Source organism: Segatella copri, assembly GCF_009495355.1.
Classification (GTDB): domain Bacteria; phylum Bacteroidota; class Bacteroidia; order Bacteroidales; family Bacteroidaceae; genus Prevotella.
The window spans coordinates 1-49,935 of the sequence record NZ_VZAD01000066.1 but is presented as its reverse complement, the minus strand read 5'-3'; the positions used below and the strand labels follow the sequence as shown (position 1 = coordinate 49,935).

The 49,935-nt window shown below is 49.2% G+C and carries 37 protein-coding genes and 1 pseudogene; 13 read left to right on the top strand and 25 right to left on the bottom strand.

The window, feature by feature from the left end:
* Positions 1-211, top strand: a pseudogene (locus F7D20_RS12935) (hypothetical protein); the annotation flags it as partial.
* A 186-nt stretch (positions 212-397) separates the two neighbouring features.
* Here F7D20_RS12935 and aat read toward each other — a convergent pair.
* From aat to F7D20_RS08880, 4 genes are all read right to left on the bottom strand, one after another.
* Positions 398-1,066, bottom strand: coding sequence for a leucyl/phenylalanyl-tRNA--protein transferase (aat, locus tag F7D20_RS08895; RefSeq protein WP_158463738.1), 669 nt, complete (start codon positions 1,064-1,066; stop codon positions 398-400).
* 73 nt (positions 1,067-1,139) lie between these two features.
* Positions 1,140-3,581, bottom strand: coding sequence for an AAA family ATPase (locus F7D20_RS08890; RefSeq protein WP_158463737.1), 2,442 nt, complete (start codon positions 3,579-3,581; stop codon positions 1,140-1,142).
* 41 nt (positions 3,582-3,622) lie between these two features.
* Positions 3,623-3,925, bottom strand: a complete 303-nt coding sequence (locus tag F7D20_RS08885; protein WP_022252174.1) for an ATP-dependent Clp protease adaptor ClpS — start codon at positions 3,923-3,925, stop codon at positions 3,623-3,625.
* 53 nt (positions 3,926-3,978) lie between these two features.
* Entirely contained in the window at positions 3,979-4,485 is a 507-nt protein-coding gene (locus F7D20_RS08880; RefSeq protein WP_158463736.1) for a flavin reductase family protein, read from the bottom strand.
* Positions 4,486-4,859: 374 nt separating this feature from the next.
* Here F7D20_RS08880 and F7D20_RS08875 point away from each other — a divergent pair, with 374 nt between their 5' ends.
* Positions 4,860-6,917: a TonB-dependent receptor plug domain-containing protein gene (locus tag F7D20_RS08875; RefSeq protein ID WP_158463735.1), complete on the top strand. Its 2,058-nt coding sequence runs from the start codon at positions 4,860-4,862 to the stop codon at positions 6,915-6,917.
* A 103-nt stretch (positions 6,918-7,020) separates the two neighbouring features.
* On the opposite strand, the gene F7D20_RS08870 is transcribed toward F7D20_RS08875, so the two are convergent.
* The 12 genes from F7D20_RS08870 to rplM all read right to left on the bottom strand — a co-directional run bounded on the left by F7D20_RS08870 (position 7,021) and on the right by rplM (position 21,485).
* Entirely contained in the window at positions 7,021-7,941 is a 921-nt protein-coding gene (locus tag F7D20_RS08870) for a cation diffusion facilitator family transporter (RefSeq protein ID WP_228114153.1), read from the bottom strand.
* 111 nt (positions 7,942-8,052) lie between these two features.
* Positions 8,053-9,504, bottom strand: a complete 1,452-nt coding sequence (locus tag F7D20_RS08865) for a glycoside hydrolase family 140 protein (protein ID WP_437182665.1) — start codon at positions 9,502-9,504, stop codon at positions 8,053-8,055.
* Between the two features lie 205 nt (positions 9,505-9,709).
* A complete protein-coding gene (locus tag F7D20_RS08855; protein ID WP_158463731.1) occupies positions 9,710-10,486 on the bottom strand; it encodes a glycosyltransferase family 2 protein in 777 nt (258 codons plus the stop codon).
* The gene (locus F7D20_RS08850; RefSeq protein ID WP_158463730.1) at positions 10,483-11,757 is read right to left on the bottom strand and encodes a glycosyltransferase family 4 protein; all 1,275 of its coding nucleotides are present in this window, start codon (positions 11,755-11,757) and stop codon (positions 10,483-10,485) included. Before F7D20_RS08850 ends, F7D20_RS08855 begins: the two co-directional genes overlap by 4 nt.
* A gap of 455 nt (positions 11,758-12,212) precedes the next feature.
* A complete protein-coding gene (gene ispF / locus F7D20_RS08845; protein WP_022252184.1) occupies positions 12,213-12,692 on the bottom strand; it encodes a 2-C-methyl-D-erythritol 2,4-cyclodiphosphate synthase in 480 nt (159 codons plus the stop codon).
* Positions 12,693-12,703: 11 nt separating this feature from the next.
* Positions 12,704-13,885: a type IX secretion system outer membrane channel protein PorV gene (porV, locus tag F7D20_RS08840; RefSeq protein ID WP_158463729.1), complete on the bottom strand. Its 1,182-nt coding sequence runs from the start codon at positions 13,883-13,885 to the stop codon at positions 12,704-12,706.
* Positions 13,886-14,044: 159 nt separating this feature from the next.
* Complete coding sequence (gene porU / locus F7D20_RS08835) at positions 14,045-17,653, bottom strand: type IX secretion system sortase PorU (RefSeq protein WP_194253536.1); 3,609 nt, start codon at positions 17,651-17,653, stop codon at positions 14,045-14,047.
* 152 nt (positions 17,654-17,805) lie between these two features.
* Positions 17,806-18,423 (bottom strand): fumarylacetoacetate hydrolase family protein, encoded by a 618-nt coding sequence (locus tag F7D20_RS08830; RefSeq protein WP_158463728.1) that lies wholly within the window; start codon positions 18,421-18,423, stop codon positions 17,806-17,808.
* Positions 18,424-18,588: 165 nt separating this feature from the next.
* Positions 18,589-19,584, bottom strand: coding sequence for a translation elongation factor Ts (gene tsf, locus F7D20_RS08825; protein ID WP_158463727.1), 996 nt, complete (start codon positions 19,582-19,584; stop codon positions 18,589-18,591).
* A 104-nt stretch (positions 19,585-19,688) separates the two neighbouring features.
* Positions 19,689-20,471 carry a 30S ribosomal protein S2 gene (rpsB, locus tag F7D20_RS08820; RefSeq protein WP_158463726.1) on the bottom strand — a complete coding sequence of 261 codons (783 nt, stop codon included), beginning with the start codon at positions 20,469-20,471 and terminating at the stop codon, positions 19,689-19,691.
* Between the two features lie 155 nt (positions 20,472-20,626).
* Positions 20,627-21,013, bottom strand: coding sequence for a 30S ribosomal protein S9 (gene rpsI, locus F7D20_RS08815; RefSeq protein WP_022252191.1), 387 nt, complete (start codon positions 21,011-21,013; stop codon positions 20,627-20,629).
* 10 nt (positions 21,014-21,023) lie between these two features.
* The gene (gene rplM / locus F7D20_RS08810) at positions 21,024-21,485 is read right to left on the bottom strand and encodes a 50S ribosomal protein L13 (RefSeq protein ID WP_022252192.1); all 462 of its coding nucleotides are present in this window, start codon (positions 21,483-21,485) and stop codon (positions 21,024-21,026) included.
* A 754-nt stretch (positions 21,486-22,239) separates the two neighbouring features.
* On the opposite strand from rplM, the gene F7D20_RS08805 reads away from it, so the two are divergent.
* Genes F7D20_RS08805 through F7D20_RS08795 form a run of 3 tightly spaced genes read left to right on the top strand, consistent with a single transcriptional unit; the run spans position 22,240 to position 24,565 of the window.
* Positions 22,240-22,752 carry an RNA polymerase sigma factor gene (locus tag F7D20_RS08805; protein ID WP_158463725.1) on the top strand — a complete coding sequence of 171 codons (513 nt, stop codon included), beginning with the start codon at positions 22,240-22,242 and terminating at the stop codon, positions 22,750-22,752.
* A 38-nt stretch (positions 22,753-22,790) separates the two neighbouring features.
* Positions 22,791-23,495 carry a hypothetical protein gene (locus F7D20_RS08800; protein WP_158463724.1) on the top strand — a complete coding sequence of 235 codons (705 nt, stop codon included), beginning with the start codon at positions 22,791-22,793 and terminating at the stop codon, positions 23,493-23,495.
* Between the two features lie 11 nt (positions 23,496-23,506).
* The gene (locus F7D20_RS08795) at positions 23,507-24,565 is read left to right on the top strand and encodes a hypothetical protein (protein WP_158463723.1); all 1,059 of its coding nucleotides are present in this window, start codon (positions 23,507-23,509) and stop codon (positions 24,563-24,565) included.
* 6 nt (positions 24,566-24,571) lie between these two features.
* On the opposite strand, the gene F7D20_RS08790 is transcribed toward F7D20_RS08795, so the two are convergent.
* A complete protein-coding gene (locus F7D20_RS08790; protein ID WP_158463722.1) occupies positions 24,572-25,450 on the bottom strand; it encodes a PfkB family carbohydrate kinase in 879 nt (292 codons plus the stop codon).
* A gap of 300 nt (positions 25,451-25,750) precedes the next feature.
* Here F7D20_RS08790 and F7D20_RS08785 point away from each other — a divergent pair, with 300 nt between their 5' ends.
* The gene (locus F7D20_RS08785) at positions 25,751-27,409 is read left to right on the top strand and encodes a putative transporter (protein ID WP_158463721.1); all 1,659 of its coding nucleotides are present in this window, start codon (positions 25,751-25,753) and stop codon (positions 27,407-27,409) included.
* 58 nt (positions 27,410-27,467) lie between these two features.
* Here the strand turns inward: F7D20_RS08785 and F7D20_RS08780 are convergent, their stop codons facing one another.
* Positions 27,468-29,123, bottom strand: coding sequence for an RluA family pseudouridine synthase (locus tag F7D20_RS08780; protein WP_158463720.1), 1,656 nt, complete (start codon positions 29,121-29,123; stop codon positions 27,468-27,470).
* Between the two features lie 85 nt (positions 29,124-29,208).
* Here F7D20_RS08780 and F7D20_RS08775 point away from each other — a divergent pair, with 85 nt between their 5' ends.
* Entirely contained in the window at positions 29,209-30,096 is an 888-nt protein-coding gene (locus tag F7D20_RS08775) for a DMT family transporter (RefSeq protein WP_158463719.1), read from the top strand.
* Positions 30,097-30,154: 58 nt separating this feature from the next.
* Positions 30,155-33,163 carry a glycoside hydrolase family 2 protein gene (locus F7D20_RS08770; RefSeq protein WP_158463718.1) on the top strand — a complete coding sequence of 1,003 codons (3,009 nt, stop codon included), beginning with the start codon at positions 30,155-30,157 and terminating at the stop codon, positions 33,161-33,163.
* 133 nt (positions 33,164-33,296) lie between these two features.
* Here F7D20_RS08770 and F7D20_RS08765 read toward each other — a convergent pair whose 3' ends face one another.
* Genes F7D20_RS08765 through F7D20_RS08755 form a run of 3 tightly spaced genes read right to left on the bottom strand, consistent with a single transcriptional unit; the run spans position 33,297 to position 35,777 of the window.
* A complete protein-coding gene (locus tag F7D20_RS08765; protein WP_022252684.1) occupies positions 33,297-33,671 on the bottom strand; it encodes a RidA family protein in 375 nt (124 codons plus the stop codon).
* A 49-nt stretch (positions 33,672-33,720) separates the two neighbouring features.
* Positions 33,721-34,920, bottom strand: coding sequence for a threonine ammonia-lyase (ilvA, locus tag F7D20_RS08760; protein ID WP_158463717.1), 1,200 nt, complete (start codon positions 34,918-34,920; stop codon positions 33,721-33,723).
* A gap of 14 nt (positions 34,921-34,934) precedes the next feature.
* Entirely contained in the window at positions 34,935-35,777 is an 843-nt protein-coding gene (locus F7D20_RS08755) for a Cof-type HAD-IIB family hydrolase (protein WP_228114151.1), read from the bottom strand.
* Between the two features lie 452 nt (positions 35,778-36,229).
* On the opposite strand from F7D20_RS08755, the gene F7D20_RS13230 reads away from it, so the two are divergent.
* The 3 genes from F7D20_RS13230 to F7D20_RS08740 all read left to right on the top strand — a co-directional run bounded on the left by F7D20_RS13230 (position 36,230) and on the right by F7D20_RS08740 (position 41,398).
* Positions 36,230-38,248, top strand: a complete 2,019-nt coding sequence (locus tag F7D20_RS13230; RefSeq protein WP_158463716.1) for a histidine kinase — start codon at positions 36,230-36,232, stop codon at positions 38,246-38,248.
* A 45-nt stretch (positions 38,249-38,293) separates the two neighbouring features.
* Entirely contained in the window at positions 38,294-39,040 is a 747-nt protein-coding gene (locus F7D20_RS08745; RefSeq protein WP_158463715.1) for a LytR/AlgR family response regulator transcription factor, read from the top strand.
* Between the two features lie 168 nt (positions 39,041-39,208).
* Positions 39,209-41,398 (top strand): glutamine synthetase III family protein, encoded by a 2,190-nt coding sequence (locus tag F7D20_RS08740; protein WP_158463714.1) that lies wholly within the window; start codon positions 39,209-39,211, stop codon positions 41,396-41,398.
* Positions 41,399-41,488: 90 nt separating this feature from the next.
* On the opposite strand, the gene F7D20_RS08735 is transcribed toward F7D20_RS08740, so the two are convergent.
* From F7D20_RS08735 to F7D20_RS08725, 3 genes are all read right to left on the bottom strand, one after another.
* The gene (locus F7D20_RS08735; protein WP_158463713.1) at positions 41,489-42,364 is read right to left on the bottom strand and encodes a hypothetical protein; all 876 of its coding nucleotides are present in this window, start codon (positions 42,362-42,364) and stop codon (positions 41,489-41,491) included.
* A gap of 370 nt (positions 42,365-42,734) precedes the next feature.
* Positions 42,735-44,030 (bottom strand): ATP-binding protein, encoded by a 1,296-nt coding sequence (locus F7D20_RS08730; RefSeq protein WP_158463712.1) that lies wholly within the window; start codon positions 44,028-44,030, stop codon positions 42,735-42,737.
* Between the two features lie 261 nt (positions 44,031-44,291).
* Complete coding sequence (locus F7D20_RS08725; protein WP_158463711.1) at positions 44,292-45,230, bottom strand: helix-turn-helix transcriptional regulator; 939 nt, start codon at positions 45,228-45,230, stop codon at positions 44,292-44,294.
* A gap of 149 nt (positions 45,231-45,379) precedes the next feature.
* On the opposite strand from F7D20_RS08725, the gene F7D20_RS08720 reads away from it, so the two are divergent.
* Positions 45,380-47,242 carry a DUF262 domain-containing protein gene (locus F7D20_RS08720; protein WP_228114150.1) on the top strand — a complete coding sequence of 621 codons (1,863 nt, stop codon included), beginning with the start codon at positions 45,380-45,382 and terminating at the stop codon, positions 47,240-47,242.
* Positions 47,243-47,255: 13 nt separating this feature from the next.
* The gene (locus F7D20_RS08715) at positions 47,256-49,322 is read left to right on the top strand and encodes a DUF262 domain-containing protein (RefSeq protein ID WP_158463710.1); all 2,067 of its coding nucleotides are present in this window, start codon (positions 47,256-47,258) and stop codon (positions 49,320-49,322) included.
* Between the two features lie 168 nt (positions 49,323-49,490).
* Here F7D20_RS08715 and F7D20_RS08710 read toward each other — a convergent pair whose 3' ends face one another.
* Positions 49,491-49,868 (bottom strand): HIRAN domain-containing protein, encoded by a 378-nt coding sequence (locus tag F7D20_RS08710; protein WP_158463709.1) that lies wholly within the window; start codon positions 49,866-49,868, stop codon positions 49,491-49,493.
* Positions 49,869-49,935: the final 67 nt, after the last annotated feature.

Below are 49,935 nucleotides of genomic sequence, written 5' to 3'. Positions count from 1 at the left end.
ATTCACGCTGCATTTATATCGTATTAAACACTCGGTTATCCCGAATTGGGGTAATCCTTACGACATCCACATTCCTTTGGTCTTCATGGGATGGCACATTCAGCATGGTGCCACTACCCAGCCTCACTACATGACCGACATTGCCGCCACCGTAAGTGCCCTGCTCCACATCCAGGCACCCAACGGCTGCATCGGAACACCTATATTCTAATGGAATTTCAGATACAAGTTTTATAAAGTATCAAGGGGTTAAGACATTAGAATGTCATAGCTTCTTACAACATCCTGACTGAGTCATTTTGTTCAAAGTCATTTTGTTCAAAATCGATTTTCAGTCAGGATTTGTTTTTATCTAATTCTTGATAAAACAAAAAAATCTTGATAATATTTTCTGTTATCAAGACTCATCATCATCATTGATGATTTTCAGATAGTCATCGTAGCTGATAAACCTACCGCCCATGGAACGGAGATGCGGAGTCTCGAGTTGGCAGTCGATGAGTTTCATTCCCTTACGCTGCATGAAACGGGCCAGATAGATGAGCGCCAGCTTGGAGGCTGAGGGAACGAGCGAGAACATACTCTCGCCAATAAACACAGGGCCGATGGTGACGCCATAGAGTCCGCCCACGAGCTGATCGGTAGCATCGTCCCACACTTCTACACTCGAGGCAAAGCCCTGACGATGAAGCTCCGTATAAGCCTTGATCATATCGTCGCCCAGCCAGGCTCCATCCTGCTCGATGCGCAGTTTGCTGCACTGTGCGATGACGTCGTCGAACGCCTCATTGATGCTGTAGCTGTACTGGTCTTTGTTGATGAGCGTGCGCATGGAGTGGCTCACGTGTATCTCTTCGGGGAAGATGACGAAACGCTGCATAGGACAATACCACAGAATATCAGGCTGGTCGCGAAAACTGTACCAGGGGAAGATGCCGTGGCAGTAAGCCAGCAGCAGGCGGTCGATACTTAAATCGCCGCCCACAGCAAAGAGTCCGTCCTCATCGCCTGAGCGTGGGTCGGGAAACGTGGGATAAGGCGTTGACTCGTCTATCTGAAATATCATTGTTCTTTTTTTGAGTATTAATTGCAAATGGAGAGTTAGAGAAGTTAAGGAGTTAGAGAAGTTAACATCTTAACTATATCACCAGCTCCTTGCCTTCGAGCTTAACCACTGCCTTTCCACCCTTCTTCAGCTTGCCGAAGAGAAGAGCCTTCATGAGCACAGGCTTGAGGCGGTTGCCGATGACACGATCCATCTCGCGGGCGCCATACTCCTTGGTGAATCCCCACTTTAGGAGTTGCTCTCGCGTCTGAGGTGTAAGCTCGATACTGACGCCCTTGGCGCTGAGTTTGTCGGCGAGCTGGGCAAGCTTCTTGTCGAGGATAAGCTCTGCCATGTGCCTGTCCATATCGTGGAACACCACAGTGTCGGAAAGACGGTTGATGAACTCGGGGCGGAAGGTTTTCTTCACCTGTGCGAGCATCGCCTGACCACGACTCACATTGCCTGCGAAACCGATGTTGGCCTGCGAGGCATACTGAGCTCCGGCATTAGAGGTCATGATGAGGATGACGTTGCGGAAGTCAGCCTTCTGACCCTTGTTGTCGGTAAGTCGGGCATAATCCATCACCTGGAGCAGGATGTTGTAGATGTCGCTGTGTGCCTTCTCTATCTCGTCGAGCAGAAGCACGCAGTTGGGCGTCTTGCGGATAGCGTCGGTGAGCTGTCCACCGTCCTCGTAGCCCACATAGCCTGCCGGCGAGCCAATGAGTTTGGCAACGGCATGCTTCTCGGTGTATTCGGACATATCGAAGCGCACCAGTTCGATGCCCAACTCGCGGGCGAGGACGCGTGCCACCTCGGTCTTGCCCACTCCCGTAGGTCCTACGAAGAGAAGCGACGCCATAGGCTTGTCGTCGTCGATGAGTCCTGCCTTCGCCATCATCACGGCTTCCACCACCTTGTCGACGGCTGTGTCCTGACCATAGATCTTGTCGAGCATTCGTTGGCGCAGCGATGCCAGGGCAGAGTTGTCTTCGTCCTTGATGGCGGCAGCGTCTATCTTGCACACCTTGGTGAGAATCTGCTGAATGACGGCCTTGGTGACATAAGAGCGCTGGCGGTTGGCAGGATGCACCTCAAGATAGGCGCCGGCCTCATCCATGAGGTCGATGGCCTTGTCGGGCAGGAAGCGGTTGCTGATGTATTTGTCGCTGGCCCGCACCGCATATTCGAGGGCGTCCTTGCGATAGGTGACGCCATGATAGATATTGTACTTATGCTGCAGCCCCTCGAGAATCTTGATGGCTTCGTCGACGGAAGGCTCCTTGATGTCGATCTGCTGGAAACGGCGCACGATGCCCTTGCTCTTCGCCATGTAGCGGTTGTACTCCTCGTAGGTAGTGGAACCAATGAAGCGGATGTCGCCAGCCTCGAGATACTGCTTGAGCATGTTGGAGGCATCAGGTCCGCCATCCGATCCCCTTCCGGCTCCTATCATGTTGTGAATCTCGTCGATATAGATGATGACATTGCCCTCCTTGGCAGCTCCGTCCATCACCATCTTGATGCGTTTCTCGAAGTCGCCACGATACTGCGATCCGGCAAGCATCTGTCCGATGTCCATGCCGTAGATGCGGGCTCCCTTGAGGCGGTCGGGCACCTGATTCTCGTTGATGAGTTTGGCAAGTCCGAAGACGAGGGCTGTCTTTCCCACACCAGGCTCGCCCACGTGCAGCGGATTATTTTTCTCGGCACGGCAGAGCACCTGTATGGTGCGGTCGAGTTCTTTCTCGCGGCCGATAAGCGGATTGTGCTGGTCTACCTTGTCGGAGATGCAGGTGACGAGCTTATGCCAGTCGGAGGGATGGCGTTTTCCGGTCTGCCAGCCTTCAGGGTCGTCATACTCATCGTTGTCGATGCCGTCGTCTTCATCGTTGTCATCGTCGTCATCATACCAGAAGTCGCCGTCATCACCGTCTTCGTCGTCATCATCGAAGTCGGAACTTCCGCTTTCTATAAATGCCCTCATCTCGTTCATCAACTCTTCATCGCTGAGACCGCCTTCGCTCTCATTCGCCAACAGGGGAGAGAATTTGCTAAGCTCTTTCATTTCCGGGTCTTCCTCATCGGGAAACTTTTCGCCTACGAGTCGGGTGAACTTCTCGCCCTGCTCACCGATGTACTTGTCGATGAGAAAGGGAGCCTCTGTGTAAGGAAGAGTCAGCATGGCAGTGAGGAAATGAGTCACATTGAGTTTCACCCCAGCTCCGCCAGCCAGGTTGACCAGATAGGCAGAGCTGTGCATTGCCTTGAAAAGCACCGAAGGCTCGGGCTTCACATGAGAGAATTCTTTGGGAATGCGCTCCTGCTGCTTAAGCCACGCGTCGAGTTCCTGACGCATGGACTTTTGGTCGATCTTCATCCGGCGCATGATACGGACAACCTCGGGATGGTCGATGATGCTCAACAGCAGATGCTCGGGCATGAGAAACTCGTGATGGTATGAGACTACATTGTCCATTGCCTTGTAAAAGAAGAAGGACATGGATTGGGTAAGTCCTGGGAATAATTCCATAGCTATACTTATTTTTTACTCAACTTTGCAAAATCAATTTTTCACACAGGCTCAATGGTAAATTCGAGAGGATACTTTGCCTTGTCTATCTTCCTCCTCGCCTTCTCCACCTTGCTCTTTGCCACGTCATAGCTGTAGATGCCTACCGAGGCTTTCCCCTCGCGATGGGCCTTGAGCATGATGGCATTGGATTCCTCGGCGGCCTTGAAGAAGCATGTGTACAGAATGTCGACGACAAATTCCATCGGTGTGACGTCGTCGTTGTGTAGAAGTACCTGATAACGTTTAGGCTTCTTGATTTCAAGATCCTGACGTTCTTTTACTGCTGTTTGTCCTTGTGCCATAATTCAAATGCGTTTGTTATGTTGCTAAGAGAGAATGAGTCTTTTTGATAGTTCTACTCTGCGTAGGCATGAGTGATTTCCACCACATACACATCGTGGAAGCCGCCCTTGGCGCCATACCACTGCAGAAGGTCTTTGTCGATAAACTTTTCTGCCGACATACTGTCCTTATAGAGTTTTCTGCACTCCAAGGTGAGTCGGGCCTGTTCGAAACCGATACTGCCACCCTCCAAGACGACGGGCTTGAGTCCTGTGGCCTCACACTTGTCGAGGTCGCGTCCACTCTTTGAACCGCAGAAATTGTATATCTTGCGTGCTTCCTCGCTATGCCCCAAGAAAGAGAGTGTCATGGTGTCGTTGGCCTCTATGAGCTCGTGTGTGAAGCGCTCGGGACGAATGAACACCACTGCCACGGGCTTGTTCCACAGCCAGCCCAGGCAACCCCAAGAAGCTGTCATCATGTTGAACTTGTCCTTGTTGCCTGCAGCCACAAGAATCCACTCCTTCCCTATCGTCTCAAAAACATTGTCGTTGATTTGCTTAATGTCTATCTGTTTCATATCTATATTATATTTAATAAGGTGAAACTCACCTTTATGTTGTGTCATTAGCAGAGCCTTCACATTTGCGAAAGTTGAGTGCAAAGATATCGCAAGCGAGCGCAATGAAAGCTTGCTTTCAAATTGCCGAGCGCAGGATATCTTATGCAAAGATAATAAAAAACTGCGTATAATTGTAAGGAATAGGATTTTTTACAAGATTTTTTTTTACTTCTATAACTTCTGAAGTTCAGTTAAAAATCTCACACTCAGGGATGAAAATAAATTCCCAATCTCTTCGTTTAATCAGATTTTTGCAGTACCTTTGCAGGCCGAAAGCCCATGGCAAAACAGCCAAAGGCTTATTTTTTAATCTTTTTATACATTCATTTTTAATGTACAAATCAATTTTTAACAAGCACAACTGCCTGAAGTTCAACCGCTTCTCCAACAAGGGCTATGCTCTTTTCTCCGTTTTGGGAAAAGAGGTGCTCGTGGGCGCACTCAGCGTTGCCACACTCAGCCATGCCAAGGCTGAAGGCATCAGCACAGAGGGTGTAAAGGCCGACTCTACCCTGTATAAGGGAGGAAAGGCTTACGAGCTCGACGCGGTGAACGTTACCGGCTCACGTGCTCCAATGACTGTTGAGCAGTCTCCCAAGATTGTGTCTGTCATTACCCGCGACGATATTCATCGTGCGGCTGCGCAGACCATCAATGATGTTTTGAAATTAGCTACTGGCGTGGATGTCCGTCAGCGCGGTGGCTTTGGTGTACAGACGGATATCTCCATCAATGGTGGAACCTTCGACCAGATTACCATTCTCCTGAATGGCGTCAACATCTCCAATCCACAGACGGGTCACAATGCTTCCGACTTTCCTGTTGCCCTTGCCGACATCGATCACATCGAAGTGCTCGAGGGTGCTGCTTCTCGCATTTTCGGAACATCAGCCTTCAATGGCGCCATCAACATCGTGACTCGAAAAGCACAAAACGATGGAGTGGCAGCACTCGTAGAGGGTGGATCGTTTGGCAGCTTCGCTACACAGGGGCGCCTACAGTCTTCATTCACCACAGGCAAGTGGACACACGCCTACTCTGCCAGTGGTGGCTACAAGCGCTCGGATGGTGGCACGGAGAACAGCGACTTTGAGAAAGGACAGGGCTTCGGACAAGTCAACCTGAGCTACAACCAACGCTTCGATATCAACGCACAGGTGGGATATGCCCAACAGAGCTACGGAGCCAACACATTCTACAGCGCCAAGTTCAACAACCAGTATGAGAAGACCGACCACACAATGGCATCGCTCAACCTCAACCTGCACAACCCACACCAGACGTGGCAAATCGCTCCACAGTTCTATTACAACAACTTCAAGGACCACTATCAGCTGACACGCGGCAAAGCGGGGGCTGCAGCGGGTGAAAACTACCACGACCTGGATGTATATGGAGGCGGACTAAATGCCAATATAGCATGGATGTTAGGTAAGACAGCCGTAGCGTTCGATATCAGCAAGGAGCGCATCTACTCTACTGCCCTCGGCGAGCCACTGGCAGAAGAAGACTATAAGAACATTCACGGAACCGACCGACAGTACACACGCAAGGGCGAGCGAACCAATACCAACATCATGCTGGAGCACAACTTCATCTTCGGAGGTTTCACACTCTCGGCAGGTGTCCTCGCCAATAAGAACACAGGACTTGACAACGACTTCCGTTTCTATCCAGGTATAGACATGAGCTACCGTCCTGACGACAACTGGAAGTTCTTTGCTTCCTGGAACAAGGCGCTGCGTATGCCTACCTACACCGATCTATATATCAGTAATGTGGTGCAACAAGGCGACATCACACTAAGCCCTGAGAAAAACTCTACTTTCAAGATAGGTGCACAGTACCGACAGAAGGGGTTGGCTGCTACGATAAGCGGATTCTATGCACACGGCACCAACATGATAGATTGGGTACAGACCTCGGAAACCGAACTCGCCGACAGCAAATATCACGTGATGAATATCGGAAAACTCAACAACATGGGCTATAACCTCGATGCCACTATCTACATGAGAGAGCTCATACACAACTGCTTCATCACACGCATCAAGGTGGGATATGCCTATATCTACCAGGATCATAAAACCGATGCCGACATTCTCAAGTCGCTCTATGCTTTGGAATATCTCAAGCACAAAGCTGTCTTCGGCTTGGATCATCAGATATGGAAAAAGCTTTCTGCTTCATGGGCGGTGCGCTGGCAACAACGCATGAATGGTTACTCTCCCTACACCAAGGTGGACTGCAAGCTCATGTGGGATGAGAAGAAATATAGCATCTACGTGAAGGCCGATAATATCACTTGCCATCGCTACTACGACCTCGCTGGCGTGAAGCAGCCAGGACTGTGGATCATGGCTGGTGCCAGTGTCAACCTCGGTTGGTAATAAACTGGCAATATAATAAAAACGAGCCTTGAAGCGAACTTTTCATCAGTTACTTCAAGGCTCGTTCCTTTTTTAGTCGGAGTTCGTATAATTCTACCTACTTTTATTCCGGTTTCAGATATTTTCCGTTCACTTTTATCGGTTCGAGATGGATTCCCACATGGGTATCTGCGCCGAAGTGCTGCTTCAGTTTTGTTTCTATATGAGTAGCATGCTCATGCGCCTCATAAAGCGAAAGAGAACCTGGCATGCGGACATGCATCTCGATGGCAATCTTGTTTCCGATGCGACGGGTACGCAGGTTATGAATCTCTTCCACTCCCCGCTCTTCGTTCGCAATCTTCAGAATTTCATCTTCCTCCATTTCCGGAAGACTGGCATCCGTCAGTTCTTTCACAGACTGCATCACCAGTCCCCAGGCGGCCTTGATGATGAAGGCACTCACGATGATGGCAGCCAGCGGATCGAGCACCGCCCACTTTTCTCCCAGGATAATGGCGCCGCCTATACCGAACATCGTTCCGATACTTGACAAAGCATCGCTGCGATGATGCCAGGCATTCGCCACAACTGCCTCGGAATGATATTTCTTTCCGGCTTTTACCGTAAACTGATAAGCCCACTCCTTCATCACGATACTTACTATGGCAGCAATCAAGGCTACAACGCCCGGCTGCCGCAATGTCTCGCCGCAGATGGCACGATAGGTCTTGGTAACACCAGAATAACAGATCATCACACCCACCACGAAGAGCGAAATGCCGATGATGGCAGTGGCAAGCGTCTCGTATTTGCCATGCCCATAATCATGGTCTTTATCCTTCGGCTTATTGCCCAGTTTTACGAATACCAGTACCACCACATCGGTAGCGAAATCGGTGAGCGAATGGATGGCATCGGCTATCATGGCGGCAGAATGTCCCAAGATGCCTGCGGCAAACTTCAGCACAAGCAACAGCACATTGATGATGCTGCCTGCTATTGTTACCTTGTAAACTGATCTTAATCTCTGTTTCTCATCCATCATAACATTCATGTTTTTGTATAATTGGGCGGCAAAGATAGCTTATTTTTGTGAAAACGGAAAAGATAAGAGATTAAAAAAGATAAAAAAATCATGTATTATCTGAGTTACCTACTCGTTCAGGTCTCTCGGCTTGCCTTCCAGACTCTGGTCGGCAATCTGTTTCTGGTCCTTGGCAAGATAATGCTTGCTGCTGTCGATGGCAATGAACACGCCGTCGCTTATGCCTCTGACTCCCTTCTGTGGGGCAAAGGTTACGATGCGGCTGTCGAACTCGCCGATATAGTCGAGACAGCCTGTGGCAGCATCCATCCACCACACATTCTTCCTATCACCCGACACCTTGCCAAGGTCTATCTTCATGGGCACACAGTTGTAGTTGTACACCATCAGGTAATCCTTGCCACGGGTGGCAAGCAGACGGTTGTAGCGTTCGCCATTCCTGCCCACAATGATGCTCTGGTCGGGCACCCGCTCGAAATAAGGCATGGTGAGCATCAGGTTCTTGAGATGCTTCATCTGATTGAAGCCAGGGTCATCAAGAGCCTGATACCAAGTTTTCTCCGAGCCGCTGATGCCATAACTCGTGGGATAACCAGGCTTCAGCATCTGCATGATGGCGTTATGACCATAGGTGTGACCACAAGAGCCGGCAAAAACACTCCAATAGGCATAGCGACGCACATCGTAGTCTTGCCAACGCTCTTCACAAGGGTCGTGTAGTCCTTTGGGGATATCCTCATAGCTGGGCTCTGCATCGAGCACAGGCTTCATGGGGTTATAGGCCCAGGTTGAGTCCACATACATCCAGTTGTCCTCCTCAGTATTGTCGGGAATGGGATAGTCCTTGTTGCCCATGCGCTGTCCATACTTGCGGTGTCCACTCTGAAAAGCATGGAAGTCTATCCACGGAGCTTTGCTCCACCACTTAGCTGAGGTATAACGACCACGGGGATGATACGTCATTAGGTGGTTGTGGTCGATGCTCTTGATGGAACTTGCCAACGATTCCCATACCTCGGGGTGGATGTCGCCCTGTATGTCGCCACCCATCACCCAGATGATGTTGGGCGAGTCCTTGTATCGGTTGGCCAGGAAACTGCCGTAAGCCTTGGCTTGGCGTGCATTGATATTACCTGCCTTCACCTGTGAGCCCCATATAGTCACCATACCGATATAGATACCATTCTGTTCGGCCAGTTTGATGATATAATCCATGTGATCCCAATAGCTGTACACACCATCGGGATCGGCCTTCGTCAAGTCCCATCCAGCTGGCAGCGAGGGTTGTCCATAGATGTTATAGGCAGGGGTTCCGTTCATCACCTGCACCAAGACAGTGTTGAAGCCTGCCGCACGGCATTTCTGAAGGTAATACTGTGCTTCCGAACGATCGAGACGTTCGGGGAGAAGCCAGCCTGTATCTCCCAGAAGGAAGAAGGGGGTACCATCTTTCAACTGAAGGTAGCGATGGTTGGCAGACACCATCAGTCTACCATGACTCCAGGGCTTTACATGGGTTGCGGCATGGACTGTGGCAGTGAGTAGGCAGACCACAGTCATGATGGTCAAGGTCTTGAATGTTTTCTTCATTGTTTCTGTAGCTTTAAGTCTTCTTAGACTTATAACGCAAAAAAAAGCTGGTTATTGTGATTCTGCGTGCGTAGATTTCTTGCGGGCTGCCATCATGATGTAGACGAGCAAGACGAGGAAGGCAACAAGAATGCTCAACATCTGGGTTGTCGAGATAAAATCACGAAGGAAACTCTTATCTTTTGAAGATGCTACGAACCACAAACCAAGCATGAACAAAGAGCGTAGTGAGCAGCCCGTAATGGGTGCGCATCACCTCGAAGCGCTCGCGAAGAGAAGCACGATGGTTCTGCACCGACATACCTCCATCGAGATAATGGGTGATGACAGCACCCACATTGCGCAATGGCAGGTGAAGCCTTGCAGACTCTTTCATCACACGTATGCACCAGTCTACATCGGCTGAATAACGATAGCTGAGATTGTAATGGATGGCTTTCGCTAAGTCGGTACGGGCATAGAATGACTGATGGCAAACCAACATACCCCAACGAAACGAACGCCAAGACAGGTGAGCAGGTGGCTGCAAACGTCGATGATGCAGAAAGCGCCCTGTTGCATCTACAATGTCGGTATCGCCATAGAGCACACCAGGAAGCACTTCACCTTCACCCACACAACCTGCTACATACTCCAATGTTTCGGCAGATGGAAACACATCGCCAGCATTGAGAAACACTAAATAGTCGCCCGTGGCTCGGTCTATCGACTTGTTCATCGCATCGTAGAGTCCTCGGTCGGGCTCCGACACGACAACGATGTCGTGGGCATTCTCGCCCTTGCTTATCTTGTGCTGGTAGGCTCTTACCATGGACAGGGTCTTGTCGGAAGAGCCTCCGTCCATGATGATGTGCTCGATGCTGCAATAGGTTTGTTTCTTCACGCTGTCGAGGGTTCTCTGCAGCACCCGTTCTGCGTTATAGGTACAGGTGATGATGGTGAATTTGATCATATACGGTAGTTTTTATAGGCCATCGCCTGATTGTAGACTTCGATGTACTTGAGTGCCACGACGTGCTGCGAATAGCTGGACGACACCTTGTGCAGACAGTTGCTGCGCACCTCGTCGGCATCGGCTTCGAAGAGCACCCAGTGGATTCCTTCCGCCAGATCGGCTGCATCACGATAGTTGGCCACATAACCGTTCTTGCGATGATCTATCATCTCGGGAATGCCGCCTACCTTGAAACCTACGCTGGGCACGCCGCAAGCCATCGCCTCCATGATGGTATTGGGCAGATTCTCGGAAAGCGAGGGAAGCACAAAGACATCTGCCGAACGATAAATATCGGCGATGCGACGGTCGTCGCTCACGTATCCCAACGAGATGGACGGGAAGGGCAACTTGCCCTCCAGTTCCTCGCTATGGCCGCCAAGGATGGCGACACAGGTGTTGTCGCGCATCTCGGGATATTTGTCTGCCAGCTGCTGGCAGGCTTCCATAAGATAATTCATGCCCTTGTAGGGATTGGTGGCTCGCTGGGCTATGAAGAGGATGATGCGCTTGTCGGCTGGCAGGATGGCACGGGTGCGGGCTTCCTGACGATCGGCTGGACAATATACTCGGGAGTCGATGGGATTGGGGATGCTTACCACTTTCTGCCCGGAGAGAAGCAGACTCGACTTCGCCTCGCCTGCCAGCCACTTGCTGCAAGCCACAAAGAGGATGTTGTTCTGCCTGTAGAGATTCTGCTTGCGGCACCACACCTTGGCTGCCAAATCGCCCCAAAAGCCTCCTGAAGGCAGATACTTGCACTTCGCGCAACCGCTGTGGAACTTGTTGCACCCCATGGTGAGATGGCACAGCGAGGTGGCTGGCCACATGTCGTGCATGGTCCATACCACGGGCTTTCCGCTCTTGAGTATCTTGCGGATAGAACCCAATGAGAGCATGCCCTGATTGATCCAGTGCAGATGGATGATGTCGGCCTCCCTGAACTCAGGCAAGCCCGTTATGTCGTAACCCGAATTGGCGATGTCGACGTCGAAGAGATGAAGCTTGGAGAAGCGCATGTGCCAGAAGATACACCAACGCTCCCACAGGAAATGCCACTGTCCGAAGATGGAACGGGGCATTTGAGCCACTGTGATCGACTCTGTCTCCTTATCGCGCACCAACATCTTGGCCTTAACTCCATTGTTGTTAAGAGCATCCATCAGACGGTTGGCTGCTACTGCGGCGCCACCGGTCTGCTCGCTTGTATTTACTATGAGTACTCGCATCGTTTGCATGTTTTATTATTCGACTGCATGCTTGCCCGGCTCGACACGGCAGGACGTATGCAATCTTACACATGTGCAAAGATAATGCTATTTGGGGAAAACACAAAACAAAAGACACTACAAAATGATAAGTGTCACTAAAAAAACACGCTGCAACTCTCAACGAGCTGCAGCGTATCATTATGTTTAACTTTAATTTTTCTAATCCAAAGGCAATCTCACGATCCCCTTTGTTATCTGTTAAACAATCTACCTTAAAACCTAATAACTAAAAACCTAAATCTATTACTACTAACCTAAACAATCTATTAACCTTTTGACGATGCAAAGATACAACATTTTTTGCTATATCTCCAAACATTTTGAAAGGAAAATGATAGATTTTAGTGTTTATTTGATATAAATCAATCAAATGTGCCCGAACACAACACATTTTAATCATCCATTAACGGTCGTTAAGCTTTCACTATGAGAACCGTGGCATAAGCCGATATTCCTTCCATTCTGCCCGTGAAACCCAGCTTCTCGGTAGTGGTTGCCTTGATGGAGATGTTGTCCTCGTCAGTGTTCATCACTTCTGCCAGACAGGCTTTCATGGCTGGCACATGAGGATTGAGTTTAGGGCGCTCTGCACACACTGTGGCATCGATGTTGCCCACCTGATAACCCTTGGTGGCTATCAGTCCGATGGTCTTGCGAAGCAATATCTTGGAATCGACATTCAGCGTCTCGGCCGAAGTGTCAGGGAAATGATAGCCGATATCGCGCATATTGGCTGCTCCCAAGAGTGCGTCACAAATGGCATGTATCAGCACATCAGCATCGCTGTGCCCCAACAAGCCCAACTCATAATTTAGTTTGATGCCGCCAAGCCAAAGCTCGCGCCCTGCCACCAACTTGTGGACATCATAGCCGAATCCTACTCGAATATTCATCATTTTGGGGTTTATCTTCTCTTGAACAGGTCCTTGATGCCATCCATATCAAAGGTGAGCGAAAAGCGCAACGTCTGGTCGAGCGGATTGCTCTTGGCGGTGGCTACTACATAACCGGCATCGAGCTGGAACACACTCATCTTGAAACCGGCACCGACGGTAAAGTACTTGCGGTTGCCCTTGTTCTCGGCTTCGTGATGATAGCCTGCACGGAGCGAGAACTTGTCATTATAGGTGTACTCTGCTCCTACGCCATAGTAAATCTCCTGCAGCTCTTCCTTGAATCCGCCTGGCGCATCGCCGAAACTCTTGAAAATGCCTCGGATAGCTGAAATATCATTATACTCGCGATGCACGCGGTCTTCATATTCTGAATTGTCCTCTCCCTCTTCCTGCTTGGGAACGGTAGGTACCAACAGCTTGTTGGCATCGGCAGCAATGGTGAGGCGGTTGTACTCGTCGATAGGAATCATCAGCGAGGCGCCCAATCGGAGGTTGGCTGGCAAGAACTCGCTGTACTCATTGCCGCTAAACTTGATCTTACTACCGATGTTGGAGATGTTGAGACCGATACCCAACTGGCACTCACGCTGGCCGATGTTGATATAGTTCTGATAATAGGCTGCAATGTCGGCAGCGAAGGCGGAAGCGGGAGAATTGTCCTCGCGCTCATCAAAACGCATGTCGGAATAAATCCAGCGCAAAGCGGCAGAGAGTGAGAATGTCTCGCTCAGCATCAGCGAGTAAGCTACGTCGAGCGACATCTCGTAAGGATTGATAGTGGTTCCTTCTCCCGACTCGGCTCCCTCGTAAGAGGTGTAGACTTTACCCAGATTGAAATAGCGCAACGAACTCGACACGGCGCTGTGGTCGCCAATGCGGTAATAGCCTGCCAAATAGGCAAGGTTCATATCGTTGACCAACGAGCGAAGCCAAGGTGTGAAGTTGAGCGCCACTCCTGCACGCGAGATACAGAAAGGATATTTGGCAGGGTTCCAGTACTGAGAGTTGACATCTGGGTCGGTGGCCGCACCCACGTCTCCCAAACCGCCGCCACGGGCATCAGGAGCTATGGTCTGCGAAACGACCGCATAGTTGACAGGATTGAAAAGATCCTTCTTTTCCTGAGCACTCGCCTGCAGAGAGAGCTGCACCATGAGCACCGCCAGTAATATTCTGAATGCTTTGTTCATATCTTCTTTGTGGTTTATTATTCTGTTGCCTAAAATAAAACGCAGAAGCAGCCTTTTTATTTTGCCGTGCGCCTTATTTGTTGTTAATATCCTCTTATTTTCTCAACTTTCGCTGGGTTCTGAAGTTATAGAAGTTCTGTTATTGTTTTATCGCCTGTCTTATCTGTTGCTGATGACAATGAGCTTCTTCGTCTTCGACACATAGCTGCTGCCTTCCGACGACACTTTGACACGATAGAGATAGACGCCCGTCTGCAGGGGGCGGCCACCATCTACCGACAAATCCCAGTCGACCGTATAATTGCCCGTAGCCGACACTCCGCTCTCGGCATGACGCCACATCTGTCTGCCTGCCGCATCGAAGAGTTCGATGACTACATCCATGTTGCTCTCCATACGGTCATGACTGATGATGAACGTGGTGGAAGTACGGGCTGGATTGTTGGTCACGCCGATGTTGAAGAGCTGCGGACGCAAAACTTTCACCACGTTGAAGTGAAGCACGGCTGTTGAGCTGTTGTTCTGAATGTCCCATGCGCGGAACTGCAGTCTGTGAGGTCCTTCCTCCAACTCGGGAATACTATAAAAGGTGGAGCCACTGGTATAGGTTCCGAAATCGTAGCTGAAGTTGTTGTTGAGCGTATAGGTCTTCGCCATGTCGCCATCGATGACGAGCTGAAGGTCGTGACCTATTCCGCTGCCGGCTGCATTGATGCCGTCCTTATCCTTGATCTCTGCCACAAAATAAGGCGTGCTGTTCACATTTCCACCATCAACAAACGAAGGCGAGTTGAGATAGCAATAGATGGAAGGGCCTACCGAATCGTTCTTTGCCTCGGCACTTCCTCCCACAATAAACTGGTCGCAGGAGCCATTGGCTCTGATGGTCTTATCGGTATTCAGGGCATAGAGATTGATCATTCCCTGACCATCGGCATAGTTGATGTCCTTGGGCACGGCAAACGTCAGCTCGAAACTGCTGTTGCGAATGCTGTCGGAACCATGATAGAGCGTCTTGGTGCGGTCTAAATACTTGAACGCCACCTCTGCGCCGTCATTGCTGGTGTTGTTCAGCTTACAGGTTATCTCTTCCTGAGTGTCACGCACCGTTGCTGTCACCACACCATTGAATCCTTCTACTCCTGCCACATGTCCTTTCATCTTGATCACAGATCCTGCCTTGACCGTAGGCATCGTTCCTGAACCGACAGCCACACCGTCGATTTCGTCGACCACAACCTGGGCTGTAGGAAGATTGAGCGACAGGGCTGGATCGCCCAACAGCGAATACTGCAGGTGGTTCTCGGTATTGTCCTGTTCGGGACTCGTCTTGTTGGGGTCTTCCCGGGTAGGGGTCGGATAACGGTTGGTTCCCAACATCACGTCGTTCTGCGCCAGTCGGTGAGCCTCGCCTAAAGCAATGGGCTTGCCGTCCTGCAGGGAGAGCACACGCTTCATGAAAGCATGGTTGATGTATTTGTTGGCGGATGTGAAAACGGTACGGGCCGTTCCATAGAAAGCTACGGCTCCGCCCTTCTCGTTGAGCACGGCTGCCTCGCCTATTGTTTCCGTTACGCCGTCGAAAGGCATAATGTCGCAGGCTGCTGTCACCCACAATGGCAGATTGGAGGTGCGCGACTCGCTAAAATCGCTCAATCCAAGTACTGACTCGTGCGAGATGAGGGTGGTGTTGCCATGCCCTCCATAGTCCATGACCAAGGCTCCGTTGGCCTGTTGCTGGCGGATGATCTTGCTCACCTCTGGATATGTATTGCCAGTGGCTGAACTCTCACGGGTATAGGCGTCCCACATCACTTTCTTGATCAGGAAATTGGGATAATCCCTGCCCACGCTATTGGCCACAGAGTCGACATCCTGCATGTGGATATTGTCATTTCCATCGTCACCCATGAACATGATGGTGTTCTGCCAGGCTCCGCCATTCTGATTCTTGCTGTAATTGATGGTCTTGTCGACCATGATTTTCGCCTCGGCTACTGTGGTTACCGGGAATCGGCCCACGCCTACGTCCTGCAGCTCACGTCGTGCGTCGGAACCTGCACCTTCGGCCAGGATGCCCATCCAGCTGTCACCTGCATAGCAGGTTGTCTCGCTAAACGAGTTCTCGCTCTCATAGACGAGAAGGTAATCGTCTGGATCAAACCGCTTGCAGTCGGCTGTGAGCATGCGGTTGTCCCAAACGCAGTCGCCAAAGAGCAACAGATACTTAGGCATGTCGGCCTCTGTCGCAGCTCTGTCCTGCAACATTCTGAGATAGCGACGATAGGCATTGGCATCGGGTGTGCCACTCGAGAACTCATTGTACAGTTGGTCGGCGGCAACTATATTCACCCGCATACCGTCATGACTCTCATGGAACTCCTTTAGGCGCTGTGCCTGCTTCAACAGTGCGCCTGAGGAGGGAACGATGATGACCAGGTCGGCCTGACCGTCAGCATGAAGATCCTGATTGGTAATGTTCTTCACATAAGTGGCTGTAGGATGCTTTCCCGACAGAGGCGACAGCGGAATCGCCTTCTCCCAAGCCATCGACACATAGTCAAGACGGGCTGTCTCACCGCTCACATTCACGATGGTGACGGTGTCCTTGGCGTCTATCCTAAGATTGTCGAGCGAATAGGTGCCACCCACCTGCCCTGCCTTGCAATAATCCAGAATACGAACATTCAAGGTACCTATGTCCTTGCCGTTGAGCAGAATGCGTATTTGGTTATTTCCTCCTGCCGAGACATTGACGGTAAGGCGTCCTTTCTGACTGCCAGTGGTGTTGGTGATCACTACCTGCTGACTGCCGCCCACGCTGATGGGCGTAGGGTCGAAGAGATTTCGTCCGCCATTATACCAGCTGTAGCCATCGACCTCGTAAAGCGAATGATAGTCATCGGGCGACGGATAGAAAGAGGAAACAAAGGCTGCCGAGTCGACCGTGGCAGGCTCCTCGTCGCTCTGGGTAATAAAATAATAACCGTAATCGGAATAAGGATTGCGTCGGCGGACAGTCGATGAGTTGGACGTCCAGCTGACAGGACCCTTGGCATAAAACAGATGTTTTCCGCCTACGACACACTGGGGCACTTCCTTCAAATCATCGGTGCGGGCCAGGTCGTTGGCATAAAGAGCCTCGTTCTGCAGATTGCCGCCATAGCCATAAATCTTCACCTTATTGATATTGGAGAAGCCTGCCTGACGAACCGTGGCATCGGTAAGCTGGTAAACACCTGAAGAGCTGACTCTTATCTTTGCCCACTTGCCCGAGGCAAGTAAAGAATGTTCGGCATAGATGTCGGCTGCCGAGGCATAAGCCTTGTCGTTCTTGCGTTGGCGCAGCACGCTGTTCTTCACGGCCTTTGCCTTGACATCGAGCATGAAACTCACCAGCATCTGATATTTATTGTTGCGGAAAACCAATGGGCAGAAGGAAGCCACAAGATATCCTTTCCTTCTGCTCACGGAGATATTCTGACTAAGAGGCACCTGCGAAGGCAGGGCTGCACCGGATATGCGATTGTAGTTGGCCACATCGCTCACGGTCATATCCATATATTCTGGATATTTCACCGAGACGGTGTAGACCGAGTCCTGATAGTTTTCGGGCAAAGGAATGGAATAGAGAAAATGTGGCAACACTGAGTCGACCTTGACCTCGTCGGCTGTCAAGTTAAAGAACCGCTGCTGTGCCTTTGCCGGCAGAGCAAGAACCAGCAAAGCCATCCACACGAAAAATATCCTAACTCTTTTATTCGTCATTTCTTGGAATAACAAACTTGTTTCTTATGAGGCGGAAGATAAATTCCACCGCCCTGTTCTGTAAATCCGTACTGTTCTTTCGAGTGGCTTGTTAAAAGCACTTACTCAGAAAACCTTACGAACAGCTTTCATCGGGTTGTTTGCAAATGTAACTACTTGCAATTGAAGTCGAGCACCTTCCAGTCTTCAAGATAACCTTCGAGATGGTCGTCAATGCTGACAGGTCCACAACCGGTAGGACAGCCTGTATAGAGCAAGTCGCCCGTCTTCAGCGTGAAGTACTGACTGATATAAGAGATAATCTCGTCCACCTTGTAGAACATATCGCTGGAGCAACCTTCCTGTACAGTCTTGCCATTGATGTCGAGATGGAAATGAATGGCCTGTATGTCGCGAAACTTCTGCACATCCATCCATGAACCTATCGCCGCCGAACCATCGAAGCCCTTGGCAAGTTCCCATGGCTGGCCAGCCTCACGCAGCCTCTTCTGCATCTCACGGGCTGTGAAGTCGATTCCTACCGTCACCGCATCATAATATCTGTGGGCGAAGCGCTGCGGGATGGTCTTTCCCAACCTGCAGATGCGAACCACCAACTCTGTCTCGTACTCTATACGTCCCAGATGATCAGGGATGAAGAATGGTTTTCCATCCTTCAGCAACGCCGAGTCGGCTTTGGTGAAAATGACAGGTCTCTCTGGTTTAGATAACGTGTCATGTAGCGATTTATTGTGTTCGGCATAGTTCATGCCTATGGCAAATATCTTCATAACTTCTAAAACTTCTATAACTTCTGAACTTGCTAAAGTTCAATAAAAAAGAAATGGGAGTTAGAAGCAAAGCGTAAGCCTTGACTCCATAACTCCCTGATATTCTAATTTAACTATAAGTCAAATTAATCTTGCCATGCCAAGCATTTCGTCCGCAACAGCAGATTACTCAGCAGCAAGAGTGAAGCGCTTGTAAGCAACGATCTTGAGATCCTTGCTCTGAGAAGCGAGGTACTGAGCAACAGTCTGCTTGTCGCCATCACCGAACTGGAACTCCTGATCAACGAGGCAGTTCTCCTTGAAGAACTTAGCCAGACGACCATTAGCAATGTTCTGGATCATAGTTGGGTTCAAAGAAGCAGCCTTCTCCTCACTTACAGTCTTCTTGATGTTGCGTGCCTCCTCAGCCTGCTCAGGTGTCAACCAACCCTTCTTGGTGTTGCTCTCGATGTGATCCTCAGAGTCAACGTGAGCTGGGTTGATGCCAGCCTTCTTCAATGCTGCGTTAACAGCCTTCTCTACGAGCTCTTCCTTGGTCTTAGCCACAGCTACCTCGAGCTCTGTCTTCTTAGTCTCCTCAGAAACAGAAGACTCGTCGAGAGCTACAGGACGCATAGCAGCTACCTGCATAGCAACCTTGTGACCAGCCTCCTCGTTGTTCTCGTTGAGCTGAACCATAGTACACAGAGTGTGCTTGTTCATATGGTCGTAAACCTCGATGTTCTCACCCTCGAGAACACAGTAGCCGTCGAGCTCCATCTTCTCGCCTGTGATACCAGAGCGCTGTGTTACAGCAGCCTGAGCATCAGACTCGCCAACCTTCAAAGTCTTCACCTCGTCGAGAGTGTGAGCCTTGGCAGCGATAGCAGCATCGAGGATGTCAGATGTCAACTTGATAAAGTCAGCACCATTGGCAACGAAGTCTGTCTCGCACTTGAGAGCGATGATAGCAGCAAAATCGTTAACCTTCTTAACGAGAACGCAACCATTAGATGTCTCGCGGTCAGAACGCTTTGCAGCGATAGCGAGTCCACGCTCACGGAGCAACTCCTTTGCCTTATCGAAATCACCTTCAGCCTCTGTCAGAGCCTTCTTTACGTCAGCAAGACCAGCACCTGTCATAGCGCGAAGTTTCTTGATATCTTCAATTGAAACAGCCATAATATTTTTCTTTAATTAAAATAGTTAATGTTCTATTTGTTGCTATAGCACTGAGCCACCCCTTTCCTGGATGATGGCTCAGAGCTTATTAAGCCTTTGCCTGATTACTCAGCAGCCTCAGCAGCCTCTTCCTTGCGGGCAGCCTTCTTCTTAGGCTGATCCTTCTGCTCGGCAGCAGCCTTCTCATCAGCCTTCTCTGCCTTGCGCTCCTCAAGACCCTCAGCGATAGCACCGCAAACAGCAGAGAGAATTACCTCTACTGAATCCTTTGCATCGTCGTTGGCTGGGATGATGTAATCGATATTCTTAGGATCAGAGTTGGTATCAACGATACCGAACACTGGAATACCCAGACGGTTAGCCTCCTTAACAGCGATGTGCTCCTTCATTACGTCGATAACGAAGAGTGCGCTTGGAAGACGAGTCAGGTCGGCGATAGAACCAAGGTTCTTCTCCAACTTGGCACGCTGACGGCTTACCTGAAGCAACTCGCGCTTAGAAAGGTTAGAGAATGTACCATCATTCATCAGCTTATCGATGTTTGCCATTTTCTTGACAGCCTTACGGATTGTAGGGAAGTTAGTGAGCATACCACCTGGCCAGCGCTCAATAACGTAAGGCATGTTGACAGAGGCAGCCTTCTCGGCTACGATGTCCTTAGCTTGTTTTTTAGTAGCGACAAACAGGATTTTCTTACCTGACTTGGCGATTCCCTTAAGTACCTCAGCAGCCTCGTCTACCTTGGCTACGGTCTTGTTAAGGTCGATAATATGAATACCGTTACGCTCCATGAAGATGTAAGGAGCCATTGCTGGATTCCACTTGCGACGGAGGTGTCCGAAGTGGCAACCTGCCTGAAGTAACTGGTCAAAATTTGTTCTTGACATTGTCTTTTCTTGTTTAATTGTTGTTTACTTTCTTTTTGAATCTAATTGTTAGATCAGTCGATGAGTAGTCCCCGATTAATGGAATCTCACCGATTTAGATACTAAACTTTTTAGCTCAGCTATATATAATCTGTATATATATAATATGTATAAGATTAACGCTTGCTGAACTGGAAGCGACGACGAGCCTTTGGCTGACCTGGCTTCTTACGCTCTACAGCACGTGAGTCACGTGTCATGAAGCCTGCATCCTTCAATGCCTTCTTGTCCTCAGCGTCGATCTTAACGAGCGCGCGGGCAATAGCGAGGCGAAGAGCCTGGCTCTGACCGGTGAAACCACCGCCATCGAGGTTTGCCTTAATATCATACTTACCCTCAGCCTCGAGCAACTGCAATGGCTGCTTCACTACATAGCGAAGGATTGCTGATGGGAAATATGTCTCAATATCTTTCTTGTTGATTGTGATCTTACCTGTACCTTCTGAAAGGTATACACGAGCTACAGCGCTCTTGCGGCGACCAATTGCATTAATTACTTCCATTCTACCTTAATTATTTATACTGGTTAATATCAATTGCCTTTGGCTTCTGAGCCTCATGCTTGTGCTCTGTGCCATCGTAAATGAAGAGGTTGTCCATCAGAGAACGACCCAAACGGCCCTTTGGCAACATACCCTTTACTGCATGACGCAAAATCTTGTCCATGCCATCAGGACGTGTGCGCAACTCAGCTGGAGTATTGAAGCGCTGACCACCAGGATAACCAGTGTAACGTGTGTAAACCTTATCTGTCTCCTTCTTACCAGAGAATACCACCTTAGCGGCGTTGATAATGATTACGTTGTCACCACAATCTACATGTGGAGTGAAAGTTGGCTTGTACTTACCGCGGAGCAACTTTGCTACCTTTGAGCAAAGACGACCAACAACTTGGTCTGTTGCGTCGATTACAACCCACTCTTTCTTAGCTGTCTCCTTGTTTACGGAGATAGTCTTGAAACTTAATGTGTCCATTTTAAATTTTAAATTACTACTAAAAAACGTTTTTAAATCTTTTTACTCACTTTTAGACAGGCGATTCACTAACCGCAATTCCCGGCCACAGGAGATTGCTATTAACACACACTGCCCAGGGGACTCTAAGCGTATCCCCGTAAATAATCGGACTGCAAAAGTACACATTTTTATTTAATTATGTGTAAGTTACAAACTCAAGCGTTTTACTTTTATAGATATTTAACTCAATTTTGAATTTTAAACAGTACTTTTTTACCAAAAAGTAGGAAGCAAGTTTTTCTTGCGCGCACGTACATTAATATATAATACACTCAACTTTTGCAAATCGGGATGTTTTAAAAGTTCAGCATGATTAGAAATTGCCCAAGCCTATAGGCAAGTCACATCGTCGTACGTGACAACAGGTCTATGCGTATGAGCGAAAGGGGGCGTACTCGGATTATTCGTGTTCCGCAAATTTATGCAATAATGGTCAAAAAACACATTGTCTAACTGGGAAAAATAATCTGCCCAACTGGGAAATTATTTTTTCCTAACTGGGAAATTATTTTTTGGCAGTTAACTATAGTATTTTTGTGTATTTTTATGCACAGGTATTTCTGCTGCCATTTTTTAAGCCTCCGGTGTCATTATGTCATGTGTCATTTGTCATTAAGGACTTCTGACCCCTCAGAGGTTAAGAGAAGTTAAAGGTGTTGATAAAATTCCAATTTCTGCGTTTATACATCAGAACAAGCAAAACAAGGCATACATGACAGAGAAAGAATTCACCTCACTGGTTCCCGAGCTGCGGCAAACAGCCCTGCACGTCTGCAGGGGCTGTGGCACCGACGGCATGACTGCCGAAGACGTGGCGCAAGACACCATGCTCAGGCTGTGGGCCATCAGAAAGGACATCACCTCTGCGCAACATGCTAAAGGTCTGACGGGATGCGTCGCCAAACACTTCTGTATCGACAGACACCGCAAAAAGCGGGAAGTCTCCTTGCTGCTGCATCCGCATCTTCAGGCTGAAAGCCACGAGCCGCCTCCCGACATGATGATGGAAACGCAGGAGAATGATATGTGGCTGCAACAGAAACTGCTCGAACTGCCATCCACGCAATACCAGGTGCTGCACCTGAGACAGGTGGAGAAGAAAAGCATGGAAGAGATTGCCGGTATCATCGGTATCACTCCTGCTTCGGCTGCTACAATCCTGTCGAGAGCCCGACAAAGGATGCTGACGGAAATCAGAAGAAGAATGGAGATTTCGAGGGAATGAGGGAAGTTAAACACTGAACATTAAATATTAATATAAAAATGAATGGAGAAAAGAATATTAGACTGCTCATCGGGAAATTCATGCAGGGACTTACCTCGATAGAGGAGGAGGTACGGATAAGCCAATGGTTTGCTGCACACGCTGATGTGAGCGATGACTTGAAGCCTTATCAGCAAATGTTCGCTTACTTCGACAAGGGGATGCCTACGGATGGGCTGATGCCTGAAGACGGGGAAATGTCTGATGGGGATGTTTGCCGTGAGCCGCTTCGCTATCGTTCACGTCTGCGCCCGCTGTGGTGCTTGCTTGCTGCTGCCGCCGCCGTGGCTCTGCTCGTGGTTATGACTTGGCCTGCGAGGAACGGGGACAGTACGGCCTCGCCTGCTGCGACGCTGGCACGGGCTGACAATGACTCTGCTGAGACCCTTGTGCCCGCTGCTGAAACTGAGGTGAGGAATCAGGTGAAACAGGCGGTCAGGCCGAAAATGCGACCTCGCAAACGTGGTGTCTATCGCAAGCATCTACACAGTCCGGCGCCTCCTGTGACATGGATTGCTCAGACTGTCATCGACTCTATGCAGCAGTCGCCTGAAGCCTTGGCTGAGGCGCATCTGCAAGCGCTCGAGGAGCAGCAGAACGAAATGCTCTTCCGCCTGTATCTGGTCAGCGCCCTGCAGACTGAAGACCTGGCATCGTATAACGATGAGGATGATTATGGACAAGAACAAGAGAACGTAAAATAAAGAAAGGAAACATGATGAAAAAGAATCTCAGAATCGTCATGATGGCTTGCCTGATGATACTCTCGGGTACTGCCGTCGCACAGAAAACTATCCTGATGCCTCAGCAGGCTTTCGAGAACCTTGCTGCCTGGCTCACCGCCAACGACTATGTCGCTACTTCGTCGAAGAAACAATACAGCAAGGGGTATGTTGTTTCCTACGATTATGCTGTCCCCGTCAGGAAAGCTAAGCCGATAGAGACTTACAACCAGGCTTTGCTCGCCAGCAACAAGATTGCTTACTCTTCCATGATCAAGAAGAAGGGCTTCGACTCTGACAAACAGGAAAGAATAGCGTACGGCGAGAAGAATTCGCAGAGCATCACCTTCGGTGCGCACAAGGAACGCAACTACAATTTGCAGTATTTCCGCGACCCTAAGGACAGCACCATGCGATATGTGTACACTCTGGTGTGGTACAGCAGCAATGACGAGAGCAACAGCTGGCGGGCCAGGAAGGACGGCGACGAGGAGCTGATCAAAGGTTCTGTCTATCTGTTCTATGGCAGGGACCCGGCATGGGAAAGGGCTCATCGCGTCACGGGACGTGCCACCATCATCAATCCTGATGGAACCGTCGCTGAGGTAGACGACCTGAAGGGTCTGGAGGCTGACCTGAACAGTCTGGCTGACGGACTCAGCAGTATGGTGGTAAGCAGCAGCGACGGCGTGGACTCGGTGGTGGTCAACGGACAGACCGTGAAGTACTGGAAAAACCTTGCCAAGAAGTATTCTGCTAACGAGCCGGAGCCAAAAAACAGCGCTGAGTTCCTCACTCTGCTCAACAACCTGCGTGCTGCCTTCAAGAATGCAAAGGATCAGTATCGATGGGGGTTCCAGTCGCAGTTGCGCCGCAACTTGCAGACGGGCATTGCCAACAAGATCATCAGGCTATGCAAGGGTCACGGCTCTCTTCTCAACGCTGAGGAGAGGAAGTTTTGCGCCAACGCCCTCTCCAAGATGAAGAAGGATACTGACGACGACTATCTGCAAAGTCTGCTCGACCTCACCGCACGGTCGATGAGCAGATAGGCTCGGCTAAGCTTCTCCCATTATCTGCAGGATGTCTTTCTGCGTGCGGTTGAAGGGGCCATTGTGCTCCAGCTTGATGGTGCACATGGCTGCGGCAAACTTGCCTGCCTCTAAGGGTGATGCGCCCTGCAGCCTCCTGTACAGATAACCTGCTGAGTAAGTGTCGCCACAGCCTGTGGCGTCGACGACCTCGTGAGGCTTATAGGCTGGGACCTCGTAGAAGGTTTGGTCTACATAGATGAGCGAGCCCTCGCTGCCCAGGGTGATGATGACTTCGGTAACGCCCCAGGAATGTAGCAGCAGGGCTGCCTCGCGCGGATCTTTCTTGCCGGTGATGGTTTCCATCTCTGTCTCGTTCACCTTCAGATAATAGGTGTTCTTGAGAACTTTCAGTTTGTCCTGCCAGTCGACGGGATAAACTTTCTCGTCTCTCACTTCGCGCAGATAGCCCTGCACGTCGATAGACACTCTGCCCTTGGTGGCGAGATATTCTACTACCTCGGGCGAGAAGTCATCGCTCAGCAGGCTGCCCAGATGATACACCTTGGCTTTTACGTCCTTGAGCTGCGGGATGGTGAAGGGGTCGGCCTTGGCGAGTACTCGCTGTTTGCGCTCGTTCTGGTTCTCGCCGAAGTAGCGGTTTTCGAAGAACACCGTGTTGCGCGATGCGTTGAGCATCACGTTGATGCCTGCCTTGCGCATTCGGTCCACCGGCTCGGTTTCGGTGGGGTCCATCGCCGTCACCAATGAGAAGGTGATGTCTTTGGGCAGTTGGTTGATGGCGTAGGCGAAGTAAAATGAGGTTCCGCCCGCCATATATACGGTTCGGTTGGGAGTTACTATCTTGTCTTTAGTAATGTGTCCTATACAACAAATATCTGTCATTGTCTTTTTTTCTATTATGTCTGTGTTGTGGTTTCACGATGCTGCACCCTGTCGCTTCTGATGCATTGAAACTGTGTGCAAAGTTACCACAATTCTCCGAAACGGCAAACGATTTTGGACAATAAGTGACTCATGTTGAGCAAAATGCGAAAGTTGAGCCAATACCTTTCGGACGATTTATGTATATTTTCCGAAAATTAATACCCAATCTTTTGCTCTGTCGAAAAAATGCTGTACCTTTGCAGCTGAATAAAAGCAAATAACAAAAAACTCAGAAATAAAAGGCTGAAATAGATTGTCATGTGGTTTAATGGATTAATCTACGATCATTCGGCGGTGCAGGGCATCGTCATACTTTCTCTTATCTGCACACTGGGTCTTGCCCTTGGCAAGATTCGGGTGCGTGGCATTTCTCTCGGCATTGCCTTCGTGTTCTTTGTGGGCATCATTGCCGGTCATTTCGGACTTTCGATCGACAAGGATATGCTCGAGTTTGCCGAGAGCTTCGGACTCACCATGTTTGTTTATGTACTGGGACTTTATGTCGGCCCCAACTTCTTCGGCTCCATGCGACATGAGGGCATTGCGCTCAACCTGTGGTCGATGGCTGTCATCGTGGTGGGAACGCTCTTCTCTCTGGTTTTGTGCTGGCTGCTGCCCGTGAGTCTGCCCGACATGGTGGGCATTCTCTGCGGCGCTACTACCAATACGCCTGCCCTGGGTGCTGCCCAGCAGGCTTTGCAGCAGTTGGGACTTCCCAGCGGTGGTGCTGCCCTGGGCTGTGCCGTGACTTATCCTTTGGGCGTGGTGGGCGTCATCCTGGCGATGATGACGATGCGCAAGCTCTTTGTGAAGCCTGCCGACCTGGAGATAAGACGAAACGACGAGGACGACCATACTGCCATCGGACAGTATATCATCGTGAATCCTGCCCTGAATGGCAACACCATAGCCGAGATTTCGTTGCTCACACACCGCAAGTTCATCATCTCGCGCGTGTGGCGTGGCGACCAGGTCATCGTGCCTCAGGCCGACACCGTGCTGCACACCAACGACAGTGTGCTGGTGGTAACCAATAAGGATGAGGTTTCTGCCATGTCGATTCTCTTCGGCAAGAAGGTGGACAAGGACTGGAACCGCGAGAAGGTGGACTGGAACGCCATCGATGCCAAGGTGGAGAGCCGCATCATCGTGGTGACCCGTCCGGGACTGAACGGCAAGTTGCTGGGTCATCTCTCCATGCGCAACACTTATGGCGTGAATGTGAGCCGTGTGCTCCGTGGCGATATTCGCCTTCTTGCCACCGACGACCTGCGACTGCAGTATGGCGACCGCCTCACCGTGGTGGGCGATCCTACCAGCATCGACCATGTGGAACAGTTTTTAGGCAATGCTGTCAAGACGCTCAACGAGCCTAATCTTGGCGCCATCTTCCTGGGCATCATCCTGGGTCTTGCCATCGGAACGATACCTTTCAACATTCCCGGTATGACGGCTCCTGTGCGTCTCGGTATTGCGGGCGGTCCTATCGTGATGGGAATCCTCATCGGTGCCCTGGGTCCACGTGTGCATTTCATCTCTTATATGACGCGCAGCGCCGGACTGATGCTTCGTGAGTTGGGACTGGCGCTCTATCTGGGTTGTTTGGGTCTGGAGGCTGGCGGACAGTTCTTCGAGACGGTGATTCGCCCTGAGGGACTGATGTGGGTAGGTATAGGCTTTGCCATCACCGTGGTGCCTGTGCTGATAGTGGGACTCGTCATTCTGAAAACCAAGAAGTACGACTTTGGCAGCATCTGCGGCATTCTGTGTGGCAGCATGGCGAACCCTATGGCGCTGACCTATGCCAACGACACCATCGACGGCGACACGCCAAGCATCAGTTATGCCACGGTTTATCCCCTCGGCATGTTTGTTAGGGTGATTATCGCCCAAGTGCTGATCATGTTTTTCGTATAGTTTTTTCGAGGAGTTGTCTTTTTAAGGAATTAAAGGAGTTAAGGAGTTAACTTCTGAATTAAATACTAATCGTTTCTTCCAAACAAATTTTCTTGCCTGTCAGCGGATGCTCAAAACTGATGGATTCGGCGTGCAGCATGAGTCGCTGTGCCGGTTCATTGCCATAAAGCGGATCGCCCACGATGGGGGCATGGAGCCCCTCGCTGTGGGCACAGTGTACGCGTAGCTGATGTGTACGGCCAGTCTTGGGCCAGAGGGCGAGGCGCAGGTGTGTGTCGTCGATGCGGGCGAGCACCCGATATTCGGTGACTGCCTCCTTGCCATGCTCATGACTCACTATCTGGCGTGGACGGTCCATGTAGTCGGGCATCAGAGGCAGACTGATGGTTCCTTCCTGCGCCATACGGTCGGCTGCTGCCTTGTCCTGGCAACCCACGACGGCGACATACCGCTTCTCCACCTGTCGGGCTGCAAACTGCTGCTGCAGACGATGATAGGCAAACTCGGTCTTAGCAATCACCATCAGTCCGCTGGTCGACATGTCGAGCCGATGAACGATGAGCGGTCCTGTGGCCTCGGGCATTCTGCTCCGCATGATGGAATACACCGACTCGGCTCCGTTCTTTCCTGGAACCGACAACATTCCTGCCGGCTTGCATATTACGGCTATCTGCTCATCTTCGTAGATAGTCTTCAGCTCCGCCTTGTATTCTTCCGTCCGCGTACAGGTGGCCTCGGGCAGCATCCATTGCAGGATGGGCTTGCACTTGCCGTTGCAAGCAGGATAGAAGTTCAGGTGATGGCGTATTTCTTCCTTCGGACTTTCTCCCCACCAGAACATGGCCATTTGCAGCGGACGATAACCGTAGCTGTAGGCATACTGCAGCAGCTTGGGCTCGCAGCATTCTCCGCTGCCAGCCGGTGGAATCTTGGCTGCCGTGTCCTTGAAAATCTCCAAGAGGTTCTTGCGTTCGCCCTGTGGGTTGAGCATACAGAACTTGCTAAACAGCCATCGTTGCAGTGAGTCGGAGAGTTCTTTGCGCAGTTGTTTCAGATACCTGATGGTTTTCTGGTTTCTGTCGTATTCCTCCTCGATGTCGGTCTTCCTGTCCCGTTCTTTCTTGAGTCTTCTCAGCTGGGCTTTCATAAACTGGCTCTCCCTCACCATTTCTGCCTTTTCCTCCTCGCTCAGGTTGCCCGCCTTGCGTCGGGCGTCGCGCTGTGCTTTGGCAGCCTTCATCTGTAGCTGATAGGCGTCGATGTCGCGCTGCCAGCGGGCTTTCAGGGTGTCGATTTCCGTCTTTATCTGTTTCATCCGCTCATCGTTCTGCAGATCGTGTATGGCGACGTTGATGTCCGAGATGTCGCTCTCGTGCTTTTTGAAATATCCGTCGGGCTTCAGATAGTCGAATACGGCAGGCACAAAGCCACTCCAGTCGCTCCGGCCACCTATCTGTCCGCTGTAGGCAGCTATATAGCCTGTCTGTGGCTCAGTCGCTTCGCCGTCCTTCCGGGGCTTTTCCACGATCAGCACGCCGAACATCTTGCCACGGTCTATCTCCTCGCGCCAGTCGTCACGCTGGGCGATTTCCTCCTGCAGCTCCTTGCAGGCCATGATGCAGAGAGGGTGCGGCTCATAACAGAACGGATTGTTCATTCTCTCGGGCAACCGGATGCCCGAGGCTGGGTCTATATGTATTGGATGAAATTTCATGCTGCAAAGATACGATATTTTTTTATATTCTTTTCGCTCATTCAGAATTTTGCATTATCTTTGCATTAGTTTTTATTAAATCACGATGACACAACATAACAGTACATTTTTCTATCATCTTGTCGCCTTCATCACTGTGGCGATATGGGGAACCACCTTTGTCTCCACCAAGGTGCTGATGCTTCATGGCCTTTCGCCAGCCCAGATATTCACCCTTCGTTTCTTCATGGCTTATGTGCTGATGCTGTGTTTCAACCACCGTCGGCTCTTCGCCTCGTCGTGGCGTGATGAGGGCAGGATGATGCTGTTGGGCATTACGGGCGGCTCACTCTACTTTCTGAGCGAGAACGAGGCGATGAACTTCACCACCGCCACCAACACCTCGCTCATCGTCTGCTCGTGTCCTCTTTTCGCCACCTTGTTGGTGAGGCTCGTCTATCGCTCCTCGCACATTCATGTGGTTCAACTGATGGGTTCGCTGTTGGCATTTGTTGGCATGGTCATCGTGGTGCTCAACGGCCGTTTCGTGCTCCATCTCTCTCCCGTGGGCGATGCGTTGGCTTTCACAGCCTGTATGTGCTGGGCTGTCTATTCGCTGCTCATGAAGTCGATGTCCGACAAGTACAGTGCCGCATTCATCACGCGAAAGGTGTTCTTCTATGGCGTACTCACCATTCTGCCCTATTATGCCGTGGTGCCAGGTCTTCCCTCCCCGGAGGTGCTCACGCATCCCGTGGTACTTGCCAACCTGCTCTTCCTGGGCTGTCTGGCTTCCATGGCGTGTTTCCTCACGTGGAACTGGTGCATCTCCAAGTTGGGAGCCGTCAAAGCCACCAACTGGGTTTATTTCAACCCCATCTCCACCATGATCTTTGCCTCCTGGGTACTGGGCGAGAAAATCACTCCCTACTTCCTCGCAGGTGCTGCCTGCATCCTCATAGGTATGTACACAGCCGACAGGAAGACAGAATAAAAATAAACTTATTTAGCATTTACACCTCTTTATTTTAAAACTTAAAAACTTAATCTCTATGTTAATCAAGAACAAACTATTATTGGCCTTGGCTGTGGTATCGCTGCAGTCGATGGCACGAGAGTCGGTCGACCTTTCTTCGTTAGGGTGGAACATTACGCTCGACACCCAGGCTCAATGGAACAGCGACGAACTGTATGTTTCGCCCGTCAATGTTGCTGCGCTCCCCGTTCATCAGCCCACAGGAGGATGGCAGTTGCTCGACGCTCCCCAGAAGCGCAACGTTCAGCTGCCTGCCACTGTCGAGGGAGAGCTGTGGGGATGGAACGGACAGACCTACGGTGTGACAGGAAACTATGTGGGCGTATCGTGGTTCAACACCTCGGTAGACGTGCCTGCCAACTGGACAGGCAAGCGCATCACCTTGCAGTTTGATGCCGTACGCTTTCGCGCCGAGGTGTTCGTCAACCACCAGCTTGCAGGTTACGACCTCGTCAACAGTACCCCTTTCTCTATCGACATCACCCCATACGTCAAGCTGGGTCAGAAGAACGATGTCGCCATCCGCATCACCGACCCTAACGGAAACTTCAACTGGAAAGACTCGCAGTGCTATGCGTGGGGCAACTATCTCACCAATCCCTCGCATGGTTTTGGCGGCATCACGGGTCGTGTGCATCTGTGTGCCACCGACAGAACGTACATCGACGACGTGTTTGTCGAGAACACCCCTGTCCCCTCTGTCGTGAAGGTTCATGTTGCGGCAGGAGGACTTACTGCCGACACTCCGTTGGTGATGGAGTTGAGGGAGCGTGGCAGCCAGAAGGTGGTATGGCGTCATAACGACCAGATGACCACAGCCGAGAAAACCATCGAGGCGTCATTGCCACAGGCCAGACTGTGGAGTGTCGACGCCCCCAACCTGTACGAACTGACCTTGAGGTTGGGCAACGACGAGGTGAAGAAGCGTTTTGGCTTCCGTTGGTTCGAGGTGCGCACGGTGAAGGGCGACAAGCAGTTCTACCTCAACGGCAAGCGCATCACCCTCGTGACCGCCATATCGTGGAGCTTCTGGCCCGACAACGGCATCACGCCGTCCAGGGAACTGGCCTACAAGCAGGTGCGTGACGCCAAACAACTGGGCATGACGATGCTCAACTTTCACCGCACCATCGGCAACACCGATGTACTCGATGCCGCTGACGAACTGGGACTGCTCTATTTCGAGGAGCCTGGTGGAAACCAGTATCCCGCAGGCAAGTTTGATGACGGAACTCTCTATACCAAGTTCTACTTCGATTATCGCAACGAGAAGCTGGCACGCATGATTCGCCGCGACCGTTCGCACCCATCGCTCGTCATCTACAACTTGCACAACGAGCGCGGAGCGTCTCCGCAGGCTGAAGACCGACGTGAGATGCAGATGGGACACCGACTGGATCCTTCGCGCATCCTGACCTACAACTCGTGCAACGGCAAGAACCCCGAAGGAGAGCCCGACGATCACTTCAAGCTGCACCTGATGCCCAACGATACCACTTTCTACAACGTAGGGTGGTGGGACAACCATCATGCCGGAGGCCCCGGTGTCTATCACGACTATATATATAAAGGTAAGGACAACTATCTGCGCTACTCCGCCAACAAGGGCGAGATCGTATATTGGGGCGAGGAGGGAGCCATCGGCACACCACCACGCCTGCAGCTGATACGCGATGAGATTTTGCGCACCGGACGCACCACAGGATGGGAAGCCAAAGACTACCTCGCCTGGTACGATGCCTACGATCAGTTCCTGCGCCAGCGTGGCTTCAGCAAAGCCTTCCCCTGTGTCGACAGTCTGACCAGACAGATGGGCAACGTGGCTTACTACTATCAGGGACGAGTGATAGAGAATATACACATCAGCAACACCGTCGATGCCTACGCCGTCAACGGATGGGAATCAATGAAATTGGAGAACCACTCGGGCATCGTCGACAACTACCGCAACCTGAAGGGCGACGCCGACCTCATTGCCCGTTACAACCGCCCTCTCTACCTGGCAGTAAAGCTGACCAATAAGGTGCTGGCTGTAGACGATACCACCACCACCGATGTGTACATCGTCAATCGAAAGAACGTACACGGCACGGCACAGTTGGTGTTGACCGCCCGTGATGCCAAAGGGCGCCTCTTGGCTCAGACCAAGCGCAAGGTGAAGGTGAGTGGTGGTGTAGTGTATGGCGAGAACCTGATGACCGGATGGCAGTGGAAGGTGACAGGCTCTGGCTATGTCAGCGTCGACGCCAAGTTGGTGCAGCAGGGCCGCACCGTGGCAGCAGGCAGCGACCGCATCTATGCCGTGGCCATGAACGCCAAGAGCATAGAGGGCACGTGCGTGGTGGCAGATACCACAGGAGTGCTCGCCGCCTATCTCAAGAGTCAGGGCATACAGACTACAGACTATAAGGCTGGTCGTCCGCAGGGCGATTTCATGATTGTGGGAGCCTTTGAGCCAACCCAGTTCGGCAGTGGCTACAGCGACATCCTCGAATGGGCAAGCACAGGCCACACGGTAGTCATCGTCGACAATCCCCTGCGCTGGGCCGACCTGCTCAGCGATAAGGAGCTCATGGATTACCGGGGCTTCAAGCAGTTGGGGCGCTCCTGGTACGGAGGCAACTTCTTCTGCCGGTCACACCCCATCTTCGAGGGCTTGCCCACCGACTGTGTGTTCAACTGGGAGTATCAGTGCTTTGCCGCCTATAACCGCCGCCGCGTCGGTCTGCGCGACATGAATGGCGAGGTGCTCGTAGGCTGTGTGTCCGACCATCGCAAGGAGGTGTATTCAGCCCTCTCCGAGATAGCCGTAGGCAGAGGACGCGTGCTCATCACCACGCTCGACATTCCTGCCTGTCTGCGTGGCACAGCCGCCTATAACAAGAAGGTGGACCTCGACGGTATGAACGAATCGATGAATACTTTCAACACGCAAGGCATGAACAAAGCCGACGCCGTAGGCCGCCAGCTCTTACTCAACATGCTGCGTTACGCCTCTGGAAAGAGTAGCCAGCAGGCCCAGTAGCATGGTGCTTTTTATACGCCTAAGTGTTAGTGTGAATCATACCATCTCGTGCAGATGGTATGATTTTTTATGATAATAAAAAAATCGTAACGGAAGAAGATAAATTAACTTCCGTTACGATGATAAGGTCTGCTTACTTCGCTGCCAATACCTCAACCTCTACCAAGGCCCCCTTGGGCAACTTCTCTACAGCTACGGCAGAGCGGGCAGGGAAAGGCTGGCTGAAGAACTCGGCGTAAACCTCGTTCATGGCTGCAAAATCGTCCATGCTGTCCAAATAGACAGTAGTCTTCACCACGTGGGCGAGGTCGGTGCCGGCAGCCTTCAGGATGTTCTGCGCGTTGGTGAGCGCCTGGCGGGTCTGCTCCTTGATGCCACCCTCTACGAAATTACCCGTTGCAGGGTCGATAGGAATCTGACCCGATGCAAATACGAAACCATTAACTTCAATAGCCTGGCTATAAGGTCCTATAGCAGCAGGCGCGTTGTCTGTGTGAATTGCGTTCATAATTTTTACCTTTTAATTTTTTATTTTTTACTTTTTTACCTTTTTACTTTTAAACAATATACAGGTGGAAGCCCTTTTCTTCGAGCGCCCCCTTGATTTCCTTCACGTGATCAGCATCACGGGTCTCCATGGTGAGACGCAGCACACACGAGTTCACCTTCTGGCGGTTGGCAGAACGGTCATGGTGCACACCTGTGATGTTTCCACCCAAGCTTGCTATCACCGAGCACACTTCCACCAGTTCGCCCGGTTTGTCGTCGAGCTCCATCTCGATGGTGCATAGGCGTCCGCTCTTGGCAAGACCACGCGTAATCACACGGTTTAGAATCGTCACATCGATGTTACCGCCGCTCACGATACAGATAGTCTTCTTGCCCTTCACCGGCACCTTGTTGTACATCACGGCAGCCACACTGGCAGCACCGGCGCCCTCAGCCACCATCTTCTCGCTCTCTATCAGTTTCAGGATGGCAGCACAGATCTCGTCCTCGCTCACCGTCACAATCTCGTCTACGTATTTCGAGCAAGTCTCAAAAGTCAGCTTGCCAGGCTCCTTCACAGCGATGCCGTCGGCCACAGTTGCCACCGAGGGCAGTTTCTCCTGCTTGTGGTCGTGCAGACTCTGCACCATGCTGGCAGCACCCTCAGCCTGCACACCATAAATCTTGACATTCGGGTTGAGCGACTTGATGGCAAACGCCACACCCGAAATCAGTCCGCCGCCGCCCACAGGCACCACGACAGCCTCCACCTCGGGCAGCTGGTCCAGAATCTCCAGGCCAATCGTCCCCTGACCAGCAATCACGTTCTCGTCGTCGAAAGGATGTACAAAGGTGTAGCCGTGCTCGTCGCGCAGCTCCAGTGCCCTCTGATAAGCATCATCGTAGACTCCCGGCACCAGACACACCTCAGCGCCCAATCGCTTGGTAGCCTCCACCTTCGATATAGGAGCGCCCTCGGGCAGACATATCAGGCTCTTCACACCCATGGCAGTAGCACCGAGCGCCACACCCTGGGCATGGTTGCCCGCCGAACAGGCTATCACACCCTTTGCCTTCTCTTCTGGAGTGAGTTGCGAAATCTTGTAGTAAGCACCACGAATCTTAAACGATCCCGTCTTCTGCAGACATTCCGGCTTCAGAAACACATCACTCTCTGGGTTGATTCGCGGAGTGTGAACCAGCTCAGTCTTTCTAATCACTTTGCTCAGCACGAAGCGAGCCTTGTAGAAATTGTCCAGCTGTAACATATTATATTATTTCATTAAATATTCAAAAACCTCTCTATCGCCACAGCTACACCGTCCTCCTCGTTCGACAGCGTTACGTAGTCGGCGTCGGCTCTCACCTCTGGCGCAGCATTCGCCATGGCCACACCCATTCCCGCCAATCGCAGCATACTCAGGTCGTTGTATCCGTCGCCGAAGGCAATCATATCCGCAGGCGTGAGGTTCACTTTAGCCAACAGTCTCAACAGCGACTGCGCCTTGTCGATGCCCTTCGGCACCAGTTCCAGGAAGAAAGGCGCCGATCTGAACACATCCATCTTGTCGCCCAGCTGTTCAGCCAGTTCCTCCTCGGCAACGATCATCGTTGTCGGTTCTCCCGTCATGAGCAGTTTGGTGGGGTTAGGCTCCAAGTGCATCAGCAGGTTGTCCACACGTCTGATGTTCATCTTGTTGATGCGCGACTCCTCCTTCACGTAAGGGTCGTCGGGCATTTCCGTCACGATCTCGTTTCCGGCGTAGCCCAACAGAGCATGTCCCTTCCGCTTGGCGTATTCGTAGATGACGGGGATGGCAGATGGCGGCAGGTGCTGTGCGAAGCATTCCTGCTGTGTGCCCCAGTCCACGATTTTTCCACCGTTGTAAGCCAGGATGAAACCGCCATGTGTGTCGAGCTTCAGCTCGTTGGCAAGCGGCACGATGCCATAGGTCGGTCTTCCCGAAGCCAGCACCACGATGGCACCCTCGTGCTGTGCCTTGAGTAGCACTTCACGTGTTTTGGGAGTTATCACCTTGTCGTGGTTGGTGAGAGTTCCGTCTAAGTCGAGTGCGATGATGCGGTAGGGCAAGTGTGCCTGATTTCTGTTTTGCTGTTTGTCCATATCTTGTCTTTTTGCTTGCAAAGGTAGTGCAAAACGAAGACAATACAAAATAAATTCGTTTATTTTTATTGAAGTTTCGCAAATGAGGGAACTTCTGTCAAACATACAAAAAAACGCTCCCTCGACATAAGAATGTGAGAGGAGCGCCAACCTTTGTCAGAAAAGGGGTTTAACAGACATAATTTTCCTGATGATGTTATGACACCGTCGTGTCATTAGGCAAAATATCTTGTTTGGCAAAGTTAAGCATTTCTTATGAAAGTGCAAACACAGAAAAACTCACATCGTGTCTAAATGGGTGCAAGGAGTGCTTATGCTGTCGGAAAACGTGCCTATGTGGTAAAAAATAATCGTAAGTTAGAAGATAAAAGCAAAGAAAGTTTGTAGTCAAGGCTTTGTCGTTTCAAAAAAAATGATTAATTTCGCAGCAGATTATTTGGAATAAAAAAGTAGTGAAAACATATCTGAAGTACATGATCTTGGCGACAGTGAGCCTGTGCTTGCTGTTTGTGGCGGCTTGTAGTCGGCAGGAAGGAAAGGCTGTGCCCGATGCCGGGCAGCTCCTGTTGCAGCAGCTTGAGGACTCAATAGGTGCCAAGTCGCCGCAAGCCCGACAGATGATTCTCAAGGCTATGGCTGAGGCGCCCGACAGCATCGCTTACTATGAATGCTATGTAAGGATGGGCAAGATGTACTGTCTTTCTGCCACTCCCGACTCCATGGCACCTTATCTGAAGGCGACAATCAACTTTGCCAAGAGACAACCCTCATCGTCGAGGTGCAACGCTTTGTTGGCTTATGCTTATAATTGCCAGGCTGTCAACCTGCACAACTTCCACAAAGACCCCGACGAGGTGATCAGGCTCTATCATCGTGCCGACTCGCTGTTGGGGGAGAGTAATCTGCAGAGTCAGCGCCCACTGGTGTGTGCCAATCTGGCTGACGCCTATCTCTTCAAGAATCGCCGCGTAGAGGCTGCCGCGTGGTACAGAAGAGCACTCTTCCTGGTGGATTCGCTCGAGCTGCCCAAGCAAGACAACGTGACGCTCTACATGGGTCTTGCCACCATCTATCAGCAACTCAACGACTGGAAAACATCGCTGCGCTACTATCAGCAGACGGAGGCTTGCATGAAATCCATGTCGGTGGGAATGCAGGCTTATTTTCTGAACAACTATGGCAACTACTATTATTACGCCAAGGACTACGAGGCATCGCTCCGGAAGTTCGTCGCCCTGAAAAGCCTGTTGGAGAAACATCACATGCAGGACAATTTCGATATGTTCATCTGCAAGGTAAACCTGGCGGATGTGTATCTGAACCTCAATCGCCTCGACTCCACAGCTCATTATCTTGACGAAGTGGAGCCCTTTGCCAGCCGCACCAACGATGCGCTGATCACCTACTACTGCAACACCATACGTATAGGCCTGGCGGTGAAGCGTGGCAACATGGCAGAAGTGAAGTCGGTCCTCGACACGGAGAAGGGAATTGACACAGCCAACATCGCCTTTACGATGAGACAGGTGCGCAACAATTACCTGCGGCGCTACTATGAGTCGACGGGCAACTACCGCATGGCTTACGACAACCTGAGAGAGGACATGAGGAAGAACGACTCCTTGGAGCACAACCGCATCAATATGCGGGCCTCGGAAATCATGGAGCGATTCACGCAGGACACACTGAAGCTGCATCATTCCCTGGAACTCGAACGAAAGAATGTCGACATACAGCAGGCGCATGCCACAACCTTTGCCGTCGTGTCGGCTGCATTGGTGCTGGCACTGATATTCGCACTGTGGATATTGCGTACGCGAAAGCGCGACCTGCAGACGAAGATGAACATCATGAAACTGAGGCTGGGAAGCGCACGCAACCGCATCTCGCCCCACTTTGTGTTCAATGTGCTCAACAATAAGATTGTACACTCCGAACAGCAGGAAGCACACGAACTGCAGGAGCTTACCCGACTCATCAGAGCCAACCTCGACATCTCGTGCCAGCTGGCTGTAACCCTGGGCGATGAACTCGACTTCGTGAACCAGTATGTGAAGGTAGAACAGCAGTTGCTGAGCGATGACTTCGACTTTCATATTCATATCGCTCCCGATGTATATATAAATAAGGTGAAGATACCCTCCATGTTTGTGCAGATACTGGTAGAGAATGCCTTTGTGCACGGACTCAGAGGATGGGAAGGACACAAGCAACTCGACATCAGCGTGGAGCGCAGGCAGAAGATGATACGGATAGCCGTATGCGACAACGGACCCGGTTTCGATATACGAAGCGTGGGACGCAGCAAGCGCACGGGGCTCAGCATCATCACGCAGACCATAGCCATCGTGAATGAGCGCAACAGAAGCAAGATGTCCTTCGCCATGACCAACAGGAAAGACGAGGCGGGTAACGCCCGTGGATGTGAGGCTGTCATCATGGTGCCAGACGACTTCCGACTGGATTTCTAAACCCCGAAAGTAAAAGAAAACAAAAACCAACATCACATACAGCTCATGAAAACAATCATTATCGACGACAACAAGGATGCAGCCCGAAGCCTGGCAGAGCATCTCGCAGATTACGACGAGGTCAGCGTGGCAGGCATCGCCTACAACGGATTCGACGGACTCACTATGGTGAGCGAGCATCAGCCCGACCTGATATTCCTCGACGTACAGCTGCCCGACATCTCGGGGCTCGACTTCCTCGACCGTGTCGACATCTTCACGCATGGACGCTGCCGTGTGGTGATGTACACCGCCTATGATGAGTTTGTGCAGCCTGCCTTCCGCAAAAAAGCCTTCGATGTACTGCTCAAGCCCATAGACGGGAAAGAACTGGCAACGGTAATGGGCAGACTGCAGAAAGTGACAGCCGCAAGCGACGGCAAGAAGGAAATGCAGGACGGCAAGAAGAGCGACGACAAGTTTCTGCTCTATACCAACACCGTAGACTTTCGGCTCGTGGACAAGCGCGACGTGTGCCTCTTTCAGTACAACCATGAGGTGCGGTGCTGGGAGGCTGTGGTGGCAGGATGCAAGACTCCGGTGAGGCTGAAGCGCACACTGAAGAGCGAGGAACTGCTCGATTTCGACAGCCAGTTTGTGCAGGTGAGCCAGCGATGCATCATCAATATGAACTATCTCATCGAGGTGGTCGACAACGTGTGCCATTTCTATCCACCCTTCGAAACGCTCACTCATGTAAAGGTGGGGCGGTTCTATCGGCGCAAACTCATAGAGAGGTTCAGCAGTCTGTAGACAACCCCCGTCATTGTGTGAAAAATCACTATCGTGAGCTGTTTTGTGCCAAAAACTACTATTATGAGCAGTTTTGTGCGATTTTATTATAAAAAATCGTCAATATGTTAGCCATTTGCCAAGAATTTTGTAATTTTGCACCGCAAACTTTAAACAAACAATAAAAGAATGGCTAATTTGAGATTTGAGGTTGTAGCCGAGGCCTTCAAGAAAAGACCTGTAGAGGTGGATGCTCCCAAGACAAGACCTTCGGAGTATTTCGCCAAGTATGTATTCAACCGCCAGAAGATGTACAAGTATCTTCCATCCGATGTGTACGAGAAACTCATCGACGTGATAGACAACGGTACTCGACTGGATCGTTCCATCGCCGACTCTGTGGCAGCCGGCATGAAGCTATGGGCAGAGGAAAACGGGGTAACACACTATACGCACTGGTTTCAGCCCCTCACGGAGGGAACAGCTGAAAAGCACGACGCCTTCGTAGAGCACGACGGAAAGGGCGGCATGATAGAAGAGTTCTCCGGAAAACTGCTCGTACAGCAGGAACCTGATGCCAGTTCATTCCCCAACGGAGGTATTCGCAACACCTTCGAGGCGCGTGGCTATTCGGCATGGGATCCAACATCGCCGGTCTTCATCATCGACGACACACTGTGCATTCCTACCATCTTTATCTCTTACACTGGCGAGGCTCTCGACTACAAGGCTCCGTTGCTGCGTTCGCTCCACACACTGAGTGAGGCGGCTACCGACGTGTGCCATTACTTCTATCCACAGGTCAAGAAGGTGCAGACCAACCTGGGATGGGAACAGGAATATTTCCTTGTGGACGAAAGTCTCTACTCGGCACGCCCCGACCTGATGCTTACTGGGCGAACCCTTATGGGGCACGACTCTGCCAAAAACCAGCAGATGGACGACCATTACTTCGGCACCATTCCAGAGCGTGTGCAAGCGTTCATGAAAGACCTGGAAATCCATGCTCTCGAGCTGGGTATTCCCTGCAAGACACGCCATAACGAAGTGGCGCCAAACCAGTTTGAGCTGGCTCCTATCTATGAGGAGTGCAACCTCGCTGTCGACCACAACATGCTGTTGATGAGCTTGATGAAGCGTGTGGCTCACAAGCACAGCTTCCGAGTACTGTTGCATGAAAAGCCATTTGCCGGTGTCAACGGCTCGGGCAAGCACAACAACTGGAGTCTCTGTACCGATACAGGTGTGCTGCTCCATGCTGCAGGCAAGACTCCCGAGGACAATCTGCGCTTTGTCGTCTTCATCGTGGAAACCCTGATGGGCGTGTACAAGCACAACGGTCTGCTCAAGGCCTCCATCATGAGTGCCACCAATGCGCACCGACTGGGTGCCAACGAGGCTCCTCCAGCCATCATCTCATCTTTCTTAGGCAAGCAGCTCACCGACCTGCTCGATCATATCGAGAAAGCCGACAAGGAAGAACTCTTTGCCCTGGCAGGCAAGAAGGGTGTGGAGCTCGACATTCCGGAGATTCCTGAGTTGATGATCGACAATACCGACCGCAACCGCACCTCTCCATTCGCCTTCACCGGCAACCGATTCGAGTTCCGTGCCGTAGGCAGCGAGGCCAACTGTGCATCGTCGCTCATCGTGCTGAATGCAGCTGTAGCCGAGGCGCTGCAGAACTTCAAGACAAGAGTTGATGCACTCATCGAGGCAGGCGAGGACAAGACTTCCGCCATCATCGACGTAGTGCGCGAGGATATCAAGACCTGCAAGCCCATCCGCTTCGACGGCAATGGCTACAGCGACGAGTGGAAGGAAGAAGCTCAGAAGCGCGGACTCGACTGCGAGGCGTCCAGCCCCGTTGTCTTCGACCGTTATCTCGACAAGGAAAGCATCGACATGTTCGCCAAGACCAATGTGATGAGCGAGAGTGAGCTGAAGGCGCGCAACGAGGTGAAATGGGAAATCTACACCAAGAAGATTCAGATAGAGGCCCGTGTGATGGGCGACCTCTCGATGAACCACATCATTCCTGTGGCAACCCACTACCAGAGCCGTCTGGCAAAGAATGTAGAGGGCATGATCAATATCTTCGGCGGAGAGGAAGGCAAGAAACTCACCGCTCGCAATGTGAAGATTATCCGCGAGATAGCCGAGCGCACGCAGACCATAGAGACTGGAGTTGAGGCACTGGTGAATGCCCGCAAAGTGGCCAACAGAATAGAGAGCGAGCGCGAGAAGGCAGTGGCTTATCACGACACCGTGGCGCCTAAGATGGAGGAAATCCGTTATCAGATCGACAAACTCGAGCTTCTCGTAGCCGATGAACTCTGGACACTGCCAAAGTATCGCGAGCTGCTATTTATCCGCTGATGTATTAAGAATAAGCACACAACATATTCATAAAAAGGCTGACTTCATTTCGAAGCCAGCCTTTTATCTTATAGGGAAGCCACCGCCATTCTAAAAGTTCTTACCAGTGCCAGAGTCCATAAACTCAGCATTAGAGAAAGTGAAGTCAGCCGAGTTCGACACACCGAAGAGATCGCCGGTGGTGTATTTCGTCACATAGTTGGTTTTCAGATGAACGTTCTCAAAGGACAGACTCTTCAGCAGCGTACCCTCCGAGTCCAGCATCTCCACATCCACCTTGATATTCTCCTCCTCCGCCGAGCTTAGGAAGACATAAGCGTTAAACCGGGAATAAGTATTGCTCATCGCGATTGTCGGAGTCACCACGCTCACGTCAGCCGCCAGACCTGTCGTAGGATTCCATTTGTTGCTGCAGTTACCCGAAATGCGGAACTTCATATTCTTCACCACATCCGTCGTGGCACCAGTATTTTCAATGGTAAACTTAGCCACAGAACGTTTCATATTACAATTAAAAGTATTGTTTCCTTCCTTTACCATTATCTTCTGGCAAACAGCCGCCATGTCTGTCACCTTGTTGGGGAAGACAACCTCCGTCACAGAATTAATCTTCACATCGGCATTCTTACTGGCTACAGCTACCATATCATATTCACCCATAGGAACCTGCATACTGACATGACCGAAGTTGTCTGCCATTTCAGCCTTCACCTGTCTGAAGACGATAGTTTTGCCCGTGCCATTGGTAGGGATCAGAGAAATATCCAAGTAAGTAAACGGGCTGTTCTTCAAAGCAGTACTCGTACTGCTTTCGTCTGCTCGAGTCTTTGCCTGAGAATTCTCCAATGACTGCATGGTCACTTGGTAAAACGACAAGCTAACTTGCTGGTTCGCTACATGGGATGATTCATTACCATCACCGTTTTCGGTTGTACAACCGGCACTAACTAATAGTGCAATAGCCATGAATAGGCTGTTAATTGAAAACTTTAGATTCATTATCTTAAGTTTTAGGTTATTAAAAAGTATCGAAACTTTTTCGGTACATGCTTCAAAAATAAGAATTATTAATAAGAAATTACTATTTAAACCTTTTAAAACCGATTTATTTAATATAATTTACACCGATTTTATAAATATTTATCTAAAAATAGCATTAAAAAATAAAAAAGTATCTATATATGCCGTTATGCTCGATGAACAATGAGAGCGAGCCTCGGGCTGCCAGCTCGTGCGGTGTGTCGGTCTCGAAACGCCCAGGGCTAAGAGCTTCTGCCCTTCAGGCAGGGTGTGTTGCTGCTCGGTACTGGCAGCTGTCCCAGAAAAGCCCCTTTTCCTATTCCATCTCCCATATCGGCATAACCTCAATCCTTATTCCGTCTCGTTCGAAGGTCTCTCGTTGGGAGAAAGTGATGATTTTTCCCTGTTTGCAGCCTGTAACGGAGGAGGCAGCTATCAAGCCTCCTATCTCTCGTTCTACGTTATCATCATTCAATGTCCAGCAGACTTGTATCAGCTCAGCTACATGCTCGCCCTTTTTCACAACGAAGTCGCATTCCTTCGATTCATAGAAGTAGAATATCCCGTCCTCTTCTCCAAGCGTTCTCTCCAAGTTGAGATAAACGATATTCTCCAAAGCCTTGCCTGCATCTTCGCTCTCAGGCAATAATACGGCATTGCGCAGGGCAATGTCTGCCACATAATACTTGGCAGGAGCAGAACGCTGTTTTACCATCGACTTATCGTATTTTTCCACTTTGCGAAACATGAAAATGTTGCAAGCATAGTCGAGCCACAGATAGAGGGAATCCTTGGAGACCTTTAAGCCTTGCGATTTCAAGTCGTTATAAATATTGTTCACGCTGGTCGGCTTCGTGAGTTTGTTCATCACACGCTTTAAGAAATAACGCACCACCGAAGGAGAAGCTCCGATATGATAATGCTCCACCATATCCCTGAAGAGCATGGTGTTGAAGTAAGACTGCAGGATTTTGACTTTTTCTATCTTGCTTTTTTCGAGAACAACCTCTGGAAAACCGCCCTCCTCGCAATAACCGCGGAAGGAGACCGCCATCTTTGCCTTGCCAGCTTCGCTAAATGGATTTGCCTTGATGCCTTTGAACGCCAAATATTCCTTGAAACTCAAAGGATACTCGCGATATTCGTCAGGCCATCCTCGCAAAGCGGAAGCCATTTCTTCTGAAAGCATCTTGGCTGTGCTACCTGTTACATAGATATGCTTGCAATAATTCTTATACACCCGGAGAACAAAGAGTTCCCAGCCCTCTATGAGTTGTATCTCATCAAAAAACATATAAACATCCTTAAGCGATGTGTCAGGATACATTTCACGATAAGCTTGCAGTAATTCATCGAAGTTTTCGGGCGACATGGAGAGAAAACGTTCATCGTCGAAACCTACATAGAGGATGCGCTCTTTTGGAATTCCTTGTTGTAGCAGGCGATTAATCGTAAGTCCCAATAATGATGACTTTCCGCAACGGCGAATGCCAGTAACAGTCACGATGCGGTTTCCATCCAACGGAAGTTGGGTGCTTCTCTCTTGCAAGGCAAAAGGTAATTCCTCTTGGTGCAAGGAAATGATTGACTGAAATGTGCTGCGTAGTTCCATTTGTGTACCTTCTTTATTACTGATTATTTTATTGTTAATATGTAGATTCCTACACTCGGTTGCAAAGACACAAACTTTCCTTCTAAAAAGGAAAGAAATCGGCAATTATTTCCTTTTAAAAAGGAAAGTTTCTGTTTTTATCTAAAATCTCTTTTCTATTTCAAAACATTGTACTACCTTTGTGCTATCTAACCAAATCCGAGAAATAATTTGCTTTAAAATGCTCTAATCCGAAAAATATGTATGAAACTTGGATAGTTACTATTCTGTTTTTTCATACATTCTCATTGCATCTCGATGTAAGTCGTGTATCTGTTCAGCCAACCATTCTGGTGAGAGGATTCTCAATTGGCTTCCCCGGCTCATTAAATATCCAAAGAAATCTACGGTAGGGCGCATGGTAATTTCGAAATCCATATAGTTGTCGCCTTTTGCGATAGCTTTTTGAGTTGCATGGAGAGGTAAGTCTTTTACCCGGTACTGTTCGTAATCGTAAGCTCTAAATTTAATTCGTTCAACAGTAGTTCCGTCGCCAATCAGCACTCCGTAATATTCCTTGAAGTAATCTTGAGCGTTGAAGTCTTGAGTTATCTCAAATTTGGTATCTGTGGATTCTATGCTTTTGATTCTGTCAAGTGAGAATAGGGCATAGTAATCCTTTACTTCTTGGGATTCTGCTTCTGTATAATGGAAGTGCCCCAATACATACCAACGTTGCTTATGCAATTTTATGCAATATGGCTCGATAGTATAGCTTTTGGCATCTGTATTGCCATACCTCTTGTAAAGAATGGTTATCTTGATATTTCGTTTCATGGCATCAAGGATTAGTTTGAGGTTTTCGCCTTCATAGGGTACAGTTTCAAGCACAATCCTATCTTGAAGCGATACACATTCGCTAATAATATTATTGGATGCAAGTGTGGCTAACATCCAGTTTTGTATGGAGTCAGACTCTAATGCTTCAGGATTTCCAATAGAATATTTATATCCGTTTTTTCTGTTGCACTCGATATATATGCCAAAAATGTCTTCTATGGCATCTTTGTGTCGATTGAAGGTTGAACGAGCCAATTCTATTCCTTCGCTCATGTCCGTTTCAAGCCATTTCTTTTGAATATCTGCAAAAGAAATAGCTCGGGCTTTATTGATGGTGTTTACCAACCAAATGTATTCTTTGAATTTCGCTTGAGTTCTCATGTTATATACGATTTTATCTACATTAAGTAACGAGATTTTTGCGTTTTTATTGATTTATGATACATTTTTCTTTAAAAAAGAACTTGTCCTATAATTTGATACAAGTTTTTCTTATCTTTGTGCCGACATAACAAATAAATTCATAAAATATGAACTATGATGAAGTAAAACTACGCCGTTTGATAGGTAAATGCCAATGGACTTTTGCCAAGACAATGCCAACGTGTCCTCATGAGTACATTGTGAGGAATAAATGTGCCTTGTCTGATGAGGAATTCGTCTTTTTTGTGCAGTCACAAAGAGAATTTGGTGTTCCACAACAATGGTGGAAATATAATTTCCCCTATCTTCATATTGATGGATATAAGTATTGGACGATGGGAGATACCATAGAGAATACTATCATTATCAATAGGGCGAAAGACGATAATTCGCAAATACATATAGTTGAGCAACAATCAGTTGAACAACAATCAGTTGAACAACAATCAGTAGAACAACAATCCCAAAAGGATAAACTTACGTTGTCTATAACTACTATTGGTGATTTGCTTCTTCGTCAAACGATTTCGAATGGCGGGGAACCCATTAATGGTGTGAATCTGTCGATTCCGATCTATCAGCGTCCATATAAGTGGACTGCTCGTAATGCAATACAGTTGCTTGATGATATTATCGAAGCGATGAATGACAATAAAGAAAGTTATAGGGTAGGTACTCTGATTCTTCATCGAGCATCAAGCCAAGGCTCGTATGATATAGTTGATGGATTGCAGAGAATCATTACGTTTTCTTTGTTGCTAAGGGCTTTGGGGAAGAACGATATAGCTTTTCTCCAGCAAGAATTATATGATAATGAGTATAATGCCCGTAATATATCCAATAATTATCGAGCATTGGAACGACGCGTCAGCAAACCTGATTTGAAAGAAAGCCAACAACAGAAAGAAGACTATTATGTAAAGGAACGAGAGTGTAGAAGACTGGAAGAATTTGTTGAGAGTAGATGTGAACTTATTGTTGTTGTCACATCTGACGTTTCTGAAGCCTTTCAGTTCTTTGACTCTCAGAATGCTCGTGGCAAAGCTCTATATCCACATGATTTGCTGAAAGCTTATCATTTACGTGAAATGATTGGTATAGAGGAGAATGAGGTTGAAAGAATCGTCAAGGGATGGGAACAAATATCTCAAAGTGGTTTGGCAGATTTTTTCGGAAACTATCTGTATCGTATCAAAGAATGGGTAAATGGCAATAGGGCAGAAGTGTTGGATGAACGTAATATCCACATGTTCAAGGGGATTACTCGTTCTGCACGGACTCCTTATGCTCAATTCTATAAGAGTGCTTATTGTTATGCAGATATGGTAAATTCTTCTGCTATGCCATTCGTTTCTGGAACTCGCAATATCAATGCATTTCAATTGGACGCTCCAATTATAGCAGGCAAACCTTTCTTTGAATATACGAAGCATTATTATGCCATACTAAAGGACATTCAAGATAATAGTAAGTACGAGGGGTTCTATATCAACGACAATATTATAGTGAAGACATTGGATCGCTATTTCAAGAAGGGAAAAGGCAATGGTATTGCCCGGTTGCTGTTTGATACCTCGGTACTCCTGTATGTAGATAGGTTTTGTCCGGAGTCATATCCAACCAAAGAAGATATGGAGCTGTTTGAGCAATTTGTCGTTTATGCCTTTGTTTGGGCTTATTCGCTTAGAGCGCAATATACAAATTTGGGATGGCTTTCTGCTCAGAATTTCATTATGGAAACTAATGAGAATTTGAAGAATTCATTTAATATGTACAAGTTGATAGTTAGGCAGGATACTCCCACTACATTACTCAGCGTGTTGGCAGATAAGCTAACTCCTTTGTCTGATAGCGACTTAAAGGATGGAAAAAAGAATGGCAGAACACATGCCGAGAATTTGGATGGGCATGATGGCGATGGAGTCTATCTGAATTATCTCCATTTCTTTAAAGTTAATCGTTTTTTATAAATAGTAGAAGACAATGAAAGATTTGAAAAGTATTTTGAAAGAGTGTTCTATCAGGGAAATCTATTGTGATAATCATGGAGCACCTATTACATACGAAATTCCTGTCTACCAGCGTAACTATGCGTGGGAACGAGATGAAATCTGTGCTTTGATAAAAGATGTCCATGATTCTATGGATGTGGGCAAAACGGTTTATTACATAGGGACTCTTGTTACTTATAAGCGTGATGAGAACAAATATGAGGTGATAGATGGTCAACAACGTTTGACTACGATTTTCCTCATACTTAGAGCTTTGGGAGTGCAGAACATTTATAATAGCTTGACTTATTCGGCACGAAAAGCTTCTGCTTCGACGATAGAGGCATTATCAGGGCGTGGAGAGAAAGATGACCTTGGCAAGATGCCTGACCTTGGTGAGATGCCTGACCTTGGTATCAAGAATGGTTTCGAGTCTGCAAAAGCAGGATTGAATGAGATTGTTGGTATGGCTCAAACTGATGTGGATAAATTCAAAGAGTATTTCTTGAATCATGTCCATATCATACATTATCGAGTGCCGAAGGATGTGGATTTGAACCATTATTTTGAGGTGATGAACTCTCGTGGCGAACAGCTGGAGAAGCATGAGATTGTTAAGGCAAAATTGAGTAAGCAATTTATCGGGGATAATACCTCAATGGAGAAGTTCAGCCATATCTGGGAAGCATGTAGTGATATGTGCTTCTACGTTCAGCAAAAAATGTCTGATATGAAAACTGTTTTTGGTGAGAACATGGATAGTTTCGTCTTAGAGTCGTTTGATGCATTTGCCGATATGCCAGCTAATGCAGGTAATTCTTTGGGTAGAAAAACAATTGCAGAGTTGTTGAATACTCCTGTTAAGCCAGTGCCCCAGAGTACGACGTTAGATGAAAATGATAGATTTCAACCAATCATAGACTTTCCTAATTTCCTCTTGATTGTGTTGAAGATTACGAGGATGAAGGAACAAGGATTTGATCCTTTGAAATTATCTCTTGATGACAAGGAACTGCTTAATGAGTTTGAGAAGATTACCATTACGGCTGATTTCGTAAAGCGGTTTGCTTATAATCTGTTGAAGGCTAAGTATTTCTTGGATAATTATGTGGTTCATCATACGCTCGGTGAGGACCGTATTTCTGAAAATCCGTGGAAGTTGCAGCGTTACTATAAAAATGGAAATGCTATCTATCTGAAGGATTTGTCGGAAGACAAACCTGTGCAGGCAGAACTGGTACAGTTGCTATCTATGTTCGAGGTAACTTTTACGGCGAAGCAACGCAAGAACTACCTGTTTTATTGTCTGTATCATTTGTTTGAGAGCGATAATATTAGTGATTATCTCGTCTTTATGAGAGATTTGGCTGATAAGTATTTCTTTGATGTGTATCTGAATGCGGAAAAACTCAATGAAAGAAACCAGCCAAAGCCTAATAGCTTTGATGACACGATGATACGAAATGGACATCTGAATGTAGAACTGGAAAATGTAGAACGAGACTTTAATCGCATCTATCCTAAGGGAGCGCCCAATATACCTCTCTATGTGTTTGATTATACAGACTATAAAATATGGAGAAAGTATGCGGAGGAGCTACGTGGAGAAAAAGCTAAGAAAGGAGATGCAAAACGTATCGGATTCTTCCAAGATTTGGGATGTAGTGATTTTGAATTAGAGGTATTTAATAACTTCTATTTCTCTCGAACTCGTAAGAGCCTTGAACATTATTATCCTCAGGCTAAGGCTGGTAGCGATAAACCTGTCAGCTCAGAAGACATCAATTGTTTTGGAAACTTTGCCATGATAGGTTCCGATGCTAATAGTTCCGGTTCAGACTGGAATCCAATTGATAAGAAAAACCGTTATTTGGATTCAAAGTCAAATCAAGTAAGTACAGCATCTCTAAAGTTCAGAATCATGTTGCAAATATGTCAAGACAATTATGATGATGGGATTAAGAATGAGACGGCTAAACGTCCTTTTGGTTTGGAATGGAATGTGGATGATATGAATGAGCATCAAGAAAGAATGCTTAAAATCGTCATGAAAAGCTAATAGTATAAGCTGCTGATTATTTCGTAAATAAGGGACAGGAAATCTCCCGAAGCCTGCATCCGAAGACCGACGTGTGAGCGGCGTATCCTGTCCCTTTGTAGGTAAGCACAGAAAGGTCAAGGCCACGTCGCACCATACAGGTCCCTACGACCTGACTCGATATTAGGGTTAGCTTTCGACACAATTCTGTGCTTGTTGGTTTTGCTTGATGCGAATGGTTAAGCGAATTTGGTTCTCGTAATGGGCATCTTCGTTGATTTTGCTGATGCGGCATTCAAAGATAGATGCCCACCCCATTTCCAATAATTGGGCAATCTCTGTATTGGAAGTGCGAGGAAGATAGCCTAGCAGATATTCCTCTTTCTCGTTGTTATCTGCCACCTTTGAGTAAACCACAGCGACTGCATTCTTGTCGTATGGGTTCTCTTGGTCTCTTTGTAATTCAAGCAGAGTACCGACCTTCAACTCTTCCCAAACTTCATTGGCATCATGATATTGGCGACCTGCGAGATGACATTCCTTGAAAAATAACTTTTTCTTCTTCATAACTTTGCAATTTTACCCCAATTCGGGATAACCGAGTGTTTAATACGATATAAATGCAGCGTGAATA

Coding starts and splice junctions, on each gene's coding strand:
- F7D20_RS08865 (WP_437182665.1), bottom strand. CDS start 9,504: ATGACTGTGGTCTGCCTACTCACTGCCACAGTCCATGCCGCAACCCAT.
- F7D20_RS08775 (WP_158463719.1), top strand. CDS start 29,209: ATGACACAACATAACAGTACATTTTTCTATCATCTTGTCGCCTTCATC.
- porU (WP_194253536.1), bottom strand. CDS start 17,653: ATGACGAATAAAAGAGTTAGGATATTTTTCGTGTGGATGGCTTTGCTG.
- F7D20_RS08850 (WP_158463730.1), bottom strand. CDS start 11,757: ATGCGAGTACTCATAGTAAATACAAGCGAGCAGACCGGTGGCGCCGCA.
- F7D20_RS08830 (WP_158463728.1), bottom strand. CDS start 18,423: ATGAAGATATTTGCCATAGGCATGAACTATGCCGAACACAATAAATCG.
- rplM (WP_022252192.1), bottom strand. CDS start 21,485: ATGGACACATTAAGTTTCAAGACTATCTCCGTAAACAAGGAGACAGCT.
- F7D20_RS08855 (WP_158463731.1), bottom strand. CDS start 10,486: ATGATCAAATTCACCATCATCACCTGTACCTATAACGCAGAACGGGTG.
- F7D20_RS08720 (WP_228114150.1), top strand. CDS start 45,380: ATGAACTATGATGAAGTAAAACTACGCCGTTTGATAGGTAAATGCCAA.
- F7D20_RS08800 (WP_158463724.1), top strand. CDS start 22,791: ATGAATGGAGAAAAGAATATTAGACTGCTCATCGGGAAATTCATGCAG.
- F7D20_RS08715 (WP_158463710.1), top strand. CDS start 47,256: ATGAAAGATTTGAAAAGTATTTTGAAAGAGTGTTCTATCAGGGAAATC.
- ispF (WP_022252184.1), bottom strand. CDS start 12,692: ATGAATATTCGAGTAGGATTCGGCTATGATGTCCACAAGTTGGTGGCA.
- F7D20_RS08735 (WP_158463713.1), bottom strand. CDS start 42,364: ATGGCTATTGCACTATTAGTTAGTGCCGGTTGTACAACCGAAAACGGT.
- F7D20_RS08740 (WP_158463714.1), top strand. CDS start 39,209: ATGGCTAATTTGAGATTTGAGGTTGTAGCCGAGGCCTTCAAGAAAAGA.
- F7D20_RS08780 (WP_158463720.1), bottom strand. CDS start 29,123: ATGAAATTTCATCCAATACATATAGACCCAGCCTCGGGCATCCGGTTG.
- F7D20_RS08745 (WP_158463715.1), top strand. CDS start 38,294: ATGAAAACAATCATTATCGACGACAACAAGGATGCAGCCCGAAGCCTG.
- F7D20_RS08880 (WP_158463736.1), bottom strand. CDS start 4,485: ATGAAACAGATAGACATTAAGCAAATCAACGACAATGTTTTTGAGACG.
- ilvA (WP_158463717.1), bottom strand. CDS start 34,920: ATGTTACAGCTGGACAATTTCTACAAGGCTCGCTTCGTGCTGAGCAAA.
- F7D20_RS08730 (WP_158463712.1), bottom strand. CDS start 44,030: ATGGAACTACGCAGCACATTTCAGTCAATCATTTCCTTGCACCAAGAG.
- F7D20_RS08725 (WP_158463711.1), bottom strand. CDS start 45,230: ATGAGAACTCAAGCGAAATTCAAAGAATACATTTGGTTGGTAAACACC.
- aat (WP_158463738.1), bottom strand. CDS start 1,066: ATGATATTTCAGATAGACGAGTCAACGCCTTATCCCACGTTTCCCGAC.
- F7D20_RS08885 (WP_022252174.1), bottom strand. CDS start 3,925: ATGGCACAAGGACAAACAGCAGTAAAAGAACGTCAGGATCTTGAAATC.
- F7D20_RS08795 (WP_158463723.1), top strand. CDS start 23,507: ATGATGAAAAAGAATCTCAGAATCGTCATGATGGCTTGCCTGATGATA.
- porV (WP_158463729.1), bottom strand. CDS start 13,885: ATGAACAAAGCATTCAGAATATTACTGGCGGTGCTCATGGTGCAGCTC.
- tsf (WP_158463727.1), bottom strand. CDS start 19,584: ATGGCTGTTTCAATTGAAGATATCAAGAAACTTCGCGCTATGACAGGT.
- F7D20_RS08890 (WP_158463737.1), bottom strand. CDS start 3,581: ATGGAATTATTCCCAGGACTTACCCAATCCATGTCCTTCTTCTTTTAC.
- rpsI (WP_022252191.1), bottom strand. CDS start 21,013: ATGGAAGTAATTAATGCAATTGGTCGCCGCAAGAGCGCTGTAGCTCGT.
- F7D20_RS08785 (WP_158463721.1), top strand. CDS start 25,751: ATGTGGTTTAATGGATTAATCTACGATCATTCGGCGGTGCAGGGCATC.
- F7D20_RS08870 (WP_228114153.1), bottom strand. CDS start 7,941: ATGGATGAGAAACAGAGATTAAGATCAGTTTACAAGGTAACAATAGCA.
- F7D20_RS08710 (WP_158463709.1), bottom strand. CDS start 49,868: ATGAAGAAGAAAAAGTTATTTTTCAAGGAATGTCATCTCGCAGGTCGC.
- rpsB (WP_158463726.1), bottom strand. CDS start 20,471: ATGTCAAGAACAAATTTTGACCAGTTACTTCAGGCAGGTTGCCACTTC.
- F7D20_RS08805 (WP_158463725.1), top strand. CDS start 22,240: ATGACAGAGAAAGAATTCACCTCACTGGTTCCCGAGCTGCGGCAAACA.
- F7D20_RS08790 (WP_158463722.1), bottom strand. CDS start 25,450: ATGACAGATATTTGTTGTATAGGACACATTACTAAAGACAAGATAGTA.
- F7D20_RS08765 (WP_022252684.1), bottom strand. CDS start 33,671: ATGAACGCAATTCACACAGACAACGCGCCTGCTGCTATAGGACCTTAT.
- F7D20_RS08755 (WP_228114151.1), bottom strand. CDS start 35,777: ATGGACAAACAGCAAAACAGAAATCAGGCACACTTGCCCTACCGCATC.
- F7D20_RS08875 (WP_158463735.1), top strand. CDS start 4,860: ATGTACAAATCAATTTTTAACAAGCACAACTGCCTGAAGTTCAACCGC.
- F7D20_RS08770 (WP_158463718.1), top strand. CDS start 30,155: ATGTTAATCAAGAACAAACTATTATTGGCCTTGGCTGTGGTATCGCTG.